The 57671-nt window shown below is 51.2% G+C and carries 46 protein-coding genes (2 of these 46 cut by a window edge); 19 read left to right on the forward strand and 27 right to left on the reverse strand.

From position 1 onward, the window contains the following. The 3 genes in view from dnaG to KJB30_RS18400 are tightly spaced (at most 27 nt apart) and all read left to right on the forward strand, a layout consistent with a single transcriptional unit that may run on beyond the window. On the forward strand, nt 1-1405 hold the 3' portion of the coding sequence (gene dnaG / locus KJB30_RS05525) for a DNA primase (protein WP_214296945.1). 350 nt of this gene lie to the left of the window's left edge; only the last 1405 of its 1755 coding nucleotides appear in the window; its start codon lies beyond the left edge, outside the window; the stop codon is at nt 1403-1405. Between the two features lie 27 nt (nt 1406-1432). Beyond that, nucleotides 1433-3181: an RNA polymerase sigma factor RpoD gene (gene rpoD, locus KJB30_RS05530; protein WP_214296946.1), complete on the forward strand. Its 1749-nt coding sequence runs from the start codon at nt 1433-1435 to the stop codon at nt 3179-3181. 20 nt (nt 3182-3201) lie between these two features. Continuing rightward, nucleotides 3202-4479 carry a DUF11 domain-containing protein gene (locus tag KJB30_RS18400; protein ID WP_214296947.1) on the forward strand — a complete coding sequence of 426 codons (1278 nt, stop codon included), beginning with the start codon at nt 3202-3204 and terminating at the stop codon, nt 4477-4479. 5 nt (nt 4480-4484) lie between these two features. On the opposite strand, the gene proB is transcribed toward KJB30_RS18400, so the two are convergent. The 7 genes from proB to KJB30_RS05570 form a co-directional block, all read right to left on the reverse strand. Continuing rightward, nucleotides 4485-5606 (reverse strand): glutamate 5-kinase, encoded by a 1122-nt coding sequence (gene proB, locus KJB30_RS05540; RefSeq protein ID WP_214296948.1) that lies wholly within the window; start codon nt 5604-5606, stop codon nt 4485-4487. Further along, complete coding sequence (obgE, locus tag KJB30_RS05545; RefSeq protein ID WP_214296949.1) at nt 5606-6622, reverse strand: GTPase ObgE; 1017 nt, start codon at nt 6620-6622, stop codon at nt 5606-5608. The genes proB and obgE overlap by 1 nt, the downstream gene beginning before the upstream one ends. A 64-nt stretch (nt 6623-6686) precedes the next feature. After that, the gene (gene rdgC / locus KJB30_RS05550) at nt 6687-7880 is read right to left on the reverse strand and encodes a recombination-associated protein RdgC (protein WP_214296950.1); all 1194 of its coding nucleotides are present in this window, start codon (nt 7878-7880) and stop codon (nt 6687-6689) included. A gap of 91 nt (nt 7881-7971) precedes the next feature. Next, entirely contained in the window at nt 7972-8946 is a 975-nt protein-coding gene (locus tag KJB30_RS05555; protein ID WP_214296951.1) for a 4Fe-4S binding protein, read from the reverse strand. Nucleotides 8947-9070: 124 nt separating this feature from the next. Continuing rightward, complete coding sequence (locus KJB30_RS05560; RefSeq protein ID WP_214296952.1) at nt 9071-10501, reverse strand: Do family serine endopeptidase; 1431 nt, start codon at nt 10499-10501, stop codon at nt 9071-9073. 194 nt (nt 10502-10695) lie between these two features. Continuing rightward, nucleotides 10696-11367, reverse strand: a complete 672-nt coding sequence (locus KJB30_RS05565) for a response regulator transcription factor (RefSeq protein WP_214296953.1) — start codon at nt 11365-11367, stop codon at nt 10696-10698. A gap of 32 nt (nt 11368-11399) precedes the next feature. Next, nucleotides 11400-12209, reverse strand: coding sequence for a pyruvate, water dikinase regulatory protein (locus tag KJB30_RS05570; protein WP_214296954.1), 810 nt, complete (start codon nt 12207-12209; stop codon nt 11400-11402). 145 nt (nt 12210-12354) lie between these two features. Between KJB30_RS05570 and prmA the strand changes: the two genes are divergently transcribed. The 8 genes from prmA (at nt 12355) to KJB30_RS05610 (ending at nt 20204) form a co-directional block, all read left to right on the forward strand. Beyond that, entirely contained in the window at nt 12355-13281 is a 927-nt protein-coding gene (prmA, locus tag KJB30_RS05575; protein ID WP_214296955.1) for a 50S ribosomal protein L11 methyltransferase, read from the forward strand. Then, a complete protein-coding gene (locus KJB30_RS05580) occupies nt 13281-14024 on the forward strand; it encodes a 16S rRNA (uracil(1498)-N(3))-methyltransferase (RefSeq protein ID WP_214296956.1) in 744 nt (247 codons plus the stop codon). Before prmA ends, KJB30_RS05580 begins: the two co-directional genes overlap by 1 nt. Nucleotides 14025-14039: 15 nt before the next feature. Continuing rightward, entirely contained in the window at nt 14040-14627 is a 588-nt protein-coding gene (locus KJB30_RS05585; protein WP_214296957.1) for a hypothetical protein, read from the forward strand. 68 nt (nt 14628-14695) lie between these two features. Further along, nucleotides 14696-16534: a DNA mismatch repair endonuclease MutL gene (mutL, locus tag KJB30_RS05590; RefSeq protein ID WP_214296958.1), complete on the forward strand. Its 1839-nt coding sequence runs from the start codon at nt 14696-14698 to the stop codon at nt 16532-16534. Then, nucleotides 16531-17469 carry a tRNA (adenosine(37)-N6)-dimethylallyltransferase MiaA gene (gene miaA, locus KJB30_RS05595; protein ID WP_214296959.1) on the forward strand — a complete coding sequence of 313 codons (939 nt, stop codon included), beginning with the start codon at nt 16531-16533 and terminating at the stop codon, nt 17467-17469. The genes mutL and miaA overlap by 4 nt, the downstream gene beginning before the upstream one ends. A gap of 2 nt (nt 17470-17471) precedes the next feature. Then, nucleotides 17472-17696: an RNA chaperone Hfq gene (gene hfq, locus KJB30_RS05600; RefSeq protein WP_214296960.1), complete on the forward strand. Its 225-nt coding sequence runs from the start codon at nt 17472-17474 to the stop codon at nt 17694-17696. Between the two features lie 109 nt (nt 17697-17805). Continuing rightward, nucleotides 17806-18903, forward strand: a complete 1098-nt coding sequence (locus KJB30_RS05605) for an AI-2E family transporter (RefSeq protein WP_367618929.1) — start codon at nt 17806-17808, stop codon at nt 18901-18903. Further along, complete coding sequence (locus tag KJB30_RS05610; RefSeq protein WP_214296961.1) at nt 18900-20204, forward strand: DUF512 domain-containing protein; 1305 nt, start codon at nt 18900-18902, stop codon at nt 20202-20204. The genes KJB30_RS05605 and KJB30_RS05610 overlap by 4 nt, the downstream gene beginning before the upstream one ends. 228 nt (nt 20205-20432) lie before the next feature. On the opposite strand, the gene phoU is transcribed toward KJB30_RS05610, so the two are convergent. From phoU to KJB30_RS05665, 11 genes are all read right to left on the reverse strand, one after another. After that, a complete protein-coding gene (gene phoU / locus KJB30_RS05615) occupies nt 20433-21104 on the reverse strand; it encodes a phosphate signaling complex protein PhoU (RefSeq protein ID WP_214296962.1) in 672 nt (223 codons plus the stop codon). Beyond that, complete coding sequence (gene pstB / locus KJB30_RS05620; protein ID WP_214296963.1) at nt 21104-21883, reverse strand: phosphate ABC transporter ATP-binding protein PstB; 780 nt, start codon at nt 21881-21883, stop codon at nt 21104-21106. The genes phoU and pstB overlap by 1 nt, the downstream gene beginning before the upstream one ends. Before the next feature lie 11 nt (nt 21884-21894). Then, entirely contained in the window at nt 21895-23493 is a 1599-nt protein-coding gene (gene pstA / locus KJB30_RS05625) for a phosphate ABC transporter permease PstA (protein ID WP_214296964.1), read from the reverse strand. 51 nt (nt 23494-23544) lie between these two features. Next, complete coding sequence (locus KJB30_RS05630; RefSeq protein ID WP_214296965.1) at nt 23545-25773, reverse strand: ABC transporter permease subunit; 2229 nt, start codon at nt 25771-25773, stop codon at nt 23545-23547. 109 nt (nt 25774-25882) lie between these two features. Further along, nucleotides 25883-26848 (reverse strand): PstS family phosphate ABC transporter substrate-binding protein, encoded by a 966-nt coding sequence (locus tag KJB30_RS05635; protein ID WP_214296966.1) that lies wholly within the window; start codon nt 26846-26848, stop codon nt 25883-25885. 166 nt (nt 26849-27014) lie between these two features. Then, nucleotides 27015-28766 carry an ATP-binding protein gene (locus KJB30_RS05640; RefSeq protein ID WP_214296967.1) on the reverse strand — a complete coding sequence of 584 codons (1752 nt, stop codon included), beginning with the start codon at nt 28764-28766 and terminating at the stop codon, nt 27015-27017. A 1-nt stretch (nt 28767) separates the two neighbouring features. Beyond that, nucleotides 28768-29448, reverse strand: a complete 681-nt coding sequence (locus tag KJB30_RS05645) for a response regulator (protein WP_214296968.1) — start codon at nt 29446-29448, stop codon at nt 28768-28770. Between the two features lie 195 nt (nt 29449-29643). Continuing rightward, the gene (sixA, locus tag KJB30_RS05650; RefSeq protein ID WP_214296969.1) at nt 29644-30219 is read right to left on the reverse strand and encodes a phosphohistidine phosphatase SixA; all 576 of its coding nucleotides are present in this window, start codon (nt 30217-30219) and stop codon (nt 29644-29646) included. Further along, entirely contained in the window at nt 30170-30568 is a 399-nt protein-coding gene (locus KJB30_RS05655; protein ID WP_214296970.1) for a gamma-glutamylcyclotransferase family protein, read from the reverse strand. The genes sixA and KJB30_RS05655 overlap by 50 nt, the downstream gene beginning before the upstream one ends. A 41-nt stretch (nt 30569-30609) precedes the next feature. Further along, nucleotides 30610-31311 (reverse strand): cytidylate kinase-like family protein, encoded by a 702-nt coding sequence (locus tag KJB30_RS05660; protein WP_214296971.1) that lies wholly within the window; start codon nt 31309-31311, stop codon nt 30610-30612. A gap of 49 nt (nt 31312-31360) precedes the next feature. Beyond that, nucleotides 31361-31573 carry a hypothetical protein gene (locus KJB30_RS05665; RefSeq protein ID WP_214296972.1) on the reverse strand — a complete coding sequence of 71 codons (213 nt, stop codon included), beginning with the start codon at nt 31571-31573 and terminating at the stop codon, nt 31361-31363. Between the two features lie 458 nt (nt 31574-32031). Between KJB30_RS05665 and KJB30_RS05670 the strand changes: the two genes are divergently transcribed. Next, a complete protein-coding gene (locus KJB30_RS05670) occupies nt 32032-32622 on the forward strand; it encodes a PEP-CTERM sorting domain-containing protein (protein WP_214296973.1) in 591 nt (196 codons plus the stop codon). 81 nt (nt 32623-32703) lie between these two features. On the opposite strand, the gene KJB30_RS05675 is transcribed toward KJB30_RS05670, so the two are convergent. From KJB30_RS05675 to KJB30_RS05695, 5 genes are all read right to left on the reverse strand, one after another. Then, nucleotides 32704-32880 (reverse strand): hypothetical protein, encoded by a 177-nt coding sequence (locus KJB30_RS05675; RefSeq protein WP_214296974.1) that lies wholly within the window; start codon nt 32878-32880, stop codon nt 32704-32706. Between the two features lie 37 nt (nt 32881-32917). Further along, nucleotides 32918-33097: a hypothetical protein gene (locus KJB30_RS05680; protein WP_214296975.1), complete on the reverse strand. Its 180-nt coding sequence runs from the start codon at nt 33095-33097 to the stop codon at nt 32918-32920. Between the two features lie 137 nt (nt 33098-33234). Further along, entirely contained in the window at nt 33235-35217 is a 1983-nt protein-coding gene (locus KJB30_RS05685; protein ID WP_214296976.1) for an ATP-binding protein, read from the reverse strand. 248 nt (nt 35218-35465) lie between these two features. After that, on the reverse strand, nt 35466-36998 hold the full coding sequence (locus KJB30_RS05690) for an Ig-like domain-containing protein (protein ID WP_214296977.1): 1533 nt from the start codon (nt 36996-36998) through the stop codon (nt 35466-35468). 411 nt (nt 36999-37409) lie between these two features. Then, on the reverse strand, nt 37410-38684 hold the full coding sequence (locus tag KJB30_RS05695; RefSeq protein WP_214296978.1) for an acetate kinase: 1275 nt from the start codon (nt 38682-38684) through the stop codon (nt 37410-37412). Nucleotides 38685-38950: 266 nt separating this feature from the next. On the opposite strand from KJB30_RS05695, the gene KJB30_RS05700 reads away from it, so the two are divergent. The 7 genes from KJB30_RS05700 to KJB30_RS05730 all read left to right on the forward strand — a co-directional run bounded on the left by KJB30_RS05700 (nt 38951) and on the right by KJB30_RS05730 (nt 50208). Next, nucleotides 38951-40774, forward strand: a complete 1824-nt coding sequence (locus KJB30_RS05700; RefSeq protein WP_214296979.1) for a GAF domain-containing sensor histidine kinase — start codon at nt 38951-38953, stop codon at nt 40772-40774. A 211-nt stretch (nt 40775-40985) separates the two neighbouring features. Beyond that, nucleotides 40986-41504: a DUF1440 domain-containing protein gene (locus KJB30_RS05705; RefSeq protein ID WP_214296980.1), complete on the forward strand. Its 519-nt coding sequence runs from the start codon at nt 40986-40988 to the stop codon at nt 41502-41504. Nucleotides 41505-41514: 10 nt separating this feature from the next. Further along, entirely contained in the window at nt 41515-42402 is an 888-nt protein-coding gene (locus KJB30_RS05710; RefSeq protein ID WP_214296981.1) for a sterol desaturase family protein, read from the forward strand. 419 nt (nt 42403-42821) lie between these two features. Then, nucleotides 42822-43901, forward strand: coding sequence for a sensor histidine kinase (locus KJB30_RS05715; protein WP_367618930.1), 1080 nt, complete (start codon nt 42822-42824; stop codon nt 43899-43901). Continuing rightward, entirely contained in the window at nt 43898-44605 is a 708-nt protein-coding gene (locus KJB30_RS05720) for a response regulator (RefSeq protein WP_214296982.1), read from the forward strand. Before KJB30_RS05715 ends, KJB30_RS05720 begins: the two co-directional genes overlap by 4 nt. 29 nt (nt 44606-44634) lie before the next feature. Further along, complete coding sequence (locus tag KJB30_RS05725; RefSeq protein ID WP_214296983.1) at nt 44635-46452, forward strand: KUP/HAK/KT family potassium transporter; 1818 nt, start codon at nt 44635-44637, stop codon at nt 46450-46452. A 312-nt stretch (nt 46453-46764) separates the two neighbouring features. Then, on the forward strand, nt 46765-50208 hold the full coding sequence (locus tag KJB30_RS05730) for a PAS domain S-box protein (protein WP_214296984.1): 3444 nt from the start codon (nt 46765-46767) through the stop codon (nt 50206-50208). A 19-nt stretch (nt 50209-50227) separates the two neighbouring features. Here KJB30_RS05730 and KJB30_RS05735 read toward each other — a convergent pair whose 3' ends face one another. The 4 genes from KJB30_RS05735 to KJB30_RS05750 form a co-directional block, all read right to left on the reverse strand. Then, nucleotides 50228-53542 carry an ATP-binding protein gene (locus KJB30_RS05735; protein WP_214296985.1) on the reverse strand — a complete coding sequence of 1105 codons (3315 nt, stop codon included), beginning with the start codon at nt 53540-53542 and terminating at the stop codon, nt 50228-50230. A 242-nt stretch (nt 53543-53784) separates the two neighbouring features. Next, nucleotides 53785-54336, reverse strand: a complete 552-nt coding sequence (locus KJB30_RS05740; RefSeq protein ID WP_214296986.1) for a cation efflux transmembrane domain-containing protein — start codon at nt 54334-54336, stop codon at nt 53785-53787. A 110-nt stretch (nt 54337-54446) separates the two neighbouring features. Next, nucleotides 54447-54854 carry a bacteriohemerythrin gene (locus KJB30_RS05745; protein ID WP_214296987.1) on the reverse strand — a complete coding sequence of 136 codons (408 nt, stop codon included), beginning with the start codon at nt 54852-54854 and terminating at the stop codon, nt 54447-54449. Nucleotides 54855-54921: 67 nt separating this feature from the next. Continuing rightward, on the reverse strand, nt 54922-57671 hold the 3' portion of the coding sequence (locus tag KJB30_RS05750; RefSeq protein WP_214296988.1) for a GGDEF and EAL domain-containing protein. 124 nt of this gene lie beyond the right edge of the window; only the last 2750 of its 2874 coding nucleotides appear in the window; its start codon lies off the right edge, out of view — the gene reads right to left on this strand; its stop codon occupies nt 54922-54924.

Consider the following 57671-nt stretch of genomic DNA (forward strand, 5'->3'; position numbering starts at 1 on the left):
CGACCTGACAGTAGAATATTACCGATCGGTCCTTGAGCATTCACCGGCAGGCGCCGTTGCCCGGAAATATCTTGAAAAACGCACAGCCACGGGAGAAATTGCCGCGGCATATCAGCTTGGATATGCATCAGACCGAAGTGATGGCCTGGTGCAACATCTTAAGGCAAATGGGGCTGACCTGGAGAAGGCCCTGAAACTTGGAATCATACGAAAAAGCGACAGAGGCTGGTATGACCTGTTCCGCAGCCGCCTGATGTTTCCTATATGTGATCCGAAGGGAAATACTATCGCTTTTGCCGGACGAGTACTTGACGCTTCCCTGCCCAAGTACATAAATTCGCCTGAATCGCCGCTCTACCACAAGAGTTCTGTGCTTTTTGGCATTAACATGGCTCTTCCGGCCATACGATCTGAAAACAGTGTCATAATTGTGGAAGGGTACTTTGACCATTTGGCGCTTTTTCGGGCAGGCATTCGCAACGTGGTTGCAACCTGCGGCACTGCGCTGACTGCCAGTCATGCGGCTTTACTGAAACGTCATGCAGCAAAGGTATTTACCCTGTTTGACAGCGATACGGCAGGCCGCAAGGCAACCATTCGGTCCATGGAACTTTTCCTTGAACAGCGGTTGCCGGCTTATGTCATAACTTTGCCAGCCGGTGATGATCCGGATAGTTTTCTGGCCTCCAACACTGTGGAAGATTTTCGCAGCCGACAGACAAAAGCCCGGCCGGCTTTTGATTTTTTTGTGCGATCCTTGCTGGCAGCAACACCCGCCGACAGTGTCGATAATAAAGTACGGGTGATTGATGAGCTAGCACCCAGGTTTCGTAAAATTGCGGATCCGGTTGAACGAGATCTCTATGAGAAAGAGATCTGCCGCTTAATGGCGATTGCACCGCATGCTTTTCGCAAGCGTCTCGGTGGAATGGATCTCACAGCCCGGGATATCGATGGAGCTCAGTCACCTCGCCCCTCCCGCCAGGGAGACAAGCGGCAGGAAACACTGCTTGCAGTTATGATCAGATACCCTGAAGCACGTCGGGAAATCTGTGGTACCGGAGCTAATTCGTTTTTTGATGGCCCTTACCTGGAACTGGCACAACGGATAGCCTCCGCCTTGTCAGACAACGAAGACATTCAGGTTTTGCGTCACTTGACCGAAAAGATAGAAGATGAAGAACTCAAGATGATTCTGACACGTCTGCTTGTTTCCGATGATCATCTTGCGGACATAAATTGGCGGGATGTTTTTGACCATTGCCGGCGCGGTCGGGAGAAAAAAGCCCTCGGTTCAATGAAGGACATTGCAGCACAATTGGCTGTTCTGGAGCCGGACAGCGAAGAATACACGGCACTGCTGCAACAGGCTGATGCATTGCGCACCAGAAAATCGAGACTGTAGCTAAGCGCTACTTTTTGAGGTGAAAGAATGGCAAAGAAAAATATGGATGAAGTCAAACAATTGATAGACCTCGGCAAGGAAAAAGGCTTCCTTACCTTTGACGAAGTAAATGACATTCTCCCTCCAGATATTGCCACCGAACAGATCGATGATGTTATGGGCATGTTCGGAGATATGGATATTGAAATTGTTGATTCTTCCCAGAAAGTAAAGATTCCAAAACTCAAAATAGATATGGAAGAAGATGAAGAAGCCGAAGGCGAGGCCGAAGAGGTAGAATTTGAACCGGGCTCCATTGGTCGAACCAGCGATCCTGTACGTATGTACCTTCGGGAAATGGGATCAGTTTCACTACTTACTCGTGAGGGTGAAGTTGAAATAGCAAAGCGTATTGAAGATGGTGAAAGAGATGTTGCCAGTGTTATTCTCAACACGCCAATCACAATCAAAGAAGTAGTGCAACTGGGAGAGAAACTGCGTAAATTCCAGATTGGCGCCTCTGAGATCAGCAAAGAAGTTGAAGAGGAAGTACTTGAAGAGGATGAAGAGGATGTGCCTAAACTGCGCATCCTGGAAATAATCGATGCAATTGCGGCTGGTGACCAGGAGTTGACCGCCCTTGCTACCGAGATTGAAGATTCAAAAGCAGTTGCTAAAAAACGTGAGATGGAGAAAAGGTTACGCGAGGTCAAGGATCATCAGGAGGAGTTGCTTACTTCCCTGCGCCTCAAGGACCGCCACATCAACAAGATTTCAGAGCGACTAAAAGAGCTTTCTTATACGGTCGACCGGATGATGAGAGAATTGTCCGACCTTGAAAAGCTGATACCTTCAGACAAGCTCAAGATTCTTATCGACAAGTATCAGAAAGATGAAGAAAAAGCGGCTGCTGAAATAAAGAAACTTAAACTCAGTGCGGAAGAAATCGACAAACTCGACAAACGGCTAAGGACAGCAGCCCGCAAACAGCAAAAAGTAGAGCAGGAATCGGGGTTCAAGGCCACCGCGCTCTCCACTGCGCTTAAAGCTATCGAAGAGGGTGAATGCAAGGCGCGGCTTGCCAAGTCAGAACTCATCGAAGCCAACCTGCGACTCGTTGTATCCATCGCGAAAAAATACACCAATCGCGGCCTGCAGTTTCTTGACCTGATCCAGGAAGGAAACATCGGCCTGATGAAGGCTGTCGATAAATTTGAATATCAGCGCGGATATAAATTTTCCACCTACGCAACATGGTGGATTCGCCAGGCTATTACACGTGCCATTGCCGATCAGGCGCGCACCATACGTATTCCGGTGCACATGATCGAAACCATCAACAAGTTGATCCGCACCAGCCGTCAGCTTGTTCAGGAAAACGGACGTGAGCCATCTCCTGAAGAAATTGCGGAGCGCATGCAACTGCCCCTCGAAAAGGTGCGCAAAGTTCTCAAGATAGCCAAGGAACCTATTTCTCTTGAAACACCAATTGGGGAGGAAGAAGATTCGCATCTTGGAGATTTTATTGAAGACAAGGCAGTGGTATCGCCCATTGAGGCGGTTATCAAGGCAAACCTTTCCGAACAGACTGCCAGAGTTCTTTCCACCCTGACCCCTCGCGAGGAAAAAGTTTTGCGTATGCGTTTCGGCATAGGCGAAAAGAGCGACCACACCTTGGAAGAAGTAGGCCAGGATTTTGAAGTAACCCGTGAAAGAATTAGGCAGATTGAAGCTAAGGCCCTGCGCAAGCTCCGTCATCCGAGCCGTAGCAAAAAGCTGAAGAGCTTCGTTGAGTAAATATGTTTAGAAGTAACCTAGTGAAATTTGGGATCAAGCCGGTCCTCTGCTGCATCCTCGTGGTGTTGTTGGGGGCCGGCGTTGTTTTTTCTGCTGAACCGGATGATTCAGGCCTTTTTGTCGAAGCTTTCAATGCTTCCCACCAAAAAGACTATCTGCTCGTCATTGAGAGATTAGAACGCCTCCACCAGATATTTCCGGACACCCCCCTGCGTGACATTTCACTGCTCCTGATGGCACGGGCCGCTTTTAAATCAGGGGATAACGATCTGGCTGCAAAAACGATCAGGCTGTTCACTCAAGAGTTCCCTGAAAGCAATCTGGTACCGAGCATAGAGGAAGAGTTACTGGCCCTGGCGAAGCGCCAGAAAAAAGGCGAGAAGCTGCTTCCCACCAAGCAATTACGAGTAGCAGCCCAAAAGGTGCGTTCTGATCGGATTGCCATGGAACAAGCTGCAGCATTGAAGGCAGAACAGGAACGACTTGAGCGGGAAAAGGCGGAGCGGGTTCGTATCGCAAAAGAAAAAGCCGAATCCGAGCGCAAGGAACGCGAGCGCCTTGCTGCTGAAAAAGCGGCGAAAGAAAGCATACGGTTGGCTATTTCACTTCCTCAGGATATTCGACAGATCGAAGCCGGTACACATGGCAAGATCCTGTTTGAACTGCACAATAAAGGAATTACCAGCGAAAATTTTCATCTGGCGGTGCCCCTCCCCGCTGAGTACGCTCCGGCCTTGACAGCCGTTGATAAGACTGAAGCGCTCCAACAAATATCCCTGGCTGCTGGAGAAACCTTCAAAGGTGTGCTTAACATCAAAATGCCTGAGAGCAGGATTGACGGTTATAAACTCAGCATTCCACTCAAGGCTGTTTCCACCAGATTCAGCGATGTACATTTCTCAAAAGACATTCTGGTTGCGGCATCGGCTCCTCTGGTCAGAGTAGTAGCCAGGCCTCTTCCCTCACAGACATCGGGAGGAGGAATAGTTACCTATCGTATTACCACGATCAATGCGGGGTCACTGACTGCACGAGACCTGACTGTGCGTACGATCCTGCCGCAGCAGTTGGAATTCGTCCAGGCGGCCGGCACACACCAGAAAGAATCGCCGGGAGTTTTTTCTTTCAAAATCGATGTTCTGGAAACGGGTAGAGTTGAGGAGTTCACCCTTACTGCACGAGTAAAAGAAGATATTGAGGACAAACAGGAACTGCGCTGCAGAATTGAAGTAACAAATAGACAGCTGCAGTTGAAAGAAGTCTTTAACTCAGCCGCAGCTGTGGTGGTAAAAAAATAGTTTTATTATAACACAACCAGATTATCGCGATGCACTATCACATCTCCATAGCGATATCCCAGTACTTCTTCTATTTCCTTGCTCTTACGGCCTGCCAGTTTAGCGATCTCGGTTACTGAATAATCCGCCAATCCACGAGCAAACTCTTTGCCGTCCAGCCCACAGATGCGCACACAGCCCCCCCTGTCAAAACGACCCTCCACCTGGACTACTCCTGACGGCAAAAGACTTCTTCCTTTTTTCTGCAGCACTTCACGCGCCCCGTCATCAACCGTAATCCTTCCGGCAGGCTTGAGAGTGTAAGCGAGCCAGTGCTTGCGGCGGTTCAATCCGGCAGCGGCTGGAAGGAAAAGAGTGCCGACTTCACTCCCTTCCATTGCGTTAATGATGATTCCTGCTTGTTTGCCTAAAAGCAGCATGGTGGGAGCGCCGTTTCTGGCAGCTTTTTTGGCGGCAGCCACCTTTGTGGCCATACCGCCGGTACCGACAGCGGAGACGGCACCGCCTGCCATACGCTCGATATCACGGGTAACCGACCTCACCAGGGGAATCAACTGCGCCGCGGGGTCAGTTCGGGGATCGGCATCATAGAGACCCTCGATGTCGGTGAGGATCATCAGCAGGTCAGCCTCAGCCATATTGGTTACCAGTGCCGACAGGTTGTCATTGTCGCCGAACTTGATTTCATCCACCACCACCGTATCATTCTCGTTGATTACTGGAATGATGCCGAAGCCGAGCAGAGTATCAACAGTGGCACGGGCATTGAGAAAACGCTGCCTGCTCGCCAGATCCTCACTGGTGAGCAGCACCTGTGCTACCTTGAGACCATGTGGCTTCATGGCTTCCTCATAGGCCCGCATCAGGCGGGTCTGCCCTATGGCAGCAGCGGCTTGTTTCTGAGGAATAGTCTTCGGCTTCTCTAGCAGCCCCAGTTCGCTGCGTCCGGCGGCAATTGCTCCTGATGAAACAACTACTACCTGCACCCCCTGCCCGCGCAGTGCTGCAATGTCATTGCAGATGCTTCCGATGACGGTCATATCAAGGGCACCGTCATCGTCGGTCAGCACGCGGCTACCGATCTTGACCACCACTCGCTTGACGCCCTTCAGAAGTTTTTTGCGCATCACCACTCCTCCTCGGCCCTGCCCCACAGCCGCCGGGCGATCTCATCAAGAAGTTCTGGAATTCCTTCTCCGGTGGCAGATGAGATGGGAAACGTGCTGACCCCCTTTTTCTCGAACCAGGCTCTGATTTCCGGGAGCTGTTCCCGTGTTTGGGGAAGATCCATTTTCGTAATCACCACGACCTGCTCTTTAGCAGCCAATTCGGCGCTGAACATGGCGAGTTCGCGGGAAACAGCCTGATACTCGGCAATGGGATCACGCTCCGGCATCCATGATATGTCCACAAGGTGCAGAAGAATGCCGGAACGTTCCAGGTGTTTCAAGAAGCGGTGGCCAAGACCGGCACCCTCATGAGCACCCTCGATGATGCCTGGTATGTCAGCCATGACAAAAGAAAGTTTATTCTTGTAAGGCACCACTCCCAGGGAAGGCTTGATGGTGGTGAATGGGTAATCGGCAACTTTAGGGCGTGCTGCTGATATTTTGCTGATCAACGAAGATTTGCCGGCATTGGGCAGCCCCAGCAGCCCCACATCTGCCATAAGCTTCAGCTCCAGGCGCACCTTGCGCTCTTCACCTTCCTCCCCCGGTTGAGCGAATTTGGGAGCCTTGTTGGTAGCACTGGCAAAACGGGCATTACCCTGCCCCCCTCTGCCTCCCTTCAACAGAATCACCCGCTGACCGTTTTCGGTCAGGTCGGCCAACTGATCGCCAGTCTCCGCATCCCTGATGACCGTTCCTACCGGCACCCGAATCAGCCTGTCTGCACCAGCGGCTCCATGACGATCCTTGCCCATGCCGTTATGACCACTTTCCGCTTTCTGATGCGGCTTGTGGCGCAGCTCCAATAAAGTAGATAGATTGGAGACCGCTTCAAAAATCACGTCGCCCCCCTTGCCGCCATCACCTCCATTGGGACCGCCAAAGGCAATGAACTTCTCCCGCCGGAACGATACACATCCAGCTCCGCCGTGACCGGAAGAGGCAAACAAGGTTACTTCATCTATAAATTTCACGTTTTTTTACCCTTTATGGTGAGACATTTACATCAAGTTAGTAGCGACTTATTCCAAAAAGCTATTACATATTAGCAGCTTCAATCTTCTGATTGCCTTCAAGCCACTGCTGGATAGTAATCAGGCGGTCATTCCATTTATCACCGAGGCGCTCCTGCAAGAAGACCTTGAACAAGCTTTCAAAAAGCTGCATCCCCTGCTCCAGCAGAAACATGCGCTCGAAAAAAGCTGCTTCACGTTCACTCATCTCGTCAACTGTCCTGTCACGTTCAATGCGAATCTGGGGGCATTTGAGCGAGGCCAGGCCAAAGGTTTCTCCCTTAAGAGTCAGCTTCCACTGGTTTTCATCCTTCTCCAGATAGATAGTGGCACTGGTGATCTTCTTGCCGCCTTTGACGGCTGAAATCGCTTCCAGGTAATTATCCTGGGAGCCGGAGACCGATACCTTCTGAATGCCACCATCCTCGCTTCCACCTTGCAACTGGATGCGATCATCGATCCAGGCCGAGAAGCGTTCCCCCGAGCTGAAATGTCCGGCACGGCAGACAGAATATTCACCCTCACCATTCAGTCCGCGCTGCAGAATCCAAAGCATGAAATCCCAGCCCAACCACTGGTTGTCCCGCATCAAAGCGGCCGCTGAGTCGGAATTAGCCTGATTGGCAGCCTCAAGCTTGTCCAGCAGTTGTCCATCCAGCAGCATACGAGCACGAGCAAAGGGATGGATAGCAAGCGGATGCAATCCTTCAAATCCTTTGCGAAAAATATCTTCAAAACGTTCGACAGCGCTACTGCCAAGACTAAAAAGCGTGAGTATTCCGGTTTTCTGATCCCAGACCACATCCACCGTGGAAGGAACCGGCAGACACCTGGCCATCAATCGTACCTGGACCAGCTCCTTGATTTCCTCACGTTTCTTCTTTGGTGTACGACGCAGATTGGGGTATTGGGAAAGAAACATCCCTTCCTCACGTGCGGTATGTGATTTGAGAACTGCGGCAGGAATCTTGCGCTGGTCACGCCGTAGTGAAAACACCAGATAGTTGTCCCGCCAAAATGCAGAAGGTACATCAAAAACGGAATTATCAGGGTGATCAACCTGGGTCCACCCCTCGGAGAGTTCTTCGCTTGAGTTCTCTATGCTTTGAAAAGCCCTGGCAGACAGTTTCTGGGAAAACCATTGAAACTCGTCACTGGTGGGCAGATTGCCGGTAATTGTGAACTGGATGATACTGACTGTATTTGCATAAACTCCCATAATCGTTACTGCATCCTTTCTTATTCATCTGGTTGTACAAACGGTCTGACACTATGCCATAGATGGAAGTGAAGTTCCAATGTAATCAGGGCTAGGGTTGCCTTCCCTGCAGCAGACGATACTCTGAGCTGTTTATGGCAGAATGCCAGTAACCTGAAGTTTTACCCAGGAGGGTTCCCCCATAAAAGACTGCCACTACCAGCAGAGCAAACAGCCATCCGGCTATGGTAAATTTCCCGACAACACGCATTGAAAGAGCACCCTGGGCACGACATTGACTGATACAACGCCAGCAGCCAATGCATTCCGGAGAGTTGACGCTTTTTTTGTGCATTACATCGATATAAGTCGGGCAGACTTGACTGCAGACACCGCACGAAACGCAAATCGTCCTGTCGCGTGTTACGCGGAAAGGCGACAGGGTGGCCACCAGACCCAAGAGGGCGCCATAGGGGCAAAGATATCGACAAAAGGGATTGCGCAACAGCAGCGACACCGCAAATAATCCAAGAATAATACCAAGAGCCGCAGGTGAAATGTGCATGAAGAAATCCAGCAGACGCACATCGGACATTTTATGATAATCGGACATGATAAACGCCTGCAAAGCATGGACATCCATCATCAGCACAATTGAGTAAACAAAGAAAATCAGCAGCAGATACTTTATCCCGCGCAGCGTTACATCAAGCCAACCCGGCGGCTTCAATAAACGCCGGAAGAAGTGAAAACCTGATTTCCAGGAACATTCGGAAATGGTAGCCACCGGGCATATCCATGAGCAGAAAGAACGCCGTAAAACCAGCGACACAGCCAACACCGATAGAAAAATCACCACAGCCGCCGGATGAATCGGATTTATACCCAGACCCTTGATCCAGCCTGACAAACCCAACAATCCTGAGATGGGAAGAAATGCTTCAATCCCTACGGGACGGGCAACCGGTTCGGTGGTGCCACGGACATACATCACAAAGTGGTAAAAACGGAAGCCAAGCAGGAGGGTGAAACAAAGGAATGAAAACTGGATCAGGATGCGAAGCGGCTGAACGTACCGGGCAGACATGATTTCTCCGAGATGCGGGGGTACTTCTCTTGTAGCATAAAGCCATGAGGTTCACAAAGGAAAGCAAGTCTCGCCTCCTCCAGAGCCCTCATGGCTTTGTCATACTATCCCCTCTGTCTCGAGGTTATTCGGTTTTCATGGCAACATAATGGATACTGCCATCCTGGCGTTTGAGAAGCAGGCGAACCAGATCGCCTTTTTTCAGAGCAGCGAGCAAACTGCGGAAACTTTCTAATGTTTCAGGACGTTGACCGTTGACCTCGATAATGATTGAGCCAGTTGCAACGCCTGCCTCTTCTGCAGATGATCCCGGTTTTACCTCTGTAACAATAAGTCCCTTGCTTTCCTTCATTCCCATACGGTCAGCCAGTTCTTTGGAAAGTTCCTGCACCGTAATGCCAATCTTATCGCCATCGCCACTGCCACTGTTTGGTACAGCAGCCGCTATCTCTCCATCCTTCAATTTACCGACCGTTACGAACACATCCTGTTTTTTCCCCTCCCGAAAGATCACCAGCTTGACCTTCTTGTTGATCGGGGTTCCCGCCACAAAACGGGGAAGCTCATTGCCGTCAATGATCCGCCTGCCGTCATACTCCAGAATGATATCACCGGTCTTTAACCCTGCTTTCTCCGCAGGCGTGTCTTTCTCAACACTGGCAATCAGCGCTCCTTTTTCGGACTCAAGCCCGAAAGATTTGGCCAACTCCGGTGTCAAGGGCTGAAACCTGACACCGAGATAACCCCTGGTCACCTTGCCATTGCTGCGCAATTGTTCAACAACAGCCTTGACAGCATTGATCGGAATCGCAAATCCGATGCCACCGGCACCACCGCTGAGGATTGCGGTATTTATGCCGATTGCCTTACCGTCGGAACTGAACAATGGACCACCTGAGTTGCCGGGGTTGATGGAGGCATCTGTCTGAATGAAATCGTCATACGGGCCGGTACCAATCACACGCCCCTTGGCGCTGACGATGCCTGCTGTCACTGTGTGGGAGAGACCGAATGGGTTGCCAATCGCCATGACCCATTCACCTACCTCAAGTGAATCGCTGTCCCCCAATTCGACATGTGGAAGTGCCTGTTTATCACTTATTTTGATCAACGCGATATCCAGTTTGTCGTCTTTTCCCTTGAGCTCGCCTTTCAACTCACGTCCATCTGAAAGCTTGACCATTACCTCATCTGCATCGTTGACCACATGATTATTGGTGATGATATAACCTTCCGCACTGATGATGAAACCGCTGCCAAGACTCTGCTCGCGGCGCGGCCGCTGCTGAGGATTTTCATCATACATGCGTCCGAAAAAATCTTCGAAGAATTCATCAAAAGGTGTTTGGGGCTGTTGGGAGTGGGGGCGACGCATACGTTGCTTGGGTTTGATGGTTTTAGCTGTTCGAATGTTGACTACAGTTGGCGTGAGCCGTTTGGACAGTTCCACAAAATCAGGACTGACCGGCTTGGCGAGTGAGACTCCAGGGAATACGAGCGCAACAACTACCCCTGTCACCCAAAGACGTACCGCTGAGACAATGGTTTTCGGCATAATTTTTCCTCCTTGACCAGTAAAATAACAGCGAAGGGCGGTTCGCCATCGCGATTCCGCCCTCACCAACTCTTGCTACAATATAACAACTAAAAGTTGAAAATCAATGCCTGCAAGCTGTCATTCTTGTACTCTACTTACGACCTGGAAGCTGACCGAAATGGATAAAGCCTTCGAATCAGAAAGCACAGAAATTACCCCTCACGCAAGATGTATCCCTGGCCGCGCACAGTGTGTATCAGCTTGGTTGGGTAGTCCTTGTCAACTTTCTTGCGCAGGTAGTTGACATAAACGTCGATAATATTTGTGAAGCTGTCAAACGCATAGTCCCATACATGTTCTGCAATCATTGCACGTGAAAGTACAGTGTTAGGGTTGCGAACCAGATATTCCAGGAGCCCGTATTCCTTAGCCGTAAGATCTATTTCCTTATCGCCGCGCCATACCTTATGGGAAACCGGGTCCAGCCGCAGGTCTGCAAAATGAATTTCAGCACCACGGTCCTGCTCGCCGCGACGCAGCAGAGCCCTGACGCGGGCTGTCAGCTCGGCAAAGGCAAACGGTTTGGTGAGATAATCGTCCGAACCGGCATCCAGTCCGGAAACTATGTCATCGGTTGTGCCGCGTGCAGTGAGCATCAGTACAGGAATATGCTTGCCCGCTTCACGCAGTTCCTTTACTACAGCCAGGCCGTCTTTTTTCGGGAGCATCACATCCAGAATCACCAGACTGAAGTCACCTGCCAGCGCCTGCTTCAAACCTTCGGCACCATCATAGGTAACCATCACTTCATATTGGTCTTCTTCAAGACCACGCTTGATAAAACCGGCTACTTTTTTTTCATCTTCAACAACAAGAATCTTCATGATCTCCCCCTTGCCTCTGTAGGTTGCTGTTATTATTTCTGAAACAGAGAATCCATACGCCTCATGATTTCCGACGATGACTCTTCTACCGATTTATTGGTTACATCGATAACCATCCATTCCGGATGGCGCCGATAAAATTGCCTGCAATAAGCTATTTCATCCTCGACCAACTGATAATCGGCATAACTGCCGCGCGTGCTCTGACGCATGTTGATCAGTCGTGAAGCCCGAATCTCCACCAACCGTTTTGGATCGATTATCAAAGCTACTATCCGGTTCTGATCAATCTGAAACAGCTCTTCGGGAGGCTCAATCCCCTTGACCAGGGGCACATTTGCCACCTTGTAGCCTTTATGCGCCAAATACATGGAGAGCGGCGTCTTCGATGAACGCGAAACACCAATCAGCACCAGATCCGCCTTATGCAGATAGCGCGTTTCCTGACCGTCATCATGCTTGACCGTAAAATCAACGGCTGCAATGCGGCGGTGATATTCCGGATCAATGCGGTACAGAAGCCCGGGAATTTCTTTTGAGGGCGCTCCGAGATACCGCGAGAGGTTATAAATCAGGCCGGTGAGCAGGTCCACAACCATCAGGCCATGTTCTTCAGCAATCCTTTCAACAATCTGAGACAGGTTCGGATCAACCAGGGTATACACCACCAACCCGGGATCATTAACGACAACAGACATGGCTCGCTGCACATCTTCCTGGCTGCGAATCTGACAAAGGCGCTGAACCCGGACATCTTCATCATAAAACTGTGAAAGAGCAGCCCTTATAACTCTTTCGGCCGTTTCACCGGTTGCATCGGAAATCACATAAATGATTTTCATCTATTACATCCTGGTTTCATTAGCCTACTGTTATATTTCTAATTAGAAGAAGGTGTTTTGTCAAGAAATTTTGTTGCGAATAATCAGACCCTCTGCTAATTTTTCAATCTTTAACTACCTTACCTTGAAGCGCGAAGGCGACACAATGACCCAAACCTGGATCGAAATATCCTGCGATGTTCCCGCCGATTTCGCAGACGTTGTGGCAGAATTCCTGACGGAAATCTCCGGTAACGGGGTTTGCACGGAAAATCTGAATGTGGATGCCTTTTCACATGATGAGATCCAGCATTCATCGCAAGTTACAATTAAAGCATATTTTCCCTCCACCGATCCCATTCAGACCAAGATGAATGAAATCAGTTCCTTTCTCGAACAGCTGACATCCCAGCATCCCGGCCTAACCCTGCCTCCCCCTTCGCTGTCAACCGTCAAAACGGAAGACTGGAGCAGCAGTTGGAAGGAACATTTCAAGCCCATGCGGGTAGGTCGGCGGCTGATGATCGTGCCGTCCTGGGAGGAAGCCCATCCGCGGCCAGATGATATCGTTCTGCAACTGGACCCCGGCATGGCTTTCGGCACCGGTGGCCATGAGACAACCCGCCTCTGCCTTGAACTGCTGGAAGAGATCATGGATGACATGCCGACCCTGCAGATCCCTTCAGTTCTCGACCTTGGTACCGGCTCAGGCATTCTTGCCATGGCTGCGGCTCGTCTGGGCGCGGGTCGAATCTGCGCTGTGGATATTGATCCGCAGGCAGTCGAAGTGGCGCAAGAGAACCTGGCTATCAACAATCTATCTGAACAAGTCCAATGTTCCACCACTCCTTTGGAATCACTGAGTGGCGAATTCGATATCATTCTTGCAAATATTCTTGCTGAAGAGTTGGTCAGACTTGCTCCCCAGATCATGGAGCGTCTTGCACCCGGCGGCAGACTCGTACTTTCCGGTATTCTGTCTGAGAAAGAAAAACTGGTTCGCATGGGGTTCTCCCAACAGCCGGTGGAATATTGTGAGACACGCAACCAGGGTGATTGGGTGGCATTACTGTATCGCAAGGTCAGCCTTTAATGAGCAGCCGTCGATTCATGATCAAATCCCGCAGCATCTGTAATGGCTTCGCTACATTTGATGGCGACCTCTTCAACCACATGGTGCGCGTCCTACGTCTGGGACATGGAGACCCTCTCCTGCTCGTCGACGAGAGCGGTGTCGAGTATGAAGGCGTCATCAATCAAGTTGCCCGTGACTGGGTTGTCGTAAAAATAATGGCCTCCCCGAAAATATCAACAATCACCTCAGCACCGCGCATTACCATCTGCCAGGCCCTTCCCAAAGGAGAAAAAACCGAGCTTATTCTGCAGAAGGGTACTGAGCTGGGTGTTCATGATTTCTGGTTGTTCGGCGGATGCAGGTCAGTAGCCCGCATACGTGAAGACCAGCTTACGGCAAAACTGGAACGCTGGAAGCGGGTTACAGCCGAAGCGGCTCGCCAGTGCGGCAGACGAACCATTCCCGACATCAAATGGTTTAAATCGGCAAAAGAAGCTGCCGACTTAGCCGACCACGAGGTGCGGCTGCTTCTCTGGGAAGGGGAGCGCACCAACAGGCTCAAACAGATTCTTACCGGTCATGCCACACCTGCTTCGACCATAGTCGCCATTGGACCTGAAGGAGGCTTTGACCCGCTCGAAGTAGCACATTTTTCAAGCCGGTTATTCCAGCCCGTTTCCCTTGGCGAGAGGATCTTGCGCACAGAAACCGCTTCTCTTGCCATTACGGCTATATTACAGTATATATGGGAAGATATCTGATTCAAGGAGTCACAAATGAAATGTCCCAAATGCGGATACAATAGCTTTGAATTTCATGACGCCTGTACGAAATGCTCCCATGACCTTACCGGTTATAAAAACACCTTCGGTCTCAAGGCGATTGTTATTCCCCAGGCGGCACGCTCCGTCATGGCAAACAGCTTGAATGGAACACTCCTGGATAATCAGCAACCAGATGAAGTTGATGAAACCGCTGAAATGTTTTCTTTTGACCTTGCTGACGAAGGAATGGACAGCGGCGTAGTTACGGCCGATATCCAGGAAGATCCCTTCAATTTTGGGAACGAAGATAGCAGTGAGAGCAGTTTTGGAGAGTTTTCATTCAACGATGAGCCGGAGCGGGATCAGCCTGCAGCTGGTGCGGATGACAAGAACGACCACTTTTCCAGCCTGCTGGAGTCCACACCCGAAGATCCTTTCGCGGTTCAGGACCCTGTACCTCCCCCTCCCCCACAGAAAGCGACTTCACCCGGTGAATTCGACCTTGATAGTTTTTCATGGGATGAACCGGAACCGACAGGAACCGAAAAACCTGAAGAAGACTTCAACAACCTCTTTGGCAACAAAGACGACAAGAAATAACACCCATATGGATAGTGCAACTGAAGAGCGGGGTAACCCGCTCTTTTTTCTTTACATGGAGTCTCGCTGTGTCCCAACGCATCGCCATCCTTCCTGAAATCATTACCAACAAAATCGCTGCCGGCGAAGTTGTGGAACGCCCCGCTTCCGTGATCAAGGAGCTGATTGAAAATGCGCTGGACGCCGGCGCCACCGACATTGCGGTAGAAGTAACCGCAGGCGGCAGGCGGCTGATGCGCATTACCGACAACGGCCACGGCATGTCCAGGGAAGATGCCCTGCTGTCACTTGAGCGCCACGCAACCAGCAAAATCAAAACCGACAGTGATCTTGAAAGTCTGCTTACCCTTGGTTTTCGGGGTGAAGCGCTCCCCTCGATTGCCTCGGTCTCCCGTTTTCGGCTTGCCACCCGTGAGCCGGACAGCCTGGAAGGGACGGAGATAAACATGGAAGGGGGTCGTATTCGCGATGTCAAGGCCTGTGGCATGGCTCCCGGCACGGTCATCAGTGTTGAACAGCTTTTCTTTAACACTCCGGCTCGCCTGAAATTTCTGCGCAGTGCTGAAACAGAGGCTGCCCATGTGGCAGACAGCGTGACCCGCATGGCCATCTCACGGCCTGACGTTGCTTTCTGCTGCACCAGTGACGGTCGTGAACTGCTGCGAGTGCAGCGCGGGGATCTGTTGCGTCGACTGACACAGATTCTCGGCAAGACTTCCGCTGCTGCTCTTCATGCAGTACAAAGCTCGGCAGAGGGTATCGAGGTGACTGGTTTCATCTCCAGCCCAACGGCTGCCCGCTCCACCACATCTGCAATGTTCACCTACATCAATGGCCGTTTCGTGCGGGATCGGGTTGTACAGCATGCCATCATGCAGGCGTATCGCGGTGTGATCGACAAGGGACGCTACCCTGTGTGCGCTCTGTTTATTGCACTGCCCCCCGGTGAGGTTGATGTTAATGTTCATCCCACCAAACATGAAGTCCGATTTCGACGTCAAACACTGATGCATGACACACTGCAGAGTGCGATTGAAGAAGTACTGAAAGCGTCTCCCTGGCTGGCAAGCCGGCAGGTTATAGCGGCCCCTCCGACAACTCCGTCAGTCAGCCAGGCATATCTGGAGCGGGTTGCCGCCGCGGCGCAGACCTCCCTGAATCTTCCCCGGCGTGAGGTTCCTTCCTATACTGCGGCACAGACTGCGCCCCGTGTATCCGAGCCCACGCCCCATTTTCAGTCTGCACCCGCAGTTTTGGAACCACCCGCTGCTGTAGCAATAGAGTTGCCCGAGGCCACAGAGCCCCCAGCTTCCGCAGAGAATGGCTACTTTTCCTCGTTGACTATCATCGGTCAGTTCCATGCCGAATATCTCCTCTGCCAGTCCGGAAACGAACTGGTCGTTATCGATCAGCACGCTGCCAGTGAACGCGTTGCCTTTCAGCTGCTGCGCCGGCAATACGAATGTGGAGCCGTAGAGTCTCAGCGACTGCTGTTCCCTGAAACCGTGGAGCTGTCCTTCGGGGAAGTTGCAACGGCACAACGTTTCACCGCTGAATTAAGCGGAATTGGTTTTGAAATGGAGCCTTTTGGCGGCAACACGATCATTGTCAGCGCTGTCCCACGTCTGGCCATCGAGCGGGATTGCATCAGACTGGTACGGGACCTGTTGGGCGAATTGTCGCAGCTCGGAGCGAGCAGTGCCTTCCACGACATTCAGGAGAGCTTGCTTTCCAGGATCGCCTGCCACAGTGTCATACGTGGTCCGCGGATGCTGGAGCACCGCCAGATACGCGAACTGCTGCAGCGAATGGATGAAACTGACTTTGCCGCCTCCTGCCCGCACGGCCGCCCTGTCTCCCACACCATCACCCATGCCGAGCTGGAAAAGATCTTCAAAAGAACATGAATCCGCTCCCTACCCCCAAACTGCTCATCATCTGCGGCCCCACCGCCTCGGGTAAAAGCGACCTGGCCCTGGACCTCGCCCGCCAACTGGATGCTGAGATAGTCAACGCCGATTCCATGCAGGTGTATCGCGGCATGGACATAGGAACGGCCAAAACGACGCCTGCCCAGCGCGCTGAAATCCCTCATCACCTGATTGACATTGTAGATCCTGACCGGCTCTTCTCGGCAGCCGACTTTGTAACAGCTGCAGACGCCGCGATCGAAACCATTGCAGCCAAGGGCAAACGGATCATAGTAGTCGGGGGTACCGGTCTCTACATCCGCACCCTGCTCAGGGGATTGGTGGATTCCCCCAGCGGCGCCGGAGAAATTCGTCAGCAACTCCAGCAAGAGGCGTGCGAACTTGGCAATCAGGCCATGCTGGAGCGACTGCGCCTGGTTGATCCCGAGCTGGCAGAACGCATTCATCCCAACAACCTGGTGCGCATCATCCGGGCGCTGGAGGTACATCAACTTACCGGCATCCCTCTCTCCCAGTACCAGCAGGAGCATGGTTTTTCCACGCCGCGCTACCCGTTTCTGCAGATTGGACTCAAAGTCGAACGCCAGGAATTGTACCGCCGCATTGAAGAGCGAGTCGAACGCATGCTGAGCGAAGGACTGTTTGAAGAGGTACAAGGATTACTTGATGCGGGCTATGGTGCGGAGTTAAAATCTATGCGTGCCATAGGATACAAAGAGGCATGTGCCTTTTTGGCGGGAGAACTGGGACGGGAAGAAGCAACAGAATTGATCAAGCGTGACACACGTCGGTATGCGAAGCGACAGTTGACCTGGTTCACTGCGGATCCTGAAACAATATGGCTTGAATATCCAGGAAACTTTGCTAGTATTTCGAGGCATGCAATTGATTTTTTTGATAAGGAGGTCTGAACATGGCAAAAGCACCTTTCAATATTCAGGACCAGTACCTTAATCAGTCCCGGAAAGAACGAGTTCGCGTTGCTGTGACGATGATGTCAGGCACCAAACTGGAAGGGTTCATCAAGTCATTCGACAACTTTTCAGTACTACTGGATGCAACATGTGACATTCTGATCTACAAGCACTCCATCGCTACCATCACGTCGGCGGACGGTACCTTCCGGCTTCACCAGTAACAGCCAACTAACAGCAGTTCCAGCACCCCGACAGGGATGAACAGAATAGACAGGTTTAAAAATCCTGTGTATCCTGTTCATCCCTGTCGCTATTTTCGGCCACAAAAAGGTGCCTGTCATCGCAAACACCATCTCCAATGAAAATAAGATCCTGATCACCTGCGGAACCGCATTGCTCGCACTAATCGTATTCCTTCTCTACTTTTCCCATGCGGTTTTTCTGCAGCTTTTCATTGCCCTTGCCCTTGCCTACATATTCAATCCGGCGGTCAATTGGCTGGGAGTGCGGCGCATACCGCGGATTCCTGCCGTTCTGATCGTATTTACTGCTGCTGTGGTGGCTTTTATCGGATTTACACTATTTTTGGGATATTCCATCAGCAATGAACTATCGAGCATGCAGCTGAATCTGCCGGAGTACGCCCAGCACCTCTATGAGATAACTCCCCGGCCAATCAAAGAATATCTGCGCATTGAAACGCCTGAGAAGCTCTTTCTGCGTCTCAACGAACTGCTTCAGCAGGTACGCGGCATGGCTCCCGACCTGCTCAAACCGGTGCTGCTGTTTCTGCAGAGAGCCTTCTCCTCCACCATCTCATTCATCCTGGCGATCATTGGATATTTCATCATACCGGTTTATCTTTTTTACCTGCTTGTGGATCTGCCTAAATTGAAACTGTTTCTTGATTCGCTGATTCCCGCACGTTACCGGCCGGTGGCAGCTGAAAAACTTCTGGAAATAGATAGCATTCTTTCCGGCTTTATTCGCGGCCAGCTTTCGGTCTGCGCTATTCTGGCGGTGCTGTACAGTATCGGCCTCTACTTCACCGGAATCGATCTGGCGATTGCCATCGGCACCCTGGCCGGCATCACCTTCATCATCCCCTATGTCGGCACGATCATCGGCATCATTCTTTCTGTCATCATGGCCCTGCTCAAGTTTCAGGACATCCTCCATCCCCTGCTCTGCCTGGGATGGTTCTGCGTGGTTCAGGGACTTGAGGGAATGGTCATCACTCCCCGTGTTGTCGGAAACAGCGTGGGACTGCATCCGCTGATCGCAATTATCGCGCTGTTGATCGGGGGGCAGATATTCGGTCTCATGGGCATGCTTCTGGCAGTACCGGTGACGGCAGTCCTGCAGGTATTCCTGCGTTCCCTCGCACACCTCTATCACGATTCGCATTTTTACCGGGACCTGTCATGAGCGGACTTGTCATTGAATCTGTCTTACCCGGTTCAGTCATGGAGGAAATGGGAGTAGAAGCGGGCGACCGCCTGCTCGCGATCAACGCCCATCCCCTGCGGGACATCATCGATTACAGTTACCTGGTAGCGGATAACGAGCAGCTGGAGCTTGAAATCGAGCGTAAAGATGGTGAGTTATGGGAGCTGGAGATCGAACGCGAATCCCATGAACCGCTCGGACTGACCTTTCCGGCACCGCAGCCGGTCCGCTGCCGCAACAACTGCGTCTTCTGCTTCGTTCACCAGCTCCCCAAGGGGTTGCGCCGCCCTCTGTACGTCAAGGATGAAGATTACCGCCTTTCCTTCCTTAACGGCAATTACGTCACCCTGGCAAATCTTACGCCGGCTGAACTTGACCGCATCGTCGAGCAACGCCTGTCTCCGCTCTATATTTCCGTTCATGCAACCAATCCTGACCTGCGTGCCCGGCTGCTGGGAAGAAAAAGAATCCCGCCGATACTGGATCAACTGCGGACACTGGCCGAAAACCGCATCACCATGCATACACAGGTAGTGCTCTGTCCCGGGCTGAATGATGGAAATGAGCTGGAGCGGACCGTAACCGACCTGGCCGGTCTCTATCCGGCAGTGCAGTCACTGGCCATCGTACCGCTGGGCCTGACCGGCCATCGACAGCATCTGCCGCTGCTTCAACCGGTTGAGAGCGAGTATGCCCGCAACTTCATCGCCGTTTGGCAATCTCGCTCAGAACAGCTGGCACACGAGCTCGGCGAGCCGTTTCTTTTCCTGGCAGACGAATTCTTCCTCAAGGCAGGCATCCCCTTTCCACCCTTAAGGAAATACGGTGATCTGCCCCAGATTGAAAACGGTGTCGGCATGGTGCCGCTCTTCATGCGCGATGCAAAACTGACCCTGCGGAAAGCACGGCCTGTCGGTCCCTATCGTGCAACAATAGTGACAGGCGCATCGGCCTTTGGCTTTGTGTCTGATTTTCTGGTGCTGCTGGGGGAGAAGACCGGTCTGGAATTGGTACCTGTCGCGGTTGAAAACCGTCTCTTCGGGGAGCAAGTAACCGTCAGCGGCCTGGTGACCGGCAACGACATAGTTGCCGCGCTGGACGGCTTGCCTGTTGGAGACAGACTGATGGTGCCGGATGTGATGCTTAAGGAAGGGGAAGGTATCTTTCTGGACGGCATGTCACTGGAAGAACTGGGGCAGCACCTGGGCTGTGTCGCTACCGCCTTCGAGGCCTCTCCGCAGGGACTCTACCGCTCACTCGGATCATTGCGCCGGCATTAAATCCTGCCAACCCCATAAAAAGACTCAACCTCATATCCCTACCTGAACCGGTTTAAGTCAACCTGAAAGTCAAAAAATCCGCTCTCACACGAAGGCACAAGGCACGAAGGACAAAGATATCATCTCTCTGTGCCTTCGTGCCTTTGTGTGATCAAAGGATTGACGTGAACGGGAAAAGAGCAAGCGTGAAGGCGTCACGGATTCAGGCATACTCAACCTGCACCTGCATCATGCAATCGTGTGCCGGATGTCCTTGCCCTTGACCATGAAAATCACCATCTCGGCTATATTGGTGGCGTGATCCGCGATGCGTTCCAGATATTTTGAGATATAGGTCAATCTCATCGCGCGGGATATGGTCTGGGGATCCTCGATCATGTAGGTCAACAGTTCGCGCTGAATCTGCACATTGAGATCATCCACGAAATTATCGTCACCACAGACCTTGATGGCCAACTCGGCGTCGCCCCGCACAAAAGCATCCAGAGCCTCCTTCAGCATGGTTTCCGTCCATTGGGCCATGCGGGGAAGATCTATATAAGGCTTCAGCGGCGGATCGACATTCAATTCGCGGACGCGCTTGGCGATATTGGCGCACTGGTCGCCAATGCGCTCCAGATCTGTCACGATCTTGAGCGCCAGCGTAATGAAACGCAAGTCCCGGGCAGCAGGCTGGCGCAGGGCCAGGAGTTCCAGACATTTTTCATCCACCGCCACCTCCAGGGTGTTGACTTCATGATCCTGGGCAATGACCTGTTCAGCCAGCGGTGTATCACGATCCACCAGGGCTTTTATCGATCCCGCGATCATCATCTCCACCTTACCCCCCATGGCCAGAATCCGCGTGCGAAGATCGTTCAGCTCCATATCGTATGATGCACTGATGTGTACTCGTTCCATTACCCGAATCTCCCTGTAATATAGTCTTCAGTCTGTGTTTTTTCCGGATTGGTAAATATCTTCCTCGTCGGCCCCGCCTCGATAAGCTCTCCCAGATAGAAAAAGCCGGTCACATCGGACACGCGGGCCGCCTGCTGCATGTTGTGGGTCACGATGATGATCGTATACTTCCGCTTCAGTTCATCGATCAGTTCTTCAATTTTCAGGGTGGAAATCGGATCAAGGGCCGAGCATGGCTCGTCCATCAGGATGATCTCCGGATTAACCGCAATCGCCCGTGCAATGCAGATGCGCTGCGCCTGGCCGCCGGACAGTCCAAGTGCCGAATCATGCAAACGGTCCTTGACCTCGTCCCAGATGGCTGCACTTCTCAGACTGCGCTCCACGGTTTCATCAAGCAGACTCTTGTCATTCACCCCGGCAATACGCAAGCCATAAACGATATTCTCATAGATGGACTTCGGAAAGGGGTTTGACTGTTGAAACACCATTCCGATCCGCCTGCGGAGGGTGATCACATCGGTAGACGCGGCGTAGATTTCCTGATCCTCAAAGGAAATGCTCCCTTCCACCCTGACGTTGTCAATCAGGTCGTTCATGCGGTTGAAACACCTGAGCAGCGTTGACTTTCCGCAGCCGGAAGGTCCGATGAAAGCTGTGACCTGATTACGCTGCATGGAAATGTTAATCTTCTTCAGGGCCTGCTTGGCTCCGTAAAAGAGGTCCAGATCCTTGACCGTCAGTATCGGGGAAGCTGGATTGTGTGTCGGTACAGTCATTGTCAATTCCTTTAAAAATGCGAAGAAGTATAGCGTTTGCGCATGCGGGTCCTGAAATAGATTGCCATGCTGCTGGCCACGATGACGATGCCCAGGAGCAGCAGTGTCGTGATGTACACCATCGGCTTGGCCGCCTCCACGTTGGGTGACTGGAAGCCGACATCGTAGATGTGAAACCCGAGATGCATGAATTTACGATCCATGTGAAAAAACGGGAAAGTGGTATCAAAGGGGAGCGATGGAGCCAGCTTGACCACACCCACCACCATCAGGGGCGCCACTTCGCCCACCGCCCGCGCCATGGAGAGGATCAGGCCGGTCATGATTCCGGGGGTTGCCATGGGGAGCAGTACCCTTGTCAACGTCTGAAATTTCGTCGCCCCCAGCGCCAGAGAACCCTCACGCAGGCCACGAGGAATAGAGGCCAGCGACTCCTCAGTGGCCACGATCACCACCGGCACGGTCAGCAAGGCAAGCGTCAGACTGGACCAGAGAATGCCACCGGTACCGAAGGTTGGGGTTGGCAGACGTTCCGGGAAAAAAATCGCGTCAATGCTCCCGCCGATGCCATAGACAAAGAACCCCAGACCGAAGACTCCGTAGACGATAGAGGGTACGCCGGCCAGGTTGTTCACCGCAATCCGCACCATACGTGTCATCAGGCCATCGCGGGCATATTCCCGCAGGTAGATGGCAGCAATCACGCCAAAGGGGAGCGAGAAAAAGCTCATCACCAGCACCATCATCACAGTTCCGAAGATTGCCGGAAACAGCCCCCCTTCGGTATTCGATTCCCGCGGCTCATCCAGCAGCAGCTCCTTCACACGGGATGCGTAGGCAAGCATTTTGGCCGGAATGGACATATCGTTGGGGGCCAGAATGCGCATGATATCCACCAGGGGAATGTCTTTGGCACCTCCGCTCACATCCTTGAATTGAGCGGTGAAACCGCCGATTTCAGCCTGTGCGGTGGTTGCCTGACCATTAAGCACATTGAACTCTGCAAGAACCTGTTCGCGAGTCGCAGTCAGCCGTGCGATTTCAGCAGCATGCTGCTCCCTGTTCCTGTATTCCAGCTTGAGAAGCTTTAACCGCATGCTCTCGGCCTGCTGGTTGAGCGTCATCATCTTTTTTCGAATGTTATCGAGGTGGGGCTGCCGCTCTTCTATGGCTGCACGGGCCAGTTTCAGCTTCTCCAGGGGAGATGTCGCTTGGTCCACCTTCAACCCGTCCACAGAAAGTCCACTGAGAAAGCCGGCAAAATTGCCATGTTCCCGACGTTCCAGCAGCAGCGCGTCTTTTGGCAGGCTGCGGCCGGTAACATCCTTCTCATCGATCCAGCGGAAGTCCTGGCCGTACAGGTCACGGTTGGACACCTTGAGCTGCAGGCGATGCTCGCCGGTAAGGGGATTTTTCTCCCGCTTCATGATTTGGCCGAGCGCTGTGCTGCCGTCCTTGAGCTCCAGGCGCACCAGGTGCGATGGCCAGAAATAGCCCAGGCCATTGGTCAGCACCACTCCCACCAGAGTCAGGGTCATAACCAGGATCACGGCCAGCGCAGCGCCGGTAAGCATCACCAGCGGTTCTCCTGTTTTCCAGTATTGTTTCATTTTAAACCTCTGACTTCGGACTTCTCTTGCTTTTGACTTCTGAAACACAACTTAGTACCGCCCGTACTTGCGCCGGAACCTCTGCCGCAAAGCTTCGGCCACTGTATTGATGATAAAGGTAAAAATAAACAGCAACACTGCCGAGAGGAACAGCACCCGGTAGAGGGACCCATTCAGGGACGCTTCCGGGATTTCCACGGCAATGTTTGCCGAAAGAGAACGCAAGCCGTTGAAGATGCTCCCGCTCATGATCGGCGTGTTGCCGGTGGCCATCAGTACGATCATGGTTTCCCCGACAGCACGGCCAAAGCCGATCATGACTGCGGAAAAAACACCCGGCAGGGCCGAGGGAAGCACTACCCGCCAGGCGGTCTGCCAGCGGCTGGCCCCAAGCGCCAGGGACGCAGCCGTCAGATTGCGGGGCACATTGGAAAGGGCATCCTCAGCGATGGTGAAAATGAGCGGAATCACAGCAAATCCCAGAGCTACGGCGATGATCATGGAGTTGCGCTGGTCATAGCGTATGCCCAGCACACTGTACAGCCATTGTTTGAAATCTCCGCCGAACACCTGAACCTCAACGATCCCCCCCAGCAGATACGCCAGCCATGTGCCGACCAGCACAATGGGAATCAGTACAATGAACTCTTTACCGCGCAAGCGCCGCTCAAGCGGTGAAGCGGTCTTGATCAGACGCCAGAAAAAGATCGTCACCAGCAGCATCACCGGAATGATGATGAAACTCAGGAAAAAGGCCAGCACAACCTTATCGATAAGAGGCGCAAGCCAGAGTCCTGCCAGAAAACCGACCACCACGGAGGGAATGGCAGCCATGATTTCAACCGCCGGCTTGATACGGCTCTTGAGCCGGGGTGCCATGAACTGGCTCGTGTACAGAGCCCCCAGAAGTGCCAGGGGAACGGCAAACAGCATGGCAAAGGCCGTCGCCTTGAGGGTGCCGAATATGAGCGGCACCAGACTCATTTTGGGTTCAAAATCATCGTTGGCCGCTGAGGATTGCCACACGTACTCCGGCCGGTCATACCCTTCATACCAGACCTTGCCGAACAGGGTACCAAGGGACACCTCGGGATGGGGTATCTCCAAACGCCAGACCGCAAAATTTCCGGCTGTATCCAGGCTGCACAAGGAATTGCCCTGGGCGGAAAGGGCCAGCATCGCAACCGGCTTAGCCCCCTTCAGCGTGAGTAGGTTCCGCTCGGAAGTGACATGATCAATGTGAATGACACCCTGATCGTTGACAGAAACCAGAGATTTGTCACGGGGTGAAGGGAGAATTGCGGAGACTGTTCCGGTATGGGGTCTGAGTACATGGGTACGGACCAGCTGCTTGCCTTCGCCGCTGCCGGCGGCAGTCACCGGGAACCATGCCGTGTAGCCCCCCTTGCCATCGCCCACTGCCACTGAAATATCTCCCAGCACCAGATTGAGCGCTGTAACCGGGCTGTTGCCGGTAACGGCGGTGCTGTCCAGCAAACGTATCTCTCCAGGTTCCGAGATATCCCAGCGCATGAGCTGCCCGTTGCGTGTGCCGGCATAGAGATAATGTCCCGCATGGTCCAGAACTACAGCCGTAATTGCAGCCGGCAGCGGATCCTGTATTTCTGAGGAACTGGTGGTGGCCTTTTCGTTGCCGAAAAGGTCGGTTTCCTTGCTTCGCCAGGTCACCCTGATGCGGTCGGACTCAAGCTGGTCCACCCGCACTGCTCCTTTTCCCTCGATGGTACGGACAAAGGAGCGCTTGAACGCCCCGCTGCCGGGGAAGAAACCTTCAGGATCAGCAGACACTTCATGGGAAACGATAGTATTTCCACTTTCACTGCGGGTGGAAGAGAAGGCTATTTTGACCGAGCTGACAACCCCCGTATCCCATAAAAGATTGTAGAGCGATTTTGAAACCAGCTCCGCAGACACCACGGTGCGAGCACCGGGCGGGGGATCAGGCACCGGCACACTCTCCTTGAGGGTGCCCCCGCGGGTATCTATAAAATGCACCAGTCCTTTGCCATCGAGCGAAAAAAGCTCCTGCTGGGTCTCGTCAATCCCAATGGACAGCAATCTGGACTGTTTCAGCTCCACAGGCAGGGAAATGGATGCAATGGAGGTGGCTTTGGGAGAATAGAAGAGCGGCAGGGCTACCCGCGTTATCATCACCAGAATCCAGACAACCGCAACGATTACGAACAGACCGCAGATTCTAATCAGCAGCTCCGCAAGCCGGTCACGGCGCCGCGATGCCTGGGTATAATTTTTTTTCATGGTCACTGCCTGGCTTGAAGTAAAGGTCAAACAAATCCATCCCCCACTCGTCCTCGCACTGAAACTGCTTCAGGAGAGGATGGCGGGGATGGATAAAAAATGGGTTCCGCTATTTCAACTGCTTGAGCTGAGTGTCAGCAAGCTTTGCGGTCAGGGGGTCATAGCCGTCTTTCACGACGATTTCCTGGCCCTCTTTGGAAAGGACATACTCGAGGAACTGCTCAACCAGCTTGGGCAGCGGCCGGCCCGGCTTTTTCGCAACATAGATGTAGAGCATGCGGCTCATGGGATACTTGCCGTTCAGCACGTTCTGATAGCTGGCTTCGGCAACGGGTCCGCCTTTCTTGTCGGACAGGGGTACTGCACGCACTCCCGAGGTAGCATAGCCGATACCGGAGTAGCCGATAGCTCCAACCTCTTTGGCAACACCCTCCACGACAGATGACGAGCCGGGTTGTTCTTTGACAGTGGGCTTGAAATCGCCTTTTTTGAGGGCATGATCCTTGAAATAGCCGTAGGTACCTGATGCAGAATTGCGGCCATAGAGACTGACGGGCATTGCAGCCAGTTTGCCGGTCACTCCCAACTGGCCCCAGGTGGTGATTTCAGGCAGACCACGCTTGCGAGTCTTGGAAAAAATGGCATCCACTTCATCCAGAGACAGACTCTTGATGGGGTTGTCCTTATTGACGAATACCGCCAGAGAATCCAGAGCCACCCCGATTTTGGTCGGTTTATAGCCATACTTCTTCTCGAACTGTTCCAGTTCCTTGGAGTTCATTTCCCGGGACATGGGACCGAGCTGGGCGGTGCCGGCAATCAGGGCTGGTGGAGCGGTGGCGGAGCCCTTGCCTTCCACCTGGATATTCACGCTGGGATATTTCTTTTTGAAGCCCTCGGCCCAGTAGGTCATCAGGTTGTTCAGGCTGTCCGAACCGATGCTGTTGAGATTGCCGGAAACCCCGGCTGTGGGAGAATACTTTTTGAGGTTTGAATCGACTTTGGTGGGTGCCGCATAACTGGCCACCGTGGTGGTGATCAGCAGCATTGCCGTCAGTAATGACTTCTTCAACATGTCTTCCTCCTGTCATATGGTTTCATATGCAGGAAGTATAACAGGCTTATGTTACAGGGATGTTACGGGGAAGAAAAAGGTGGGTTAACTTCAGGCCTTGAATCGTGATGCCTCCACGCTTTCACGTGTCTGAAATTTACCCGTTCCAGCGTTCCGGCATCACGATTCAGTTAAGGGCATGGGGAGCTTTTCGCAAGGTAAATGAGAACAGGGATCCTTTGCCCAGATCGCTGGCCACAGACACTTCCCCGCCATGCAGCTGCACGATGTGTTTGACAATCGCCAATCCGAGACCGGTCCCCCCCTGCTCACGGCTGCGGGCCTCGTCTACCCGGTAAAAACGTTCGAAGATGCGCGGCATGTCTTTGAAGGGGATACCGATGCCGGTGTCTGCCACGCTAACCTTGACGTATGGGCCGCAATCCTTAACGAACAGTCTGATGGTGCCCCCTTCAGGAGTATATTTGATGGCATTTTCAAGAAGGTTGATCAGTACCTGCTCAAGGCGCCCCTGATCAGCCATGACTTTTGGAACCCCGGATGCTCCTTCATTCTTGAGCACAATATTCTTGCCGGCCGCACTGTCTGCGAGAAGCAGGCACGCTTTGGCCATCGTTCCATGCACATCTAATGGATATTGGTCCAGCTCGGTTTCTTTGGATTCCAGATGGGAGAGAGTGAGAATATCTGTAATCAGCGATGCCAGCCGTTCTGAATGATTCCCGATTATCTCAACGAAACGCTTCGCGCGCTGGGGGTCACTCTCCAGCAACCCATCCAGCAGAGTCTCGGCATACCCTTTGATGACCGTGACCGGTGTACGCAGCTCATGGGAAACATTGGCCACGAAATCGCGACGCATTGTTTCTACCTTCTTCATGTCGGAGATATCATGAAAAACCGCCACCACTCCCTGATCATCTCCGTCCACAACCAGGGGTGTCCAGTGGGTCAAAAGCGTAGTGGCCGGAGGGATGGTGATCTCCCGGACCAGCTCCCCTTTGGTGGCGCGAAGCTCGTTGAAAGCAGCCTGAAGATCAGGATGGCGCGATATTTCGATCAGGCTTTTGCCTTCAACACTGCCCCGGATACCGAACAGAGGACCAAAGGCAGGATTTACCAGAGAGATTGTACCGTCGCCCGTAGTAACCATCACCCCCTCACCCATGCCGTGCAGGATGGTATCCAGGCGCTGTTTCTCCGTTGAGAGGCGCTTCAGCTGGGCCTCGATGCGCCGGGCCATGTCATTGAGCACATCCGCCAGATCACCGATTTCATCACTTGAAGCGACACTGATGGTGACCCCCGGTTCTCCTCGGCCGATGCGGGCGGCAGCGGCGGCAATATCACGCAACGGCCGGGAGGTGAGGTTCGAAAGCACGTAGCTGAGAACTATCGCCACCGCAATCGTCAGTAGGGCCATTACACCCAGAACATTGTGCAAAGCTTCCGTTGCATGGGCAAGATAGTCCAGCGGCAGTGCCAGACGGACGAAGCCTCCTCCGGCATCGAGGGCGACATACAGCATGTTGCGCCGCAGAGTTTCGGAATAGCGCATTGCGCTACCCTGGCCAAATTTTAGAGCCGCCTGGATTTCTGGGCGTCCCAGATGGTTTTCCAGCCTGGAAAGCTGGGTCTGGTTGACGTCAGACTCACCAATAACAGTACCGTCACGACTGATAAGTGTCACCCGTGCCTTGATCGTAGCTCCGATTTTCTCGGCCAGTTTCTGCGGTGGAATCCGGTCACGTTCCTGTTCAACCAGCAGCCTTGCCAGTGTTGCCTGGTTCATCAGGTTTGCGCGGCTCTCCTCCACCAGGGAGTTCTGGAGGTTACGCTTGAAGAAAAGATAAAAACTGCCCGATACCATCAGAATCAGCAACAGATAGGAAAGCATCAGTTTAGTGCGGAATTTCATGCTACTGATCCTCCATTTTGTAACCGAATCCACGAACCGTCTTGATCAGATCGCCTGGTGGGCCAAGCTTGCTCCGCAGACGGGTAATATGCGTATCAACCGTACGGGTGTCGCCGACATTGTTATAGCTCCAGACATTCTGCAGCAGCAGCTCGCGGCTGATCACCCGCCCGGAGCGTTCAGCCAGATAGAGCAGAAGCTTATACTCGGTGCTGGTCAGCTCCACTTCGATTCCGGCGCTGGTAACAACATGGCGCTCTTTGTCTATTACAATCTCACCAATGGTGAAGAGATCAGGCACCGGCGCCTCAGGTGCATTGCGCCTCAGCACCGCCCTTATGCGCAGCACGATCTCACGCATTGAAAATGGTTTGACGATATAGTCATCCGCACCCACCTCGAAGCCGACGACCCGATCGATCTCGTCCCCTTTGGCTGTCAGCATCAGCACCGGAATCCTGGATGTAGCTGCATCCTTGCGAAGTGCCTTGCAGACCTCGGTTCCCAGCATCCCCGGCAGCATCAGGTCCAGCAGGATCAGGTCAGGCAGTTCAGTGCGAATTCTTTCCAGGCCACTCAGCCCGTCGTGAACACAGGTGACGCGAAATCCTTCCCGCTCCAGATTATAAGACAGCAGTTCCGCCAGGTCCTTCTCATCTTCGACGATTAAAATCCGGTTCATGTATTCTCCCTCGGTTCTGAAGGCGAATAATATCATGGGTGAGCAGGTTTTAAATGTCACAATCTTGTTACAGGCAGAGGAGATTTTGAAACAAAAAATGGGGGAAGGCATGAAATGTATCAGCAAGGAATATGCTGCATATATGGAAGGATAATGGAATGTGCGGCGTCCTCGCCATCAGGTCAGGCTGATTCATTACTCGCTGGTTTTGCCAAAAGCTTTTTTTAACGATTTGACCGGTTTGGTTCCAGGCACGGCATAGGAGCAAAATTGAGCTGGTTTATCAGGTTTATCCCTTTCTATTTCAAGAATGACACAGCTGCTCTTTTTCAACGTGATCAGCTGACCATACTCCAGCAGTCCGGTAACCAGCATCCCGAGCTGGGGTTCATGCCCCACCACCATTACATGTTTTGCAGGATAAGATCGCACAAAACTTACCAGCTCTGACAGATTTCCGCCCGGGAGTAGCAACCCATTTATTTCCAGGGCGGCGGCTGGCCCGCATGACTGAGCCACGATTTGAGCGGTTTGCACAGCACGAACAAGAGGACTGCTGACGATCTGACACATGGATAGGCCGTGGTGAGCCAGGCGCCCTGCAACAGCCTCGGTTGCCTTTCGTCCCCTGGCAGTCAAATAGCGCCATTCATCAATCAATGACTCATCGGCATCGACCGCCTCACCGTGCCTGAAAACATACACCACCATAAGTATCTCCTTACCCCTCTTGTGCTTTTCGATTCTGAGAGCCAGGAGAACAACCGTCATTAATGTCACCACTTGTCATCAAGGTACCGTAGGGATCTCTGAAATACATCCAGGCGGTATATTCCGTATTGCCCTGGATCACGGTTGTCTCCCGGCGCACGTAATATCGTGGATGCCCCTCCATCTTGTCCAGCGTATGCAGGGTCTCTTCATCGATGCCATAGAGCTCGCCAACGATCGGGTAACGATTTTCTGAACTTGTCACATAGGGATAGCCGCTTACCACATACATCGCGTACTTTTCGCGGGTTGTGCAGAGTCCATAATACCGGGCATCGACTAGCAAATGGTGATTGACATGATTTTGCCTGAGAGAACCATATACAAAAATCAGGTTATTACCTTCCATTGCCATGTCTCCTTGTCATGCCCTGCATGAGATACCTGAAATCATACGGAAGAAACGTAGTCAGCGATAGATCGGGCAATCTGCTCTGACGAGTTCCTGTCATTACTGAAGAGCATTGTGTAGTGATCAAGGTCGCGGGCATCCGTGCCGAGAAAATCACTGGTGAAGCGGTCCCGCAGCCGCTGTTTCTTTTCTATCAGCTGTTCCGCGTCATCCGGGTGCATACTCAAACGCCGTGCCAGGGAATTACGTTTGTAATGCAGTGATGCATACAGCCTGAAATGGTGACAGTTATTGAGATGTCTGGTGATGATGGCACTTCCCCGGCCAACAATTATAACATTCCCCTGATGAGCAAGTGACAGAATGTGCCGGCACAACAAGTCAAAATACTCCTTTTCACTTTTCCAATGAGGCGAAAAGGTGGCCAGCACCTCATCCAGAAACCGATTCTTCTCTCCGAGGCCTCGCAGGATTTCTTCCGAGATATTGTGACAATTTGCCACCTCCTCCAGCAGGGCCTTATCCATCAGCACCCACTCTTCACCGCTTTTCCTGGTCATCATTTCGCGTAATTTTTCTGCCACCGGGTAGGCCTCACAGCCAAATTCCCGGGAAATGCTGATGCAAGGGCGCTTTGTCTGAGGCTTAGGCTTGCCGGCTTTTTCCTGCTGTTTGCGATTGTATTCTTCCAGGGAACCGATACGCAAATCTACGGAAGGTATCAAGAGGTTATCAGGCATAGCAGCTCCTTTTATTTAAAATTCGGATCAAGCATATTCATGCTCAGAACTAAACGCCTTCCTTTGCTTCGGTTTTGCCGGTCACCCCTTTGATTATTCCAAAGAACATCAAAGCAGCCGGTACCATTTGTGCAGCCACAATCAAGGCACAGAAACCAAGAAAGATCCATACAAACAAGCCGCTGGAGTCTTCGCGAGCCGATGAAGCTGCAAATGAGGTTGCAGGGGCTAGAGTTCCAATTATCGTTGCTAATGTTTTCATGACATCCTCCTGTATGTGGTGGATTGTGTTCTTGAAATACTGGATAGCACTGGATGTGCCAAGTTCCATGGAAAGCATTTTTATTGAATAAAGGTCCGAAAAAACAATAACTTCCAGCCTCATCCGCGTAAATCAGATAGTGACCCCAAACAATTACCCCGCCAACTGTATACACGAAATATACGACCCATTCGAAGCAATAAACTAAAAAAGCCGCTTCTGTAGTGGCTTTAGAGCCGCCGTCACACACACCACCAGTGTATATTTTTTTAAATAAAATTATGCAACCTGCTGTCGACATGACTGACAATGGTGTTGTCTTTTTTTACAGATTCGCCTGCGCATGACAGATGGCATAAAAAAATAATACTAAAAATTAATTACTTACAAAACGGGGCACTACTCTTGCTGCGACCAAGGGATATTCAACAGCACATTACGAGGAAAGGAGATGAAAAATGAAAAAGGCATGTGCAGCAGTTGGGTTTGGGGCAGTAATAGCTTTCTCAGGTCTCGCAGGTGCAACCACCTGGACAGACACGGTCGGCGAAAGCGGTTCTGCAACCCATACTTTCAACAACGGGCACCCCACCTACGCTTACACCTATGACATCACGAACATAAACAATATCGTGGACGGCAATAAAGCGTTCTTGCCGGGGGCAGACAGCATAAGCAGTGCAGAGTTGGTGCTTCATTTTAAAAACATAGATAGCCGTGACTCAGCGGAGATAAAAATCGGGAATTTCACCACTACAATTACCAACTCGGAAGAAGCAAGGGTCCAACTCCCTTCCAGCGTTCTGAATGAATTCTCTGGCAGCGGCATGCTCCCTGTAAGTATTACGGCCACGAACGTAAACAGCTTCCGTTTGGAAGATTCAATCCTGAACGTGAAAGGGAATGAATTTTCTTCAGCCCCAAATGGCACTGGGCAGACAACTTTCACTGGAAATGGAACGGCACCAGTACCGGAACCTTCAGCTTTCATCCTTCTGAGTGTCTGCCTGGGAGGATTGGCTTTGTTGAGGAAACGAGCAACGTCATAAGTTGTACAAGATATGGGGGAAAGCAATAAGGCACGGTAAATTACCGTGCCTTATCGTTGTCAGATAGCAACTAAAGAGGGATTATTGGATCTGGTTTTCACCATCATAAAAACGAGCGACAAGATTGTCGGGTGTTCTTTCCCGCAATCTGAGACGCTGATTGGTCCTGTCTTTCCTCATCAGCAAGCAGAACATCTGTCTAAGATATTGTCGCTCGTCCTGATTTATTTCGCTGGTAGTTATGCTAGCTTTTCCCATTGTTTGATCTCCTGATATGACTGCACAGGAATGATTATCATTCTGTAGCTGAGTTGACGTTTGACAACAAGAACTTCTTTACCTGACATAGATTGGCAAGCCTGCGAAGTAAGAAAGGCTTTTCTTTCGGGTCACTGGTGGATAGAAATCTATCATAAAGTGCCTGGTGCTGCTGGTCAACCATCTCAAGCGACTGGTACCTTCCGCTGCTGCTCATCTCTCAAAAACCTCCTCCAATATTAATGTATTGCAATAAATAAGACTATCACCAAACAAGCTGATGTCAAAGCGGAGAAAGCAGGTTTTTAGTATGCGAGCAGCAGGGAAGGATTTGTAGCGGGGCGTTGTGGCGACTTAATCATTGATTCTGTATGCGATTTCCGGATCCAGCATTTGAGGCAGAACAACTCCAGCAGCCGGAAGATGGATTGTAAAAGTGGTACCTACGCCTGATTGAGACCTGAAAGTGATTGTTCCCCCATGCCGGGTGATGATTGAATATGCTGTAGCCAACCCCAGGCCGGTGCCGACTTCAGCCTTGGTGGTAAAGTAAGGGACAAAAAACTTCTTGTGATGTTCTTCAATAATCCCGCCCCCCTCGTCATCGAAAGAGATTTCGACATACTCCCCCGGTGGCAAATTGAGCACATTACCCGGAGGTAAAGAGGTGTTGGCGCCCCGGATTGTCAACAACCCTCCGTTCGGCATAGCCTGCACGGCATTGATGATAATGCTGTTGAAAGCCTGGCCAAGGAGACTTTCATCTGCTTTTACCGCATTCAGCCACTCCGGCATATCAATCAATGAACGTACACAGGTCCCCATAACAACGAGGTCAACTGATTCCTGGACTAATCTGACAATTGAAACAGGTTTTCGGTCGGGTGTGCCCCCCTGAGCAAAATTCAGCAACTGCCTGGCAATTCCGGCAGCACGCTTTGAAGCTTTTTCAGCATTCTCCAATAAAGTGTATGACTTGTGCGACTCATCCATACATTTGCGCGCAAAAGAAATGTACCCCATCACCCCTGTAAGCACATTATTGAAATTGTGTGCAATTCCCCCTGCCAGCACACTCAGTGATTCGAGCTTTTGAACCTTGATAAACTGTTCCTGAAGCAACTCGCGATCAGTCAAATCAACGATGAGATCAACAATCATGTTGTGAGCGATCTGATTGCTGATAAGAACATGACGTTCAGCACCGTCCCGGCATGTCACACGGGCCTCAATGGTAATCGGCTCGGCATCTCGACCGATTGCAGTCAAGGCGGCTCGCCGTGCTTCCACCATTTCCATGCGATAGGCTGGGTCTGGAAATGCCCGGGAGAACCAGTCATCGATGGTGTTGATCTCCTCTCTGCCATAGCCAAATCGTTCTACAAAAAACAGGTTGAGGTAATTGATGATTCCATCCGCAGATGTCCATGCAACACCTACCGGCATATGGTCCATCAGATTTGTCAAGGCCTGCTGGCTTTCACGTACTGCCCGTTCGGCTTTTTTTCGTTCGGCAATTTCTTCCTCAAGTAGACGGTTGGTTTTCATTACGTGGGCTTTGGATTCCACCTCAAGAGTCAGAGCGGTGGACAACGCCTGATTAAGATCCCTGTTCTTGGACTCCTGCAATTTTAGTGACTGCACCAGGTCATTAATTGCCTGCGCGACCTGACCTGACTCATCATCATTCCTCACAGGCAGTGGACCAATATAGTCACCTGAATGAATTGCCTGAACGCTTCGGGCAAGTTCTGTAAAAGACTGGGTTACTTTGCGCATCGCAAGGTAGCTGAGACAGGAGACAATTGCCCAGAATATAAAAGCTATGCCGCAGACTGCTGTGATGGCATGATTTTTCTTCTGCACCAGCTGCCGAGTACTTCTGTCAATGCGAACCGTTCCAAGCAGGTTGCCGCTGGAATCGATGCTGCTGCCGGTTATGGCTTCTTCGGCTGAAGGCACAAATGAGGAAGTATGAACCTCCACTGTCTGAGTGATTACATCCGCTGAATCTGCGGGTTTACGAACTTCAGCCAATACGCGGCCCTGCGTGTTGGCTATGACCACGGCCAGGATGTCAGGTTCGCGGGCCGTTTCTTCCGCATACCGTTGCAGCGTTTCAACAGTCTCTGCATAGAGGTAAATCCGGATTGAACCGGCCAACTTCTCTCCCAGCAGTCGGCTCGCAAAAGCAGCCTGTTCTCGTTCATTATGGGAGACAACTCTGATATATGCCGCACAGAATGTAGCAATAACCAGAGCCGTCATGACGGTGAAAATGCAGAATAGCTTGAGGCGGAAACTGGCGCGGAAACCTGACGTGGGACGTACGGGCATTTAATTGACCTGTTAAACCTTTGCTGAGTCTGTAGAGAGGTCGTGATTCGAAAACACCATGAACTGCGACGGAAAAAGATACCACTCTACCAACCATGCGTCAAAAATTTTCCCTTCTTCCTCTCAATTATTCTTTCTTTCATACTCTGTCCTATGCCAGCCTTTATTATTTACAAAACTGCACACGCAGAAAAGGCTCAAGCCGTCTTATCCGGCCGAGCCTTTTCTGCGTGTGATGTCCTTTCTGCTTATGGTTGCTTGGTCACTGATATTACATAACTGCAGTTATACCCGGAATTATAGTTCTCCACAGCGTTGCCACGCATGGTGCCATCTGTGATTTCCAACTTGCCAAGGTTTTCCATTAACCTGGAGAAAAAGGGTGAGAAGTAGGTGAATCGGAAATCAATCCTTCGATCCCATATGTTTCCGGTTAACAAGTTACTTACAGCGGCGTCCGCACGTGATTCACGCAGCGTTGTTGTTCCGCTGAGCACGCCACCGCTCTGATTAAGCACCAGGCTGAAGTTGTACGTGCCGATCTGGCTGGGATCTGCAGGGTCATCGTAGATTGTGTAAGTGCCGGTCCATGTACCACTTACATCTGCCGGTGTAATCGTAGTACCGGCCGAAGCAGTAACACCCCCTAAAGTAGCTTTAATGGTGGTGGATCCAACCTTGGAAGCCAGAAGTCTGTTATTCTCATCAACCCCTGCAATGGTCGGATCAGATGACTCCCATGTCACGGAGCCGGTAAGATCCTGAGTAGTGCCGTTAGAATACGCACCAATAACTTTGAGTTGTTTGGTAGAACCTGCAGTGAGATTGCCAATCTCTGGAGTGATTGAAATTGTTCGCAGCTCTACATTGCTGACGGTCAACCCCGTGCTAACTGTAATATCACTGGGAATATTTTTATAAAATGCGCTGATCGTCGCATTTCCAGCCGAAACAGCGGTTACCATTCCTTCTGCAGTGATGGCTGCAATGGCTGAAGCAGATGAACTCCAAACAACTGCGGTCGTCAGGTCCTGGCTGGTATTATCGGAAAAAAATCCGGTAGCGTGGAATTGCGATCCGGTTCCAACTGCCAGATTAGTGTTGTCTGGTGTGATGGAGATCGATTGCAGAGCAGCAGATGTTACTGTCAGATTAGATGAACCTGCAATGCTGCCCAAGGTTGCAGTGAGGGTTGTTGTGCCGGCAGCAACGCCAGTGACCTTGCCAAGGCCAGCCACGGTTGCGACAGAAGGCTGTGACGAACTCCACTGCACAGCACCGGTTATGACAGAGCTGGTACTGTCCGAGTAGGTGCCGGTGGCTTTATAGTTATAACTTGTACCGGCTGCCATTGTTGTGTTTCCCGGAGTGACCGCAATAGAAACCAGAGATATGGCAGGCACCGACAAATTGGTCTTACCCGAAATGCCGTCCAGGGCTGCGGTGATGACGATACCCTGTGCACTGTGACCGAGGACAGTCACCATGCCTTTGGAGCTCTGATCATTGCTGACAGCCGCTGCGCCGGCATTTGATGAACTCCAGGTCACTTCTGTTGTGAGATCTTTTTCTTTGCCATCCGAATAAATGCCCGTGGCGGTAAACTGTTTTTGCAATCCCACTACCAAGACATTGTCCGATGGAGTTACCTTTATTGAGAGCGGTTTATCAACTGCACTGCCAACACTGCCGGAACCACTGCCACCACCACCACCACCGCCACCGCAACCAAAAATGCCAAGCATACAAAACACAACCAAAGCAAACATCTTCTTCATCATTATTCCCTCCCTAACCTGAATTTGCTGCACGTCCACGGCAGATAAAACACGAAACATGCCAAGGCAAAACCAGCAAAAACAGAACTTTACGAAAGGGACTGATGTTTATTTATGTGCAGCGAAAAGAGTTCTTTATTTAATTAACAGACACCAATTCAGCTCCAGCGCAGATTTGGAGCGATCGGTAAAAATTTAATCCATGTTAATCTTTTCGCGCAACTTCTAACGACATCCAGGCTTGCTGCACTTGGCCATGAAGTTTGTCGAAGCTTCCATGCCCATTTTAGATTTCGCAAGTTTGTTGTGAGTAAACTGAGGATAACTAAAGGAGGGGATAATCCGGATATCTTTGTATTCCGTGAAGGATCTCAGGGGAAGAATTTTTCTCAGTTGCCCTGACGAGCGGAAATGTCAAACCAGCTGTTGAACAGGAACAAACTCGTGTTGTGCAAAGGCATAATCGTGCCTGTGATGGTCAACATAAATACCGGCGTGAACGGCGGCAGCATCCTCGGCATATACCAGTTCTTCATTAGTAGGAATGACAAAGGTTCGGACGAGCGAGCCAGAACCGGTTATTTCATACTCACTGTTCTCTGGCATGGTACGGTTCCTTTCCAGGTCCAACCCGATCCCCAGGCATTCCAGCCCATTGAGAATCTTCTCCCGTGCATACCATTCTCTGACTCCCGCACCTGCTGTAAAGACAATTCCATCCAAAGGCCCGACAACTGCCAGATAAGCACCGATATATTTGCGGATGCGGTAGGCATCGATGTCCAAGGCAAGTCCAGCCCGGGGATCCCCATCCAGGGCGGCCTCAAGAAGATGCTGCCTGCTTGAACATGATCCCGTAATGCCCAAAATGCCACTCTTCTGATTGAGCATCTGCTCCAGTTCCCATACCGAGAGATTCATCTTCCGCATCATGTAGGATTGTATGCCCGAATCAATATCACCGCAGCGAGTTTCCATGACCGCACCTTCCAGTGGAGTCATTCCCATACTGGTATCGACCGACTGTCCATTTCGGATGGCGCAGAGCGATACACCCCTGTCAATATGTACTGTTATCAGATTGCAATCCTGAACAGGTTTCTCGAGGAGTACGCTTGCCCGCCTTGATACGTACAGGTGTGAAGGTCCATGAAAACCGTAGCGGCGCACTCTGTACTTTTCATACCATTCATATGGAAGTGGATACATGTAGGCACACTCGGGCAGAGTCAGGTGGAAGGCCGTATCGAAAATCGCCACCTGGCTGACATCGGGCAACAGCTTCATGCAGGCCTCAATTCCGGCAATGTTGGGAACACAATGCATGGGTGCCAGGTGTCCAAGATCCCTTATGGCAGTGAGCAGGTGATGATCCACTTTTACGGAATGACGGAACTGGTCACCACCATGGGCCACACGATGTCCTACTACAGAGATATGACCTGCATCTGGAATAACACCATGTCGCGAATCAGTCATTGTTGCTATGGCAAGGGCCACAGCACCATGGTGATCAATGAACTCGGCATCCAGAAAAACCCGCTTTTTACCGGGAGCCTTCTGGATAAGGAAAGCACTGCCCAATCCCACACGTTCAACCACCCCCATGGCAAGCACTGTCTGTCCACCGCTGGATAACAGGTGATATCTGATTGAGTGGTTCCAGCAATTAATTGTTAAAATTTTCATAGACGCATAATAAATAATTTTAATCTGGCAGTCATGTCTTTTCTTGAGCAACCAAGAGCTGCTGTCGAAAACATCATCGGTAGCGTTTCACTGGTAGCTGTCCTCGGTCAGCCCAGGCAGTGGCAGGAAAAAGAAACAAATGACACTTTAAGCGCGTTGCCGCGACACTCATTTATTTTATTTAACCTTTTATTTAAGCAATGGTATAAAATGCGTGGGCAAAATTGAAAAACACTTAGAAAAATCAAAACTAAGTGAGAGAGAAAATGGCCAATGTGACCATTAAAGATGAACAAATTGCGCAACAGCCTTACGGAACCGACGGTCCAGCCGCTCGGAAACCAGCCTGCGCAGAAGATCTGACTGAAGAATGGGCCACAGAATCGATTGACGAACTGACGGATACCATCCACCGGCTACAATATGAAATTAACATAAGACAAAATATTGAAAAGGACCTCCGACACAGCAGGGAAAGTTTCATGCTGGCAGTCCAAATGGCGAATCTTGGTACTTTTGATTATTATCCCGCCTCGGGAAAACTGCTCTGCTCAGACATAGCCAGAAACCATTTTGGATTTTCGCCAGACGCATCCCCGAACTACAACCTCTTTCTGTCCGCACTACATCCGGATGACCGCAACCGAATCGATCAATATATAGCCAATCTGGTATCAGATCCCGAGAGTGGTGGAACATACTCTGCAGAATTCCGCACCATCGGCATGGATGATGGCATTGAACGCTGGATAACTAGCCGGGGGGAAATTTTTTATAACACTTCAAGACAGGCGGTCCGTTTTATCGGTGTTACTCGTGATATCAGCGAGGAAAAACGTTCAAAAGAGATGATACTGCGCCTGAACAGAATGCATGCTGTTTTATCAGCCACCAATCAGGCAATAGTACATAGCCGCGACGAAGCCACCATCTTCCGCAAGTTCTGCCACGTTGCAATTGAACATGGCGGATTCAAATCGGCATTTATCGGGTTGGTCGATAGTACAACCGGTTTGTTTACCGTGACAGCATCCCATGGTGACACGCAATATCTTGATGATCTGCAAATATCCAGCAGACTGGAACCTGACGGAAAAAGACCTGTCAGTGTCCCGGTTGAATACATGCCGGCATACGGTAATTCTTGCAATGACCCCACGAGCTGGCCCTGGCATGAACGAGCCTTGCGCGATGGAGTTCATGCTTCTGCGTGCATTCCACTACTCCGAGACAATAATGTGATTGGCGCTTTAGCTCTCTATGCGGATAATAAGGACTATTTCGACTCCCATCAGATGGAACTGATCCGACAGATGGGGACCGATATTTCCTTTGCCCTTGGTGTAATTGAAAATGAAAAACGACGGCAGAAGGCTGAGCAGGCGTTACGCGAAAAGGAGCAGATGCTGCTTCAGCAGAGCAGGCACGCTGCCATGGGTGAAATGATCGGCAATATTGCCCATCAGTGGCGCCAACCACTTAATTCGTTGGGCCTGACAGCGCAACAAATGCTGCTCTTTTATGACCTGGGTGAATTCAACCGGGAATTTCTCGTGGAGTGTGTGGAAAAATCAATGGAACTCATTCAACACATGTCTGCAACCATTGATGATTTCCGAAGTTACTTCAAACCGAACAAAGAAAGAACAGGGTTCTGCTGTTATGATAGCGTCATAAAAACGCTTTCATTGATGGAAGGAAATTTCAGAGCCAAACATATAAAAGTAACAGTTCATGCCGAGTCAAAACCGATGATGTACGGGTACCCCAATGAGTTTACCCAAGTGCTGATCAATATTCTCAGCAACGCCAGCGATGCTTTCATCGAACATAAAATCTGCCAGCCTCATATCATAATTACTGTCTTTAATGACGAAGGAAAAACGATTGTCACAATCTCTGACAATGCAGGCGGCATACCTGATGACATCATTTGCAAGATATTCGATCCTTATTTCACCACCAAAGGATCCCAATCAGGCACAGGAATGGGACTTTTCATGTCAAAAGCCATAATTGAAAAAAACATGGCTGGTAGCCTGACCGCCCGAAATATCGAAGGCGGTACTGAATTCAGAATTGAAGTTTAACCCACCACCCATCTCTCTGCCACCCGGTCATCTTCCACCAGTTACATCCAAAAAAGATCCAGTAGAATACCCGCCCGGACATACTGCCAATGAGCACGTGTTGTTTTGACAACTCATGCTACAATTTTCAGTATCAGCTGATGTATTAGCAGCAGTTCCCATAGACAGGATCAGGGGATGCAGTTCCTGCCCCGCTTCAGGAGGAATGGCCATGCCTCAGATGACAGCGAGTCCACGGGTGAATCAGGGAGCATTGTTGACTGCGGCGGTTGCAGGACTTGTTGCAACGGTCTTCACTGGTTTGACCGACCGATTGCTTGACCGCTGCGTCAGCAAGGAGCAAAAAAAACGAGACCATCGAGTACGCAAAGGAACAGCCCACGAAATAGCTGGTCCCTATTTCGCGGAGAAAATAATGGGCAGAAAGCTGGGAGAGTGCGGGAGGAAACGGGCAAAGGCCACATTCAGCGTTACCTATTCCATCGGCTGGGGAATGATCTATGCCATGCTGAGAAAGAAATATCCCCAGCTTTCCCGGGCTGCCGGGCTGCCCTTCGCCATTCCTTTCTTCTTTGCCTGCGACGGCCTTATGGCACCCTTGCTGGGCATTTCCCCAAACCTTAAAAAAGTGCCTTGGCAGCCGAGTGTAAAAGAGATGGCAAATCATATTGCCTGGACCGCAACAGCTGAAATGGTGCATCGGGCGGCAGCAAAATTACAGGCAAGATAAAGGAGCTGTAATGGCACAACCACGATCAATGATGAGCCGGGAACTGCCCTCCTGGCTCAGTGCCCTTCTGATTTTCGGAACAGTGGCAACGGTAGTCTATCTTGAAATTAAACGCCCGCTGCGCAGAATGCGGCAGGACAAGGCAACCCGGGACATTCGAAATGTGTTCATGTCGCTTACAACCGCGGCCACCATCTCCCTTACCGAAAAACCGATAACCGCTCCCCTTTCCCGGGCAGTGGAACATCACGGGTTCGGGCTGCTCAAACTCCGTCGCCTGCCGGTATGGGCAGAACTTGTGCTATCGGTGGTGCTTCTTGACTACACCCTGTACATCTGGCATTACCTGACCCACAAGGTGCCCTTGCTCTGGCGCTTCCACCTGGCTCATCACGTTGATCTGGATCTTGATGCCTCGACAGCACTGCGGTTTCATGCGGGAGAAATGTTGTTATCGGTGCCATGGCGGGCTGCACAGGTGGCGGTCCTCGGCATCTCGCCGCTGGGGCTCGCGCTCTGGCAGACACTGACCCTGATGGAGATACTGTTTCACCATTCCAACATGCGGCTGCCATACGAGGTCGAACGAAGATTATGCCGCCTGATCGTTACTCCGCGGGTCCACGGAATTCACCACTCTGTCGTGCGGGAGGAAACCGATTCCAACTGGGCCACCATCTTCAGTTGGCCCGATTATCTTCATGGCACGTCCAGGCTGAATGTTCCACAAGACAGCATTACCATTGGCGTGGAGGCTTACCAAAATCCGGAAGAATTGACAGTGGGGAAGATACTGCAGCTTCCTTTTGCTGTGGACCGACTGAATCGGGAGACGCCAGACAAACATAAGCCACACCGGGCAGAAATTGCTGCATCTTTGACTTCCCTGGTGCCCTGAAGAGACTGGGCCAGCGGTAAAAACGAATACACGCCAGGGCTACCGATCCCGATCGGACCGGGGCGGTAAATGGCCCACCGCTGCTTCCGACCCGCCTTTACAAAATCTTTATGCCCACCAGCCATATCTTAACATTAATTTTATGCCCAACCCGTTAATCTGATGAATAGGGAAATGGTAGTACCTTGCCGTTGTTGATGGGAGGCGGCTGTGCGAGTATATTGGTTTTGTCCTGAAACAGGTGTGTACCAGGGTGAGGATTTTCTGGAGGAATCCGACCTCCAATGCACTCAAGGCGCAACAGGCATCGCGCCCCCAATATGCGCTTGCAACGAAGTACCGGTGTTTGATGCCGCGATGGAGCGCTGGAAACTTATGAAATTCTCCGAGATAAGGCTGCCTCTGCCCATGGGACAATCGTGAAACTGTTTTCTGAAGCAACCGGATATTTTCTCAGCATCTGCCTTGTGACTGCTGCGACAATTATCTGTGAATTCATCCGCCCCTACATGGTCCCGACAAACATGGCGATGATCTACCAGTTGGCAGTGGTCATTGCCGCCGTTAAACTGGGATTGCGGCCGGCAATCGCAACTGCTTTAATCGGTGTGCTTGCATTCGACTTTTTCTTTATTCCTCCCCGTCTTACTTTTAACGTCGCAGACAAAGAATATCTGGTGACATTTTCCGGTTTCATTATTGTGGGTGTCATTATCAGTTCATTGGTTGCCAAAGTGCGGGAGCAATCACAAGAGCAGGCCCGGCTCTCGCGGCAGGCAGAACAAGCCCGGATTCTTCAGGCACAGGAGAAACTGGAGCGCGCACTGCTCAACTCCATTTCCCACGATTTGCGTACCCCTCTGGTATCCATCACAGGCGCCATCTCCGCACTCAAGGACAAAGGCGACCACTTGAGCAGTCACGCCCGACGTGAACTTATGGAAACTGCCTACGATGAAACGGAACGCCTTAACCGATTCGTCGGGAACCTGCTGGACATGACACGAATCGAGGCGGGTGCAATGCGCCTCAAGATGGAGCCTTGTGATATCCAGGAGTTGGTCGGCTGTGCCCTGGATGCCATGGAGATGCGCCTGGGTGATCGGCCCGTTTCAGTTGACCTCCCCCCGGGGATCACCCTGGTACCGCTTGACATGGTGCTTATGAACCAGGTTCTGGTGAACCTTCTCGACAATGCCAACAAACATGCATCCGATCACAGCCCGATTGAGATACGAGTATCAACTGAGGATGACTGGCTGCAACTAGAAGTTTCAGACCATGGCCCAGGTGTTCCGGAGTCAGAACTGGTTCATCTTTTTGATAAGTTCTACCACATCTCCGTACCCGAACGGGGGGGTGGCACTGGCCTGGGTCTTTCCATATGTAAAGGTTTCGTTGAAGCCCACGGCGGAATAATCAGCGCCAAAAACCGGATCGCTGGCGGACTCACCGTTGAAATCCAACTTCCCTTGGCCGTTCGAAAAGAGGACACGTGACACATACCCAAAACAGCACCGGACACCGGATTCTTGTGATCGACGATGAAGCGGCAATCCGGCGCTTCCTTCACTCCGCCCTGTCTTCGGAAGAATTCCATCTGAATGAGGCTGAATCAGGTCACGAAGGCCTTTCTGTTGCCGCTTCATTCAGGCCGGATGTCATTCTTCTTGATTTGGGCCTGCCTGACATGGATGGCATCGAAGTCATCCGGCGCATACGGGAATGGTCAAATGTTCCTGTCATCATCCTTTCGGTTCGGGAACAGGAAGACGACAAAGTGGCCGCACTTGATGCCGGGGCGGATGACTACCTTTCCAAACCTTTCGGCGTGGGTGAACTGGTGGCCCGAATCAGAGCTGCATTGAGACGCTCCCTGAAAAATTCGGAAGAACCGGTTTTCAAAAGTGATGATCTCACGGTGGATATCCCCAAGCGCCGTGTCTTTGCAAATGGTGGGGAAATACAGCTGACACCCACAGAATACGATCTGTTGCGCCTGCTCATTACCCATGCCGGAAAAGTACTTACCCATTCCCAGATATTGAAACAGATCTGGGGAGTCGCATATAAGGACCAATCCCAAGTACTCCGTGTGACCATAAGCAATCTGCGAAAAAAGATTGAACGTGATCCCTCTCGCCCACGGCACATAACCACTGAACCGGGTGTCGGTTACCGATTGAGACTGAAAGAGGGTTAAAATGAATTATTTCGCAGGAGCACAATAAGATGCAGGATAAAGCTGATTCATACTGGGGCGGCATCGTCAAATCAATGGGGCTGGTATTTGGCGATATCGGCACCAGCCCGATCTACACCCTGACCGTCATCTTCGCCCTCACCGCGCCAACCCTTGATAACGTCTTCGGTATTCTCTCGCTTGTATTCTGGACTATGACAATACTTGTGACTGCCGAATACGCCTGGCTGGCAATGAGTCTGGGACGAAAAGGAGAAGGCGGCACCATCGTGCTCAAGGAAATCCTGGCGCGCATGCTCAAGCCTGGCCGCCAGCTTGGGTTCGTGATCTTTCTCTCGTATGTGGGGGTCTGCCTGCTCCTGGGAGATGGTGTCATCACCCCGGCAATATCGATCCTCTCGGCGGTTGAGGGGATGGCGCTCATTCCCGGCCTGGAACATACCTCTCAGAATGTTCTGATCCTGGTTGCCGGAGTCATCGCAGTAGGGCTTTTTGTCGCCCAGTACAAAGGCACTGACAAGGTAGCCAAAGCCTTTGGCCCGATCATGGTGGTCTGGTTCGTCTCCCTCACGCTTTCCGGACTGACTTCAATCGCTTCCATGCCTTCCATTGCAATGGCGATCAGCCCGCACTATGCAATCAAATTCATGCTTCATCACGGGCTGACCGGCTTCTTCGTACTATCCGAGGTAATCCTGTGTGCCACAGGCGGTGAGGCGCTTTATGCCGACATGGGACACCTGGGACGGAAACCGATCATGCGCGCCTGGTATTTTGCTTTTGTTGCATTGACTATTAACTACTTCGGTCAGGGTGCATACCTTTTCAAGCATCCCTATGCCAAAAACTATCTGTTCGGAATGGTCCAGCACCAGGCTCCGATACTCTACATTCCCTTTCTGATACTAACGGTCATGGCCACAGTCATCGCCTCCCAGGCCATGATCAGCGGTGTCTTCTCTGTTGTCTACCAGGGCATCACCACGCGCATCATGCCGCTTCTGCGGGTTGATTACACATCGACCCACTTCAAATCACAAATTTATATCAGCTCAATCAACTGGATGCTGATGACAGCCGTGCTCTTCATTATGCTGATTTTCCGCAAATCGGAGAACCTGGCGGCGGCCTACGGTTTAGCGGTGACCGGCACAATGACCATCACCGGCATAATGATGGTCATGATCTTCAGCCGTACCACCAAAAAGTGGAAAGTGCCCCTGGCGGTCGGAATCACGATTGTGGATCTTATCTTTTTCATCTCTTGTATGAACAAAATACCCCACGGCGGCTACTGGTCCATTGTCCTGGCCTCCTTCCCTTTTGCAACCATCCTGCTGTGGACCTATGGACAACGGGCTCTTTACCGGGCTCTCAGACCGCTTGACTTTGAAACCTTCGAACTGGCCTACAATCAGATCTATGCCAAGGGACACAACATTCCCGGCACCGGATTATTCTTTGTCAAGGAGTGGAGCGTCATCCCTCCTTACCTGGTGCACTGCATTATCCGCAGCAACATCATCTACCAACGCAATGTGCTGATTTCCATCATCAGAACCGACCATCCCTACGGCCAGCAGACCAGCCTGAAGTCCGATTTGGCTGTCGGATTGGATGCTGTCGAAGTCAAGGCCGGCTATATGGAGATGCTGGATATCGAAAGTATTCTGAGGGAAAAGGGAATACAGGAAAAAGTAATCTTTTACGGCATCGAAGATATTGCAACAGACAACCCGATCTGGAGGATCTTCTCCACTATCAAGCGCCAGACCCCCAACTTTGTGCAGTTCAACAAGTTGCCAGCGGCAAAACTTCAAGGTGTTGTAACAAGGGTAGAGATGTGATTCACCTCTTGGCTACCGAATCAGTGGCCAAGGTTACTTCGCTGTAAATTCGTAGCTCACGACACCACCATGGCCTCTCTGACATGGTGGTGTCAGCCCCCTTCAGCAGTATTCCTCCTATCGAAATTCTTCATCGGACATGAAATTAACCGTTCATAAAGATGCCTTCATTGGCACTCTTTTGGTTGTTGTACCAGAGCTTGTGTAGTATCTACTTTATTTTAGGCCACGGAACAATTTCGCCCGAGATAGAAGGCTCTGAAGCTGGCAATCTTAATAATTTAGCAGTTTGATTGTGTGATGGGGAAAAGTATGGATCAGACGGATTCCGGACAGGACGGAGTTGCTTCAGGCTTCGATTTCAAGGCTCTAGCCAGCCTCGCCCTCGATGCTGCACAGGATCAGGTTTTCTGGGTTGACGCAGTCGGGCGGGTGATCTATGCCAACCACAGCACCTGCTCCACCCTCGAATATTCGCAGGAGGAGCTGCTGACCATGACGGTTGGCCACTTCTGTCCCGACCTCACGGCGCACAAATGGGCTGAATACTGGCAACAACTGAAGTCTGCCGGACAGATGGCATCGAAGGTCAGGCAGCGTTCGCGCCTGGGAAAATACTACGTTATCGAGGTGTCGGCCACCTATCTGCATCAAGAGGGCAAGGAATTCTCATGCATCTTCGGAAGAAAGACAGCGCCCCGGACCTGTTTTGAGAATGATCTTACAGGGACCAAACAACAACTCGAAACCATTGTCGACACCATGCAGGCCGGTTTGATCATGGTCGATCCACAAGGCATCATCACTTTCGCCAATCAACGTATGGCCGATATGTTCGGCTACCCTCTCGCTGAATTGATCGGCACTTCCTATTCGGAGCATGTCCATCCTACCCAGCGCAATGTTGGTGACGAGCGCATGCATCGACTCATAGCCGGTGATATAGACCATGTACACCACGAACGCTATTTTATGCGCAGGGATGGCCGCACCTTCTGGGGGCACCTCAGTGGCAGGCGGCTCGAAGATTCCCAGGGAAAGATGATCTCGCTGGTAGGAGTCATCGCCGATATATCGGAGATAAAACAGGCTGAGGAAGACCTAAAAAAAAGGGAGCAGCAGTTTACCTCCCTGGCAGAGAACCTGCCGGACATCGTGGCACGTATCGATCGTGCTCACCGTTATGTTTATATCAATCGCCAGATTGAGGCGGTGTCTGGTAGTCCGGCAGAGTTTTTTTTTGGCAAAAACCATTGGGAACTGGGCTTTAATCCCGAACTGATCAAGCTTTGGGTTGAGGCAGTCACCAAGGCCTTTGACACCGGAGAAATTGTCAATGTGCGTTTTGAATATGAGGCAGAGACCGGGATCAGACACTTTGAATCACGTGTCGTCCCGGAACGAAATAACGATGGCGTTACAGAGTTTATATTAAGTATTTCACGAGACGTCACGGATTCCATGCGTGCAGAAAAACAGCTTAGGGAAAGTGAAGAACGCTATCGCACCATCATAGAGAATATGCAGGATGTGTATTACCGATCGGATGCGGAAGGGCAGCTGATCATGGTCAGCCCCTCAGGCGTATCTCTTCTTGGCTATGATAATGTGGATCAGGTTTTAGGACTTAACATCAGGAACACCTTCTATTATGACCCGATGGAGCGTGACGCTTTCCTCCACAATCTGCGTCTTAAAGGCCAGGTCAATGGCTATGAACTGAATCTGAAACGCCGGGACGGAACTCCGCTGCCTGTCGCCACATCCAGCCGGCTCCTTTTTGCAGCGGATGGCACCTTTACCGGAGTCGAGGGCATCTACCGGGACATCAGCCTGTTTCGGAAAGCTATGGACCAGCTAAGGGCCAGCGAAGAAAAATTTGAGCGAGCATTCAAACACGCGCCGGTGTTGATGGCTATCAACGACGTTGAAGATGGACGTTTTCTGGAGATCAATGACAGGTCCCTTGAGATTTCCGGCTTCAGTCGCGAAGAAGTCCTTGGAAGAACTCCGCTTGAAATAGGCTGGATATCCCCTTCCGGGCGAAATCAGATAATCTCGATCCTCAAGCGCGACGGCCGTATACAGGATTTTGAACTTGTCCTGGCGGCTAAAGATGGTACGCCGATATATTGTTTATACTCAGCAGAACTGATCACGGTTGAAGGAAAAGACCGACTGCTTTCCATCGCTCTGGACCTTACCCAGCGCAGAAAGATCGAAGAATCCCTCAGCCACTCCCAAAAACTTATTTTCAGCATCGTTGAGAATGCCCCTTCTGCCTATTTCGTCAAAGATGTACAGGATAACTTCCGGATAGTTTTGTGGAATAAAGCTGCTGAAAAGATATTCGATTTACCGGCAATAGACATGATCGGCAAGAATGACCACGACGTATGGCCAAAGGAGCAAGCGGACATATACCTTGAACTTGACCGTACAGTGGTGGCAACACGAACACCGTTGGACATTCCTGAACTGATCTGCACCCATGCCAGCAGGGGAACGATCTATCTGCGTACACGCAAGGTACCATTATTCGACAACAACGGTAATGTAAGCCATCTTGTGGTGATATGCGACGACATCACACAGCACCGCATGATGCTGGCTGAAATCGTTAAAAACCAGAAACTTGAATCATTGGGAGTCCTGGCAGGTGGAATCGCTCACGACTTCAACAATATTCTTACCGGGGTCATCGGTAATATCTCATTTGCCAGAGCCTTTCTGGATAAAGACCATAAATCGACTAAAATACTTCTCAAAGCAGAGAAGGCCGCCAATCGGGCTGCCGATCTTGCCCAGCAACTGCTTACTTTTGCCAAAGGGAGCCAACCGATCAAACAACCTGTTTCAATACGGGTCATCATCGCAGAGTCAGCCTCGTTTGTTTTGCGCGGCTCCAACGTATCTATCACTATTGAAATCCCCAATGACCTCCCTGCTGTCGAAGCCGACGAAGGTCAACTCGGCCAAGTCTTCAATAATCTCATTATCAATGCATCCCAATCCATGCCGGAAGGGGGTGCAATAATCATCAGAGGGAGGCAGGTGACGGTCACTGCCGCTGATGGACTCTTGCTGGCCCCGGGCCGGTACGTACAAGTCCGTGTAACCGATACGGGATGTGGCATTTCTGAAAAAGATCAAAAAAGGATCTTCGACCCTTATTTCAGCACCAAGCTCTCGGGCAGCGGCCTTGGCCTTGCGTCAGCCCACTCCATCATCACTCAACATGGCGGATCTATCACGGTCATCTCAGAGGTTGCCAAAGGCACGACATTTGAACTACTACTGCCTGTCAGTGACAAGCAGCCTGTCCAAAAAATCATTTCCAAAGAATCGGTTACGTTGGGGGAAAAAATGGGACTTTCCGTGCTTGTGATGGACGACGAGGAGATCATCAGAGATATGACTTCGATGATTTTAGAGGAATTGGGTTACCAGTCCCAGACCTGTGCCAGCGGCGAAGAAGCGGTTGCGCTGTACAAGGCGGCACAGAAGCTTGGAACCCCCTATTCCGCGGCAATAATGGATTTGACAATTCCGGGGGGAATGGGCGGCAAAGAGGCGGCACAGCACATCCTGGAGATAGACCCGCACGCTCGACTGATTGTATCAAGCGGATACTCTGCAGATGCCATCATGGCCGATTATGCTAAATTCGGATTTTGCGCCACACTGCTTAAGCCTTACAGTGTTGAAGAAATCATAAAAGTTCTGGGCACTGTGCTCTTAAACCGGTGCAGCTGAATCACACACATGAACAACATCACGAACCAACAGCTCCAGGTAATCTACCGGGCCTATTCTTAATGGCCTCCCTCATCACCGTAAAAAGATTCTTAAAATCAATTGGTTTTGGGACATATGCGTCCATGCCCGAGGCAAGGCATTTTTGCACATCTTCTTTCGAAGCATGCGCTGTAACGGCGATTATTGCAGTATGGCCGCCTCGCACCCGCTCCTTCTCCCGAATAGCATGAGTCGCTTCAAAACCGTCAAGCCGCGGCATCTGAATGTCCATCAGCACAAGATCGTAGTTTCCTTTTTCCCACATTTCCACCGCCTCACATCCATCCTCGGCAACATCAAGCTCATATCTTGACTTTATCAGCATGTTCCCGAGCAACTGCCGGATTGTTGGGTCATCCTCGGCAAGAAGCACCCGCGCGGGCTTTTGCTCTCCAGCAGCAGAAATTGCTGTCCCGGTTGTTTCAGCTTTCATCGCCGGAGGTTCATCAATCTGCGGCTTCTCTTCTGCAAAGGGAATCGTGAAGGAGAACCTGCTGCCCTCTCCCTCCCTGCTTTCAAAGGAGATAGTTCCGCCTAACAATTGGACTATTTCCTTGCTGATAAAAAGCCCAAGCCCAATCCCGCCATAACTTCGGCTGTGGGATGCATCCACTTGGCTGAACGCCTGAAACAGCAGCTCTTTCTTGCTCTCGGCAATACCTATGCCGGTGTCAATGACGGCGAAGGTAATTTCCCTGGGCTGACCGGAAGTCATTTCACCAGCAGTAATACGTACTTCGACCTTGCCCTGTCCGGTAAACTTTACGGCATTACTAAGCAAATTGAGGAGAATCTGACGCAACCGCACCTGATCACCAACCACCTGATCCGGAACCTCATCTGCCACTGAAAGGAGAAGGTCAAGCCCTTTGCGGTGCGCTTCGGAAGCGATTATATCAATTGCTTCAGAAATGCATCGCCTCAAAAGAAAAGGTTTTTTTTCAATGGAAAGCCTTCCGGCAGCAACATTGGTCACATCCAGGATATCGTTAAGGATCTGAAGCAGCGACCGGGCCGAGTTCAGCGTTGTTTCCAGACAGTCCCGTGCTGTCGGATTGAGATCTTCCTCCAGGGCAAGTTGAACCATACCGATAATTGCTGTCATCGGGGTCCGGAGTTCATGACTCATGTTTGCCAGAAACTGACTTTTCGCCGAGTTTGCCGCTTCAGCTGTTTCCTTTGCCAATCGCAGGAATTCCCTTGTCTGCATCTGCTCGCTGACATCCATAACAGCTACCGCGCATCCCGCCACCTGACCCTTTGCATCGTGAAATGGTGCGGCGCTGTTATGAATGTATGCGTGAGACCCATCAAGACGTTCAATCCTCAGCAATTGCTCTACCGCTTTCTCATCTTTCCACAGAGCTCGAGCCGAAGCCCATTCCTCCGGCTGGACCCGTTTGCCGTTTTCCACAAACCAGGCATTGTAAACGGAACATTGTTGGTTCGCGTCACGAAGCGAAGTATCAGATCCTGACCAGATCTCCCTGTACATCGGATTCGACCTGATAAGTTCTCCTCTTGCATCGCGAATTGCCACACCTACTGGAAGTACCTCCATAATCACTTCCAGATAGCTTTTCTCTTGCACGGCAATAACACGGGCGGCTTCAAGCGCCTCCTCGGCCAGCCTGCGTCTGGTGATATCAAAACCGACTCCCAGCAGACATACCTGCCCGGAGATAATGGTTCTGACCCCAGTGAAGTAATAAGGCTTTGACGTCCCGTCCCTTGAGACAAAGTCAGCCTCCACCTCCCCTGTACCTTTACTGAAGACATCCCGGATACAAGCAGCCACCAATTCCCTGTCGTCATCCTTGAAAAAGTCCAGCGGGCTCATGCGGGCAATTTCGCTTCCGGAGCAACCGGTAACCTGCTCTAAATTATGATTCCAACGAATAAACTTGAAATGGTCATCGAACAGATAAAAAATTCCAGGCAAGGTATTGAGAACGGTATCAGAGAAATCCCGCTCGTTACGAAGAGCATCCTCCGTCTGTTTCTGTGCGGTGATATCCGTTGCCACTCCATCCCAAAAAACCTGCCCCCCCGGCTTTCGACGGGGACGCGACCGCAGTTGCAGCCATCGCCACTCCCCGTCGGTTGGTCGGCGCATGCGCAATTCAACATGGAAATCAGACATATTCATCTTGCTGGCTGCTTCCGTTGCCGACAAGAGTGGCAATTGTGTCGGATCGATCTGCCTGTGCAGGATTCCTGCATCCTGCATCACCTCAAGCCTGCTCACACCATGAACTTTCTCCACGCCGGCACTTAGGTATAAAAAACGATGTATCGAATCATCATGAAGATATTGATAGACATAGCTGTTTGGCAGATTGTCACTCAGCAGGAGCAGCCGCTCCATGCTTTCCCGGTATTCAGCTGTTCTTTCAGCGACCTGGGTTTCGAGCTTTATTTCCTGCGCCTTCGACTCAACCAGCAATTTTGCCAGCCAAGCCAGCAGCAAACTGGTCAATAGTCCAAGTGCAATCTTAAAAGTTAACCACAAGGAATGGCCCCAACCGCCTACAGGGGCAACACTCAGTATCCATGTGCCATTGGGCAACTCCAGCGACTGCAGTACAGGCTCCTCCAAAGGAAGGTTCGAGGATGATGCTATTATCTGTTTCTTATTCGTGTCAGGATGTTTGCGCCAGAGCTCATATGCCAGGCCACGCTCGGTAAGTTGGGAAAGCCTTGCCGGGGCAAGGGTTTCAGGAAATCGGATCAGAACCGAGGTGAATCCCCAGAAAATCTTGTGACCTTGCGGGTCATCAAGGAATACCGGCAGACGAGCAACTGCCCCCAATCCCCCCTGAAGCAGCTCAAATGGTCCGGCAAGCGTAAGCTGACCGGTGTTGCGAGCGAGCAATGCCTCCTTGTTGCGCACAGGATCTTTAAGCAGATCGTGGTTGATTGCACCTTCATTGCCAGCACGCGGAATGGTGTATTTAATAACTCCTTCGGGCGCTAATTGCAGGGCGGCAACTCCAGGATAAAAGGGCAGCATCTGGAGTGCGACCGTATCGAAATCCTTAATTACTCCATTTCCCTGGCGCACAAGTGCAGCCAAAGCGTAACTGGCTGAAAAAACCCGCTCAAGATGACGCTGCAGCAAAACAGCATGATCAGCCGCAAACAGGGAAACCTCAGAGCGCGCTTCTTTAAGATGATATTTTTCCAGACGCCAGAGCAGTGCAGCAAAAGCAATGGCAGCAACAACAAAGACAAGAACCGCGATGATCTTCGGGCGGGGCAAGGCTGTCACTATGACCTTTGGGTTCTTCATCATATCCTTGGCAATGGACAAGCTTACAAGAATGAGGGGGGCTTTCAGGACAGCAACCTTATCTGAAAGTATAGCAGCGGCTGGAGGTTATACAATTTCATGCGATCAGCCCGGTAAAGCAGAATTTTTACTTTTTACAGATTCGCAGACGCTCAAACTACAAAAGCCGGATGCCTCCTTGAGGACATCCGACTTTTTTAGTATCTGGTTCTGCCCGCAATCAGGCAGCCTCAAGCAAATTTTCAGATTGCCGCACGCAGCTCTGCCACTGCAGAAGAAATAACGCGAATGGCAGAACTCGCCAAGAGCCAAACCAGCCCCAATGCAACTACAGTATCAGGCCAAGCTGAACCTGTAAGCCAAACCCCACCAGCTGCCACAAAAACTGATAGATTTGATGCGATGTCGTTTCGCGAGCATTCCCAGACCGAGCTCATGTTTACGTCTTCGTGGCGATGTCGCCATAACAGAAATAGACAGATGGAGTTTGCGGCAAGACCAAGCAAACTGAAGGTGCCCATGACCTCGAAAACAGGAACGCTTGGCACGAGATACTTGTACAGGATTTGAGCGACCACAACGACAGCAGCAAGCAGGATAAGCCCCCCCTTGAAAAGGGCTACTTTTGCCTTGATGGCAGACTCCTTCGAGACAGCATAAATGCTGAGAGCATATGTCAAGGCATCTCCGAGGTTGTCAAGGCTATCAGCCAGCAGCGCGGTAGATTTGCCGTATAAAGCTGCTGCAACGATGACAAGAAACATCACGGCATTGATGCCGAGGACGACTTGCAATGTTCCGCGTTGCCGTTCTCGCAATCTGTCCAGCGAACAATTGTCTTCACAACAGCAACCCATCCTCTAATCCTCTGTGGCCTCACTACCCTGGATCAGGTGTAGCAATATCAAGCCGTTTTTTGTTTTATATACACACCTATCGCTGCGTCTGATGAGGAAATGTGATGGATGAGCCATTTGACGAGAAACTTGTTGGTGTCAACAAGGTGCTGTGTAGTCACACCTTCTTTTTCAATATCCTTTTTCAGGTTGTTGATACGAATAGCAAAGGATTCATGCTCTTTTACATGGGCTTCATAGTCGGGATAATTATGTCTCCGCTGAATTTCTTCTTCGTCCTGAAAATGCTGGATTGCATATTCATCAAGAAAGACCAGCAGTTTTTTCAGCTCGCTCGCTCCCTGCCCCATTTCACACGCTTTCAAAAGCTGATCGAATTTTGAAACCAGTTCTTTGTGCTGGCCATCGATCACCACGTCACCAATTGAAAGAGATTCATGCCATTGGATTCCCATTGATGCCTCCATTCGTTAATGAGTTTGTAATTTCAGAAACGCACCCAATCTCTATCAATGCAGGGTGTCAGCCCTTTTTGGCGATTCTCGTCATAATCCATTCATCCAATGAAGCTGCTTCCATTGGTTTGGAGAACAGGTAACCCTGCCCAAACTGGCACTCCAGCTCATTGATAAACTCCAGCTGGTGATTAAGCTCAACTCCCTCGGCAATTACATCCAGATTCAGACTATTAGCCAGTGAAATCACCGAACGTATGATTTCCTGGTTTTCCCCATTCTCAGTCAACTTGCTGATGAAGGAACGGTCAACCTTGAGAGCATTTATCGGCAGGCGATGCAGGTAGCTGAGAGACGAATAACCGGTGCCGAAGTCATCGATATGGATCTCAACCCCCATCTCGCGAATTCGGTTCATCGTGATAATAGCCAGTTCCACATTGTCCAGCAGCATGCTCTCGGTGATTTCAAGTGCTACACTTTGGGGAATTACACCAGTTTGCTGAAGGGCATTGGCCATCATATCCGCCAGATTTTCATGTGCAAACTGCCGTCCGGAAATATTTATGTTCATCTTCAATGGTGGCTGCGCTGGATAGCGTGTCTGCAATGATTTCAGTTCGCGGCATGCTTCAAGAATGATCCATTCACCGATGCCGGCTATCATGCCGGTCTCCTCCGCCACCGGAATAAATTCTGCCGGGAGAACCAGGCCCCGAGAAGGGTGATTCCATCGCACCAATGCTTCGAAGCCACTCAGTGCATGAGTTTTCAAATCGATAATCGGCTGATAAAAAAGAACAAATTCATTGTGAACCAAGGCTGCATGCAGATCGGATTCAAGCATTATCCTGTCAAGGATACTGGCATGCATCGTGGAATCGAAGATTTCAGTCGATGAATCGTGACGCTTCTTTGCCTGGTACATGGCAATATCCGCATCCCGCAAAACCTGCTCCGCCCGCTCATAACCTTCCGGCCCCGGTGCAATGCCAACACTGACAGATGCATAAACTTCATTCTCATCGATCATGAACGGCGTAGAAAGTGCTTGATGAATCCTGTCGGCAACATCGTAAGCATCTTCCAGCAGGCATATGTTCTCCAGCAGAATCGAGAATTCATCTCCACCGAGACGTGCAACCGTGTCTCCCGGCCGCAGACATTCGGTCAGTCTTTGCCCCATGGCCACCAGCAACTTGTCCCCGATCTGGTGCCCCATGCTGTCATTGACAACTTTGAACCGATCCATATCAAGAAAAAGAACCGCATACAGCATTGGACTGCTACGCCGATTCTGTGTATCCACAACATGTTGCAGGCGATCCATGAAAAGGGCACGGTTGGGCAGCCCGGTCAGGTTGTCGTGGAAAGCGTTGTATACCAACTGCTCCGTGGCGGTTTTTCTTGAGGTAATGTCCGTCTGAGAACCGGCCATGCGACAGGCGCTTCCGGAGGTATCGCATACGGCAAGCCCGCGGCTCAGCATCCAGCGGTAGTTGCCATCCTGGTGCAAGATACGGAATTCCCCTTCATAATGTTGGTCCACTCCATTGATATGGGCAGCAATTTTGGCTTTTACCTCGGAAAGGTCGTCGGGATGAATGCGATTGAACCACTCGTCAGGAGAATTGCCGATCTCTTCTTCGTCATATCCCAACATCGACTTCCAGCGATAGGAAAAGTAGATCTTGTCATTTCTCAGATCCCAATCCCACAGTCCGTCATTGGAGCCACGGGCCGCCAGCGCATAGCGCTCTTCGCTTTCACGCAATGCCTCTTCGGATTTCTTTCGTTCGGTGATATCCCGAGCATATTCGATGACATGCGATAGTGCCCCTGTCCGATCCAGGATCGGGTAGGTGTGGATCAAGTTCCATTTTTCGGATCCGTCCGGTGCGATATCCATCCGCTCTACAGTGCAGGAGGCGCCGGTTGTGAAAGTCCTCTCCACGATGCATTCTTCGCAGGCACTGGTTTGTCCATGATGTGACTCATAACAAATTTTATCGAGTATATCCTCCAGCTTGACCTGTTTCATTTCCGCGTAGGCCTCGTTAGCCCTTATGACGCGGAACTCTTTGTCGATTATGCAGAAAGGGTCACGAATACTGTCGAATATGTTGCTGAGGAAGGATTCAGATTTTACCAGCTCCGATTCTGTCCGCTTGCGTTCTCTGATCTCTTTTTCAAGCTTGGTGTAGTTATTTTTAAGCGTGGTGATCATCGCATTGAAATGTGAAGCCAGCTCGCCAAATTCGGTACGGTCAGTGTAATCGATCAGGTGGTCCATATCTCCTGTCGACACCACCCGGGTAGCATTGACCAATACATCAATAGGCCTGGTAATGGCTTTGGTCAGACGTGCAGCGACAAATATCGAGAGGATGACTGCAAACAGCATCGTTGAAATGAAGATCAGTGATACCCGTTTCACTTCGCTCATCACCTTGGTGGTGAGAGTGTTCAGCTTCGAACTGGCATGAACCGACATATCCTCCGTCTTGAGCAGAAGTGTGTTGCCGATGCCAGCTGCTTCAAACTTCAGTTTGTCGATATGCTCAAAATTAGCGGAAGCGGTAATGTAGTAACTTAAAGAGTTCTGATAGTCATCAATCAGCGACTGAACCTCTTCTATCTGGCGGGTAACTTCGGGGGTGTGATGACAGGAACTGCATTTTTCGGCAGCTTGTTCGAGCAAGGCTACATTGTCTGCTATGGAGTCAAGCTTTCTGCCGGCAGTAGTATGGACGGTGTAAAGATCGGACTGGACAGTCTGAATCGACATAATCAGACGATGTCTGAGACCTTCAATCT

Origin of the sequence: Pelotalea chapellei (assembly GCF_018531195.1) — a bacterium.
In the GTDB taxonomy this organism is placed as follows: domain Bacteria; phylum Desulfobacterota; class Desulfuromonadia; order Geobacterales; family Pseudopelobacteraceae; genus Pelotalea; species Pelotalea chapellei.

What these genes read in the sequence shown, in the direction of transcription:
- KJB30_RS05690 (WP_214296977.1), bottom strand. Translation starts at nt 36,998, where the DNA reads ATGATGAAGAAGATGTTTGCTTTGGTTGTGTTTTGTATGCTTGGCATT.
- KJB30_RS05725 (WP_214296983.1), top strand. Translation starts at nt 44,635, where the DNA reads ATGCAGGATAAAGCTGATTCATACTGGGGCGGCATCGTCAAATCAATG.
- KJB30_RS05695 (WP_214296978.1), bottom strand. Translation starts at nt 38,684, where the DNA reads ATGAAAATTTTAACAATTAATTGCTGGAACCACTCAATCAGATATCAC.
- prmA (WP_214296955.1), top strand. Translation starts at nt 12,355, where the DNA reads ATGACCCAAACCTGGATCGAAATATCCTGCGATGTTCCCGCCGATTTC.
- KJB30_RS05645 (WP_214296968.1), bottom strand. Translation starts at nt 29,448, where the DNA reads ATGAACCGGATTTTAATCGTCGAAGATGAGAAGGACCTGGCGGAACTG.
- rpoD (WP_214296946.1), top strand. Translation starts at nt 1,433, where the DNA reads ATGGCAAAGAAAAATATGGATGAAGTCAAACAATTGATAGACCTCGGC.
- KJB30_RS05610 (WP_214296961.1), top strand. Translation starts at nt 18,900, where the DNA reads ATGAGCGGACTTGTCATTGAATCTGTCTTACCCGGTTCAGTCATGGAG.
- KJB30_RS05735 (WP_214296985.1), bottom strand. Translation starts at nt 53,542, where the DNA reads ATGAAGAACCCAAAGGTCATAGTGACAGCCTTGCCCCGCCCGAAGATC.
- KJB30_RS05655 (WP_214296970.1), bottom strand. Translation starts at nt 30,568, where the DNA reads ATGGAAGGTAATAACCTGATTTTTGTATATGGTTCTCTCAGGCAAAAT.
- KJB30_RS05705 (WP_214296980.1), top strand. Translation starts at nt 40,986, where the DNA reads ATGCCTCAGATGACAGCGAGTCCACGGGTGAATCAGGGAGCATTGTTG.
- KJB30_RS05630 (WP_214296965.1), bottom strand. Translation starts at nt 25,773, where the DNA reads ATGAAAAAAAATTATACCCAGGCATCGCGGCGCCGTGACCGGCTTGCG.
- KJB30_RS05585 (WP_214296957.1), top strand. Translation starts at nt 14,040, where the DNA reads ATGAAATGTCCCAAATGCGGATACAATAGCTTTGAATTTCATGACGCC.
- pstA (WP_214296964.1), bottom strand. Translation starts at nt 23,493, where the DNA reads ATGAAACAATACTGGAAAACAGGAGAACCGCTGGTGATGCTTACCGGC.
- KJB30_RS05640 (WP_214296967.1), bottom strand. Translation starts at nt 28,766, where the DNA reads ATGAAATTCCGCACTAAACTGATGCTTTCCTATCTGTTGCTGATTCTG.
- hfq (WP_214296960.1), top strand. Translation starts at nt 17,472, where the DNA reads ATGGCAAAAGCACCTTTCAATATTCAGGACCAGTACCTTAATCAGTCC.
- phoU (WP_214296962.1), bottom strand. Translation starts at nt 21,104, where the DNA reads ATGGAACGAGTACACATCAGTGCATCATACGATATGGAGCTGAACGAT.
- KJB30_RS05700 (WP_214296979.1), top strand. Translation starts at nt 38,951, where the DNA reads ATGGCCAATGTGACCATTAAAGATGAACAAATTGCGCAACAGCCTTAC.
- KJB30_RS05580 (WP_214296956.1), top strand. Translation starts at nt 13,281, where the DNA reads ATGAGCAGCCGTCGATTCATGATCAAATCCCGCAGCATCTGTAATGGC.
- KJB30_RS05570 (WP_214296954.1), bottom strand. Translation starts at nt 12,209, where the DNA reads ATGAAAATCATTTATGTGATTTCCGATGCAACCGGTGAAACGGCCGAA.
- KJB30_RS05685 (WP_214296976.1), bottom strand. Translation starts at nt 35,217, where the DNA reads ATGCCCGTACGTCCCACGTCAGGTTTCCGCGCCAGTTTCCGCCTCAAG.
- proB (WP_214296948.1), bottom strand. Translation starts at nt 5,606, where the DNA reads ATGCGCAAAAAACTTCTGAAGGGCGTCAAGCGAGTGGTGGTCAAGATC.
- sixA (WP_214296969.1), bottom strand. Translation starts at nt 30,219, where the DNA reads ATGACGGTTGTTCTCCTGGCTCTCAGAATCGAAAAGCACAAGAGGGGT.
- KJB30_RS05665 (WP_214296972.1), bottom strand. Translation starts at nt 31,573, where the DNA reads ATGAAAACATTAGCAACGATAATTGGAACTCTAGCCCCTGCAACCTCA.
- KJB30_RS05710 (WP_214296981.1), top strand. Translation starts at nt 41,515, where the DNA reads ATGGCACAACCACGATCAATGATGAGCCGGGAACTGCCCTCCTGGCTC.
- KJB30_RS05730 (WP_214296984.1), top strand. Translation starts at nt 46,765, where the DNA reads ATGGATCAGACGGATTCCGGACAGGACGGAGTTGCTTCAGGCTTCGAT.
- KJB30_RS05745 (WP_214296987.1), bottom strand. Translation starts at nt 54,854, where the DNA reads ATGGGAATCCAATGGCATGAATCTCTTTCAATTGGTGACGTGGTGATC.
- miaA (WP_214296959.1), top strand. Translation starts at nt 16,531, where the DNA reads ATGAATCCGCTCCCTACCCCCAAACTGCTCATCATCTGCGGCCCCACC.
- KJB30_RS05560 (WP_214296952.1), bottom strand. Translation starts at nt 10,501, where the DNA reads ATGCCGAAAACCATTGTCTCAGCGGTACGTCTTTGGGTGACAGGGGTA.
- KJB30_RS05660 (WP_214296971.1), bottom strand. Translation starts at nt 31,311, where the DNA reads ATGCCTGATAACCTCTTGATACCTTCCGTAGATTTGCGTATCGGTTCC.
- KJB30_RS05635 (WP_214296966.1), bottom strand. Translation starts at nt 26,848, where the DNA reads ATGTTGAAGAAGTCATTACTGACGGCAATGCTGCTGATCACCACCACG.
- rdgC (WP_214296950.1), bottom strand. Translation starts at nt 7,880, where the DNA reads ATGGGAGTTTATGCAAATACAGTCAGTATCATCCAGTTCACAATTACC.
- KJB30_RS05680 (WP_214296975.1), bottom strand. Translation starts at nt 33,097, where the DNA reads ATGAGCAGCAGCGGAAGGTACCAGTCGCTTGAGATGGTTGACCAGCAG.
- KJB30_RS05555 (WP_214296951.1), bottom strand. Translation starts at nt 8,946, where the DNA reads ATGTCTGCCCGGTACGTTCAGCCGCTTCGCATCCTGATCCAGTTTTCA.
- KJB30_RS05670 (WP_214296973.1), top strand. Translation starts at nt 32,032, where the DNA reads ATGAAAAAGGCATGTGCAGCAGTTGGGTTTGGGGCAGTAATAGCTTTC.
- pstB (WP_214296963.1), bottom strand. Translation starts at nt 21,883, where the DNA reads ATGACTGTACCGACACACAATCCAGCTTCCCCGATACTGACGGTCAAG.
- KJB30_RS05675 (WP_214296974.1), bottom strand. Translation starts at nt 32,880, where the DNA reads ATGGGAAAAGCTAGCATAACTACCAGCGAAATAAATCAGGACGAGCGA.
- KJB30_RS05565 (WP_214296953.1), bottom strand. Translation starts at nt 11,367, where the DNA reads ATGAAGATTCTTGTTGTTGAAGATGAAAAAAAAGTAGCCGGTTTTATC.